At 71.4% G+C, this 57198-nt stretch carries 50 protein-coding genes, 1 pseudogene and 1 riboswitch; of the genes and pseudogenes, 12 read left to right on the forward strand and 39 right to left on the reverse strand.

From position 1 onward, the window contains the following. Positions 1-92 precede the first annotated feature (92 nt). The 5 genes and pseudogenes from ACWDX6_RS19065 to ACWDX6_RS19085 form a co-directional block, all read right to left on the reverse strand. Positions 93-644, reverse strand: a complete 552-nt coding sequence (locus tag ACWDX6_RS19065; RefSeq protein ID WP_451486060.1) for a hypothetical protein — start codon at positions 642-644, stop codon at positions 93-95. Positions 645-692: 48 nt separating this feature from the next. Continuing rightward, positions 693-1259 carry a GNAT family N-acetyltransferase gene (locus ACWDX6_RS19070; protein ID WP_451486061.1) on the reverse strand — a complete coding sequence of 189 codons (567 nt, stop codon included), beginning with the start codon at positions 1257-1259 and terminating at the stop codon, positions 693-695. Continuing rightward, on the reverse strand, positions 1237-3495 hold the full coding sequence (locus tag ACWDX6_RS19075) for an MMPL family transporter (protein ID WP_451486062.1): 2259 nt from the start codon (positions 3493-3495) through the stop codon (positions 1237-1239). The genes ACWDX6_RS19070 and ACWDX6_RS19075 overlap by 23 nt, the downstream gene beginning before the upstream one ends. A gap of 190 nt (positions 3496-3685) precedes the next feature. Next, positions 3686-5791, reverse strand: coding sequence for a phosphocholine-specific phospholipase C (locus tag ACWDX6_RS19080; RefSeq protein WP_451486063.1), 2106 nt, complete (start codon positions 5789-5791; stop codon positions 3686-3688). Between the two features lie 166 nt (positions 5792-5957). Then, a pseudogene (locus tag ACWDX6_RS19085) lies at positions 5958-6287 on the reverse strand (ATP-binding protein); the annotation flags it as partial. A 112-nt stretch (positions 6288-6399) separates the two neighbouring features. On the opposite strand from ACWDX6_RS19085, the gene ACWDX6_RS19090 reads away from it, so the two are divergent. Both ACWDX6_RS19090 and ACWDX6_RS19095 read left to right on the forward strand, forming a co-directional pair. Then, on the forward strand, positions 6400-7227 hold the full coding sequence (locus tag ACWDX6_RS19090; protein ID WP_451486064.1) for a helix-turn-helix domain-containing protein: 828 nt from the start codon (positions 6400-6402) through the stop codon (positions 7225-7227). Further along, the gene (locus tag ACWDX6_RS19095) at positions 7224-7481 is read left to right on the forward strand and encodes a DUF397 domain-containing protein (RefSeq protein ID WP_451486065.1); all 258 of its coding nucleotides are present in this window, start codon (positions 7224-7226) and stop codon (positions 7479-7481) included. The genes ACWDX6_RS19090 and ACWDX6_RS19095 overlap by 4 nt, the downstream gene beginning before the upstream one ends. A 128-nt stretch (positions 7482-7609) precedes the next feature. Here ACWDX6_RS19095 and gatB read toward each other — a convergent pair whose 3' ends face one another. The 12 genes from gatB to ACWDX6_RS19155 form a co-directional block, all read right to left on the reverse strand. Next, positions 7610-9121 carry an Asp-tRNA(Asn)/Glu-tRNA(Gln) amidotransferase subunit GatB gene (gene gatB / locus ACWDX6_RS19100; RefSeq protein WP_451486066.1) on the reverse strand — a complete coding sequence of 504 codons (1512 nt, stop codon included), beginning with the start codon at positions 9119-9121 and terminating at the stop codon, positions 7610-7612. Between the two features lie 16 nt (positions 9122-9137). Continuing rightward, positions 9138-9371, reverse strand: a complete 234-nt coding sequence (locus tag ACWDX6_RS19105; RefSeq protein ID WP_451486131.1) for a hypothetical protein — start codon at positions 9369-9371, stop codon at positions 9138-9140. A gap of 5 nt (positions 9372-9376) precedes the next feature. Further along, positions 9377-10876, reverse strand: coding sequence for an Asp-tRNA(Asn)/Glu-tRNA(Gln) amidotransferase subunit GatA (gene gatA, locus ACWDX6_RS19110; RefSeq protein ID WP_451486067.1), 1500 nt, complete (start codon positions 10874-10876; stop codon positions 9377-9379). 5 nt (positions 10877-10881) lie between these two features. Beyond that, positions 10882-11178 carry an Asp-tRNA(Asn)/Glu-tRNA(Gln) amidotransferase subunit GatC gene (gene gatC, locus ACWDX6_RS19115; protein WP_015036350.1) on the reverse strand — a complete coding sequence of 99 codons (297 nt, stop codon included), beginning with the start codon at positions 11176-11178 and terminating at the stop codon, positions 10882-10884. A gap of 164 nt (positions 11179-11342) precedes the next feature. Beyond that, positions 11343-13469 (reverse strand): putative bifunctional diguanylate cyclase/phosphodiesterase, encoded by a 2127-nt coding sequence (locus tag ACWDX6_RS19120; RefSeq protein WP_451486068.1) that lies wholly within the window; start codon positions 13467-13469, stop codon positions 11343-11345. A 229-nt stretch (positions 13470-13698) separates the two neighbouring features. Beyond that, positions 13699-15879 (reverse strand): NAD-dependent DNA ligase LigA, encoded by a 2181-nt coding sequence (gene ligA / locus ACWDX6_RS19125; RefSeq protein ID WP_451486069.1) that lies wholly within the window; start codon positions 15877-15879, stop codon positions 13699-13701. Positions 15880-15912: 33 nt separating this feature from the next. Beyond that, the gene (locus ACWDX6_RS19130; RefSeq protein WP_451486070.1) at positions 15913-16926 is read right to left on the reverse strand and encodes a methionine synthase; all 1014 of its coding nucleotides are present in this window, start codon (positions 16924-16926) and stop codon (positions 15913-15915) included. Between the two features lie 31 nt (positions 16927-16957). Further along, the gene (locus ACWDX6_RS19135) at positions 16958-17656 is read right to left on the reverse strand and encodes an SDR family oxidoreductase (RefSeq protein WP_451486071.1); all 699 of its coding nucleotides are present in this window, start codon (positions 17654-17656) and stop codon (positions 16958-16960) included. 28 nt (positions 17657-17684) lie between these two features. After that, a complete protein-coding gene (locus ACWDX6_RS19140; protein ID WP_451486072.1) occupies positions 17685-18254 on the reverse strand; it encodes a hypothetical protein in 570 nt (189 codons plus the stop codon). After that, a complete protein-coding gene (locus ACWDX6_RS19145; protein ID WP_451486073.1) occupies positions 18251-20038 on the reverse strand; it encodes an alpha/beta hydrolase in 1788 nt (595 codons plus the stop codon). The genes ACWDX6_RS19140 and ACWDX6_RS19145 overlap by 4 nt, the downstream gene beginning before the upstream one ends. After that, positions 20035-20454 (reverse strand): hypothetical protein, encoded by a 420-nt coding sequence (locus tag ACWDX6_RS19150; protein ID WP_451486074.1) that lies wholly within the window; start codon positions 20452-20454, stop codon positions 20035-20037. Before ACWDX6_RS19150 ends, ACWDX6_RS19145 begins: the two co-directional genes overlap by 4 nt. Positions 20455-20644: 190 nt before the next feature. Then, on the reverse strand, positions 20645-21184 hold the full coding sequence (locus ACWDX6_RS19155; RefSeq protein WP_451486075.1) for an LOG family protein: 540 nt from the start codon (positions 21182-21184) through the stop codon (positions 20645-20647). A 97-nt stretch (positions 21185-21281) separates the two neighbouring features. Between ACWDX6_RS19155 and ACWDX6_RS19160 the strand changes: the two genes are divergently transcribed. Next, positions 21282-22097 (forward strand): alpha/beta fold hydrolase, encoded by an 816-nt coding sequence (locus ACWDX6_RS19160; protein ID WP_451486076.1) that lies wholly within the window; start codon positions 21282-21284, stop codon positions 22095-22097. Between the two features lie 140 nt (positions 22098-22237). Here ACWDX6_RS19160 and mnmA read toward each other — a convergent pair whose 3' ends face one another. Next, positions 22238-23380: a tRNA 2-thiouridine(34) synthase MnmA gene (gene mnmA, locus ACWDX6_RS19165; protein WP_451486077.1), complete on the reverse strand. Its 1143-nt coding sequence runs from the start codon at positions 23378-23380 to the stop codon at positions 22238-22240. A 60-nt stretch (positions 23381-23440) separates the two neighbouring features. Between mnmA and ACWDX6_RS19170 the strand changes: the two genes are divergently transcribed. Next, positions 23441-24106: an N-acetylmuramoyl-L-alanine amidase gene (locus ACWDX6_RS19170; RefSeq protein ID WP_451486132.1), complete on the forward strand. Its 666-nt coding sequence runs from the start codon at positions 23441-23443 to the stop codon at positions 24104-24106. 22 nt (positions 24107-24128) lie between these two features. Here the strand turns inward: ACWDX6_RS19170 and ACWDX6_RS19175 are convergent, their stop codons facing one another. The 11 genes from ACWDX6_RS19175 to ACWDX6_RS19225 all read right to left on the reverse strand — a co-directional run bounded on the left by ACWDX6_RS19175 (position 24129) and on the right by ACWDX6_RS19225 (position 36297). Continuing rightward, positions 24129-25292 carry a cysteine desulfurase family protein gene (locus ACWDX6_RS19175; protein WP_451486078.1) on the reverse strand — a complete coding sequence of 388 codons (1164 nt, stop codon included), beginning with the start codon at positions 25290-25292 and terminating at the stop codon, positions 24129-24131. Positions 25293-25482: 190 nt separating this feature from the next. Further along, positions 25483-26379, reverse strand: a complete 897-nt coding sequence (locus tag ACWDX6_RS19180; protein WP_451486079.1) for a thioesterase family protein — start codon at positions 26377-26379, stop codon at positions 25483-25485. A gap of 23 nt (positions 26380-26402) precedes the next feature. After that, positions 26403-27080, reverse strand: coding sequence for a trimeric intracellular cation channel family protein (locus ACWDX6_RS19185; protein WP_403294680.1), 678 nt, complete (start codon positions 27078-27080; stop codon positions 26403-26405). Positions 27081-27339: 259 nt separating this feature from the next. Then, complete coding sequence (locus ACWDX6_RS19190; protein ID WP_451486080.1) at positions 27340-28476, reverse strand: ABC transporter ATP-binding protein; 1137 nt, start codon at positions 28474-28476, stop codon at positions 27340-27342. Then, positions 28473-29594 (reverse strand): ABC transporter ATP-binding protein, encoded by a 1122-nt coding sequence (locus tag ACWDX6_RS19195; protein ID WP_451486081.1) that lies wholly within the window; start codon positions 29592-29594, stop codon positions 28473-28475. Before ACWDX6_RS19195 ends, ACWDX6_RS19190 begins: the two co-directional genes overlap by 4 nt. Next, positions 29591-30589 carry an ABC transporter permease gene (locus ACWDX6_RS19200; protein ID WP_451486082.1) on the reverse strand — a complete coding sequence of 333 codons (999 nt, stop codon included), beginning with the start codon at positions 30587-30589 and terminating at the stop codon, positions 29591-29593. Before ACWDX6_RS19200 ends, ACWDX6_RS19195 begins: the two co-directional genes overlap by 4 nt. A gap of 134 nt (positions 30590-30723) precedes the next feature. Then, positions 30724-32487 (reverse strand): ABC transporter substrate-binding protein, encoded by a 1764-nt coding sequence (locus ACWDX6_RS19205; protein ID WP_451486083.1) that lies wholly within the window; start codon positions 32485-32487, stop codon positions 30724-30726. 105 nt (positions 32488-32592) lie between these two features. Next, complete coding sequence (locus ACWDX6_RS19210; protein WP_451486084.1) at positions 32593-33594, reverse strand: ABC transporter permease; 1002 nt, start codon at positions 33592-33594, stop codon at positions 32593-32595. Positions 33595-33906: 312 nt separating this feature from the next. Then, on the reverse strand, positions 33907-34695 hold the full coding sequence (locus ACWDX6_RS19215) for an enhanced serine sensitivity protein SseB C-terminal domain-containing protein (RefSeq protein WP_451486085.1): 789 nt from the start codon (positions 34693-34695) through the stop codon (positions 33907-33909). 66 nt (positions 34696-34761) lie between these two features. Beyond that, entirely contained in the window at positions 34762-35502 is a 741-nt protein-coding gene (locus tag ACWDX6_RS19220; RefSeq protein ID WP_451486086.1) for an enhanced serine sensitivity protein SseB, read from the reverse strand. Between the two features lie 129 nt (positions 35503-35631). Then, entirely contained in the window at positions 35632-36297 is a 666-nt protein-coding gene (locus ACWDX6_RS19225; protein ID WP_451486087.1) for an AAA family ATPase, read from the reverse strand. Between the two features lie 139 nt (positions 36298-36436). Further along, positions 36437-36548, forward strand: a riboswitch (glycine riboswitch). A gap of 150 nt (positions 36549-36698) precedes the next feature. Between ACWDX6_RS19225 and gcvT the strand changes: the two genes are divergently transcribed. From gcvT to ACWDX6_RS19245, 4 genes are all read left to right on the forward strand, one after another. Further along, positions 36699-37838, forward strand: a complete 1140-nt coding sequence (gcvT, locus tag ACWDX6_RS19230; RefSeq protein ID WP_451486088.1) for a glycine cleavage system aminomethyltransferase GcvT — start codon at positions 36699-36701, stop codon at positions 37836-37838. A gap of 100 nt (positions 37839-37938) precedes the next feature. After that, positions 37939-38319, forward strand: coding sequence for a glycine cleavage system protein GcvH (gene gcvH, locus ACWDX6_RS19235; RefSeq protein WP_356891120.1), 381 nt, complete (start codon positions 37939-37941; stop codon positions 38317-38319). A gap of 20 nt (positions 38320-38339) precedes the next feature. After that, on the forward strand, positions 38340-39608 hold the full coding sequence (gene glyA / locus ACWDX6_RS19240) for a serine hydroxymethyltransferase (protein WP_451486089.1): 1269 nt from the start codon (positions 38340-38342) through the stop codon (positions 39606-39608). A gap of 159 nt (positions 39609-39767) precedes the next feature. Further along, a complete protein-coding gene (locus ACWDX6_RS19245; protein WP_451486090.1) occupies positions 39768-41138 on the forward strand; it encodes an L-serine ammonia-lyase in 1371 nt (456 codons plus the stop codon). Between the two features lie 15 nt (positions 41139-41153). Here ACWDX6_RS19245 and ACWDX6_RS19250 read toward each other — a convergent pair whose 3' ends face one another. The 4 genes from ACWDX6_RS19250 to ACWDX6_RS19265 form a co-directional block, all read right to left on the reverse strand. Then, positions 41154-41309 carry a hypothetical protein gene (locus ACWDX6_RS19250; RefSeq protein WP_451486091.1) on the reverse strand — a complete coding sequence of 52 codons (156 nt, stop codon included), beginning with the start codon at positions 41307-41309 and terminating at the stop codon, positions 41154-41156. A 26-nt stretch (positions 41310-41335) separates the two neighbouring features. Beyond that, on the reverse strand, positions 41336-42250 hold the full coding sequence (locus tag ACWDX6_RS19255) for a hyaluronoglucosaminidase (RefSeq protein WP_451486092.1): 915 nt from the start codon (positions 42248-42250) through the stop codon (positions 41336-41338). A gap of 157 nt (positions 42251-42407) precedes the next feature. Continuing rightward, positions 42408-43319 carry a CopD family protein gene (locus ACWDX6_RS19260; RefSeq protein WP_451486093.1) on the reverse strand — a complete coding sequence of 304 codons (912 nt, stop codon included), beginning with the start codon at positions 43317-43319 and terminating at the stop codon, positions 42408-42410. A gap of 76 nt (positions 43320-43395) precedes the next feature. Next, positions 43396-43623, reverse strand: a complete 228-nt coding sequence (locus ACWDX6_RS19265; protein ID WP_403294696.1) for an EF-hand domain-containing protein — start codon at positions 43621-43623, stop codon at positions 43396-43398. 74 nt (positions 43624-43697) lie between these two features. Here ACWDX6_RS19265 and ACWDX6_RS19270 point away from each other — a divergent pair, with 74 nt between their 5' ends. After that, positions 43698-44336 (forward strand): GNAT family N-acetyltransferase, encoded by a 639-nt coding sequence (locus ACWDX6_RS19270; RefSeq protein ID WP_451486094.1) that lies wholly within the window; start codon positions 43698-43700, stop codon positions 44334-44336. Between the two features lie 103 nt (positions 44337-44439). Here ACWDX6_RS19270 and ACWDX6_RS19275 read toward each other — a convergent pair whose 3' ends face one another. From ACWDX6_RS19275 to ACWDX6_RS19300, 6 genes are all read right to left on the reverse strand, one after another. Next, complete coding sequence (locus ACWDX6_RS19275; protein WP_451486095.1) at positions 44440-45624, reverse strand: YncE family protein; 1185 nt, start codon at positions 45622-45624, stop codon at positions 44440-44442. Continuing rightward, on the reverse strand, positions 45624-46376 hold the full coding sequence (locus ACWDX6_RS19280; protein WP_451486096.1) for a polysaccharide deacetylase family protein: 753 nt from the start codon (positions 46374-46376) through the stop codon (positions 45624-45626). Before ACWDX6_RS19280 ends, ACWDX6_RS19275 begins: the two co-directional genes overlap by 1 nt. A gap of 385 nt (positions 46377-46761) precedes the next feature. Then, a complete protein-coding gene (locus ACWDX6_RS19285; RefSeq protein WP_403294701.1) occupies positions 46762-47268 on the reverse strand; it encodes an ATP-binding protein in 507 nt (168 codons plus the stop codon). 134 nt (positions 47269-47402) lie between these two features. Next, complete coding sequence (locus ACWDX6_RS19290; RefSeq protein ID WP_451486097.1) at positions 47403-48170, reverse strand: enoyl-CoA hydratase/isomerase family protein; 768 nt, start codon at positions 48168-48170, stop codon at positions 47403-47405. Between the two features lie 82 nt (positions 48171-48252). Further along, positions 48253-49512, reverse strand: coding sequence for a L,D-transpeptidase (locus tag ACWDX6_RS19295; protein ID WP_451486098.1), 1260 nt, complete (start codon positions 49510-49512; stop codon positions 48253-48255). A gap of 176 nt (positions 49513-49688) precedes the next feature. Beyond that, on the reverse strand, positions 49689-50969 hold the full coding sequence (locus ACWDX6_RS19300) for a L,D-transpeptidase (RefSeq protein WP_451486099.1): 1281 nt from the start codon (positions 50967-50969) through the stop codon (positions 49689-49691). 166 nt (positions 50970-51135) lie between these two features. Here ACWDX6_RS19300 and glgX point away from each other — a divergent pair, with 166 nt between their 5' ends. From glgX to ACWDX6_RS19315, 3 genes are all read left to right on the forward strand, one after another. Then, positions 51136-53367, forward strand: coding sequence for a glycogen debranching protein GlgX (gene glgX / locus ACWDX6_RS19305; protein ID WP_451486100.1), 2232 nt, complete (start codon positions 51136-51138; stop codon positions 53365-53367). An 82-nt stretch (positions 53368-53449) separates the two neighbouring features. Beyond that, entirely contained in the window at positions 53450-55276 is a 1827-nt protein-coding gene (locus ACWDX6_RS19310) for an ABC transporter ATP-binding protein (protein ID WP_451486101.1), read from the forward strand. Further along, positions 55273-57159 (forward strand): ABC transporter ATP-binding protein, encoded by a 1887-nt coding sequence (locus ACWDX6_RS19315; protein ID WP_451486102.1) that lies wholly within the window; start codon positions 55273-55275, stop codon positions 57157-57159. Before ACWDX6_RS19310 ends, ACWDX6_RS19315 begins: the two co-directional genes overlap by 4 nt. Positions 57160-57198 lie beyond the last annotated feature (39 nt).

Genomic DNA, 57198 nt, shown 5'->3' on the forward strand with positions numbered 1-57198 from the left:
ACAACGCGGCGTGGGGGCCCCTCCCGTGCCCGAAGGGCTACGGGGGAGCGGTGCCAGGGCACGCGAGCCCGGCATGATCCGAACGAGAGGCCCTAAGGGGTGGCGGTCGGGAGGCCGAGGAGGAGGTCGAAGTACATCGCGCCCGAGAGCAGCAGTCCGATGCCGCCGAGGACGGCTCCGGCGGCGGCGACCGCGCGGATCCAGGCCGGGCGGTCGGGGCGGGTGAGGAGGACGAGGACGGCGGTGATCAGGGCGAGGAAGGCGAAGACACCGTTGACGAGTGCGGTGGCGTGCCATGCGTCGCCGTAGATCTCGGAGATCTGCTGGGCGGTGCTGCCGCCCTGGGAGGCCTTGATCTGGCCGATGAGGGCTTCGCGTTCGGCGGCGACCTTGCCCGTCCAGGTGCCGGTCAGGGCGGCGACCCCGAGGGCGGCCGAGACGACGGCGGCGGCTCCGGCCCCGAGGCCCGGGGCACCGGAGGCACCCGGTGACGCCTCGTCCTCCTGGTCGTCCTCGTCGTCGGTCAGCTCGTCGTCCAGCTCGTCGGCGGCGAGCTCGTCGGCGGCGGTCGGGTCGTCGTCCAGCGGGGCGACCGTGTCCGCGGCGGACTTCTCGGGCGCTGTCTCATCGGTCTTGGCAGTCATGACGGGCACGCTAGGCGGCCCCCATGAGAGGTGTCTTAACGCCCCCGCTCAGGGCTGCGCGGTCGCCTTCGCGGCCCGCCAGTGCGGCGCGAGGACCGACCAGATCTCCTCGTCATGGCGCTGCCCCCGGTGGAGGTGGCTCTCGCGCAGCACGCCCTCCTTGGTCATCCCCAGGCGCCGTGCGACGTTGATGCTGGGCTCGTTCCCGGACGACACGACCCACTCCACGCGGTGGATGCCCCGCTCCTCGACCGCCCAGTCGATGAGGACGCGTACCGCCCGGGTCACCAGCCCCTTGCCGACCGCCGCCGGCTCCAGCCAGCAGCCGGCCTCGGCGACGCCCTGCGCGACGTCCATGGTGCGCAGGATGACGGCGCCGACGAGTCCGCCGTCGTACCAGATGCCGAGGATCCGCCCCGTGTCGGCCGCGGTCTTCTCCGCGTACGCCCGGAGGAACGCCCGGCTGGACTCCAGGTCCCGCACGACGTCGGGCAGTGCGTTGTGCTGTCCGATGAACGCGCGGCCGCGGTCGATGTGGGCGAGGAACTCCTCGGCGCGCCACGGCTCCAGCGGCCGCAGCTCGGCACCGTCCTCACCCAGCGATATCGCGAGCATCCTCGTTCTCCTCCGGCCTCGGGAGCGTCACACGTTGCGTGGGGATCTTCGCACCTGTGGCGTCCCGGGCGTCGGCGATCGCACGGCACTCGGGCGGTTCGATGCTGATCCTGGGCAGCCGCCGGTCGAGCCACCGGGGAAGCCACCAGTTCGCCCCGCCGAGCATGTGCATGAGGGCCGGGACGAGCAGTGTGCGCAGGACGAAGGCGTCCAGGGCGACGGCCGCGGCGAGCGCGATGCCGAACATCGCGATGACCCGGTCGCCGGAGAGCACGAACGCCAGGAAGACGGCGATCATGATGACGGCGGCGGAGTTGATCACCCGGCTGGTCTCGGCGAGGCCGACCCGGACCGCCCGCCGGTTGTCCCCGGTCTCCAGCCATTCCTCGTACATCCGGCTGACCAGGAAGACCTGGTAGTCCATGGAGAGCCCGAAGAGCACGGAGACCATGATGACCGGCAGGAAGGGTTCGACGGGTCCCGCGCTGCCGAGCCCGATCAGCTCGCTGCCCCACCCCCACTGGAAGATCGCGACGACGATGCCGAAGGAGGAGGCGACGGCGGCCACGTTCATCGCCGCGGCCTTGAGCGGGATGCCGATCGAGCGGAAGGCGAGCAGGAGCAGCAGAGAGCCGAGCGCGACGACGACGCCCACGAAGAGGGGCAGCTTGCCGACGATGATCTCGGCGAAGTCGTCGTACGACGCGGTCACACCGCCCACGTGCACGTCGAGGGAGGTCCGGTGCTCCGCCGCCGGCAGGACGTCCGCGCGCAGCCGGTCGACGAGGTCGCTGGTGGCCTTGGACTGCGGCGACGACTCCGGTACGACGGTGAGGACGGCCGCGTCCCCGGCGCTGTTGTAGATGATCGGCGAGACGGACTCGACCCCGCGGGTGTTCGCCAGCGTGGCGGGCAGCTCGTCGAGCGCGACCCGGTCGTCGGCGCCGTCGAGCTGGGCGACGAGGGTGAGGGGCCCGTTCACGCCCGGCCCGAAGCCGTCGGCGAGGAGGTCGTACGCCTTGCGGGTGGTCGTCGTGGCCGGCTTGCTGCCCTGGTCGGAGGTGCCGAGGTGGAGGGAGAACGTGGGCAGCGCGAGGACCAGCATGACGACGGCGGCGACCGCGCCCAGCAGCTTGGGGTGCCGCTCGACGAAGGTGGACCAGCGGGCGGCGAACCCGGTGGGCAGCTCGGGCTGCGGGCCGTGCTCGGCGAGCCGCGCGCGTTCGCGCCGGCTGAGCGCGCGCATCCCGATGAGCGAGAGGAGCGCGGGCAGCAGGGTGACGGAGGCGGCGACGGTCAGGACGACGGTGAGTGAGGCGGCGATGGCGACGCCGTTGAGGAAGCCGAGCCGCAGGATGAGCATGCCGAGCAGGGCGATGCAGACGGTGGCGCCCGCGAAGACGACGGCGCGGCCGGTGGTGGCGACGGCGATCCGGGCGGCTTCGGGGACGGGCAGTCCCCGTTTGAGTCCCTTGCGGTGGCGCGTGACGATGAACAGCGCGTAGTCGATGCCGACGCCGAGACCGATGAGCATGCCGAGCATGGGGGCGAAGTCGGCGACGGTCATGACGTGGCCGAGGAGCACGATCCCGGAGTAGGCGATGCCGACGCTGACGAGGGCGGTGGCGATGGGGAGCGCGGAGGCGGCGAGGGAGCCGAAGGCGAGGAAGAGGACGGCGGCCGCGACGACGACGCCGACGGCCTCGGCGATGTGTGCGCCGGGGGCCTCGGTGAGGGCGATGGCCGTGCCCCCGAGTTCGACCTGGACGTGGTCGTCGGCGGCGGCTTTGGCGGTGTCGACGAGGGCCTGCGCCTGGGCGGCGGGGATGTCGTCGGCCTGGGCGTGGAAGGTGACGGTGGCGTAGGCGGTGTGCCCGTCCTCGCTGATCGCCGCGTGGGATCCGGGGGACTGGTCGTAGGGCGAGGTCACGGCGGCGATGCCGGGGAGTTCGGCGACGTCGTGGAGCATGCCGGTCATGCGCCGCTCGACGGCGTCGGCGCGGACGCTACCCCGGTCGGTGTGCCAGACGATGGTGTCGCTGTCGCCGCCCGCGCCGGGGAACCGGCTGTCGAGGAGGGCGGTCGCACGGCCGGACTCGGTGCCGGGGGCCTCGTAGTCGTTGGAGTACGCGCTGCCGGCGAACGCTGCTCCGGCGACGGAGCCGCCGAGGGCGACGAGCCAGAGCAGGACGACGACGAGGCGGTGCGTGACGCACCACCGTGCGATGGCTGCCAAAGGACGTGCTCCCTGGTGGTTCGTGGATCTTTACCGGGGAACAGCCCGCAAAGAACGCATGACCTCTATACGGCCACTCTCCCAGCCTTGAGAGATCCTTTGCCCCTTTCGTGGCGTTAGTCACAATGGTGCGCGGAAGGTCAGCCCGTTGGTCGAGACCCTCCGCGCACCGCGGCGGTGACGTGCGGGTTCAGCCGGAGATGCTCGCGCGGCCGTTCTCGATGTGCCCCATCAGCCGCCGGCGGAAGCCGCCCGGGGCGGTTACCTCGACGTCGTACCAGCCGTGCGCGTCGGAGGCGGAGTGGACGATCGTACGGCTCCTGCCGGGCTTGACGGTGACCGTGCGCGTCCAGTCGGCGCGTCCGGCCAGGTCCTCCGGGTCCACGTATCCGAGCGGCCGGACGGTGAAGGAGATCGGGGCGGCGGAGGTGTTGCGGACGGTGAGATGCAGGTCACGGTCGTGGTGGTCGAGGTACGAAGCGACCTCGGCGCCTCCCTGGGCGGGGCCCTCGAATTCGCGGCGGAAGCCGTTCGGGCCGGTGATCGTGAAGCGGTAGCGATCACCCGCGAGCGGGACCGCCCACCGCGCGGTGCCCTTGACGTCCCGGTGCTGGGGGACGGCGAACTCCCCCGCGTACGGATAGAGGGCGAAGTGCGCGCTCGCCCTGGCCTTGTTGCTCAGCGCGACGGTGATCCCCGCTGTGCCGTCGCCGACCGTGGCGGAGGCGTCCGGCTGGTAGGGCAGCGGGCGGGCGGGGCGGTGGCCGGGCTCCTGGACCGGCATGCGCTGGACCAGCGGGGGCTGCGGCCGCCAGCGGCCGCTGAACGGCGGGATCGGCCCGGGCTGCTCGACGTCGGGCCGCCGGTGGGCGCGCCGGAAGTCGAAGGCGGAGGTGAGGTCGCCGGTGACGGTCCGCCGCCACGAGGTGATGTTGGGCTCCTCGATGCCGGTGAGCCGCTCCAGGAAGCGGATCACGGAGGTGTGGTCGAAGGTCTCCGAGCAGACGTAGCCGCCGACCGACCAGGGGGAGACGACGAGCAGCGGGACGCGGATGCCGAGGCCGGTGGGCAGGCCCTTCCAGCGCTCGTCCGTGGTGTCGGTCGGCGGGACGGGCGGCGGCACGTGGTCGAAGAAGCCGTCGTTCTCGTCGTAGTTGATCAGGACGACGGTGTGGCGCCAGACGTCCGGGTGCGAGCCGAGGGCGTCGAGCACCTTGTAGACCAGGGTGGCGGAGGCGATCGGCGAGGAGGAGCCGGGGTGCTCGGAGTCGATCGCGGACGGGACGAGGTACGACACCTCCGGCAGCGTCCCGGCGGCGACGTCGGCGCGGAAGGCGTCGGCGAGCGTCCCGGTCTCCACGCGGCGCAGCCCGCGCTCGAACAGCGAGCGCTCGGCGGCGGTCAGCGTGGCCACGCCCTCCTCCAGGGCGGCGAGCAGCCTGGCTCGCTCGGCGGTGTCGTCGGTGTCTCGGACGGCGGCGTAGAAGGACTCCATGAAGGTGTGGCCGCCGGTGGGCTCCAGTGCCTTGCGGGCGATCTTCTTGAAGGAGGTGAAGAACTCGATGTTGTTGTCGGTGAAGTTCTCCCACTCCGTGTACGTCTTCCAGGACCGCCCGGCCGCTTCGAGCCGCTCGGCGTACGTCGGCCAGCCGTAGCCGGGGTGCGTCCCCTCGGCGTAGGCGGCGTTGGTGACGGCCCGGCTGCCGTCGGCCTCGTAGCCGGTCCAGCCGGACCACAGGTGGTTCCGGTTGGGGCTCGTGGAGGTGTGGATGGAGGAGTGGTAGGCGTCGCAGATGGTGAAGGTGTCCGCGAGTTCGTAGTGCAGCGGCAGGTCCTGCCGGTCGTAGTACGCCATCGTCGCCGCGGTCTTGGCGGAGACCCAGCCGTCCATCCAGCCGCCGCGCCAGGCCCTGCCGCCGCCGCTCCAGGAGTGGTCGAGATCGCCGATGTACTGGAGGTCCTTCCTCTGCGTCTCGGCGGCCTCCCGGATCGGGAAGGGCAGGACGGTCCGGCCGAGCCCGGCCGGCTGCTCGAACACCGTCGCCCCGGAGGGGAGTTCGACGGCATTGCGGTCGCCGAACCCGCGGACGCCGCGCAGGGTGCCGAAGTAGTGGTCGAAGGAGCGGTTCTCCTGCATCAGGATCACCACGTGCTTGACGGCCGACATGCCTCCGGCCGGCGGCTCGGCGGCCATCGCGGCCTGGAGCGACGGCGGAAGCAGCGACCCCGCCGCCGTGGCGCCGAGGGCGCCTCCGCCCAGCGCGAGGAGCCTTCTGCGGGATATCTCGGGTGACAAGACCGGCCTCCAGTCGACGGCCAATGGTTCGCCTTCGAGCCATTGGGGGGTTCGCCGGGGACGGTAGTGAGGGCGGATGACGGAGAGAAGACCCGGTGACGTCCCGGTGGTGAACGTCCAAGAGGACCGCGCGTAAATCCAAGCGATTTCCGGCCAGGGCCGGCGCGGCGAGGGCATCGACGAGGAGGAGGCCGCGCCCGGACTCGTCGGAGGGTTCCCGTACGGAGGGGGTGCCGTCGCCGCTGTCGTGGACCTCGATGCGGAGCAGGGACCCGGGGTCCTTCAAGGCGAGGTGGAGGGCGTAGCCGCGGCCGGGTGGGACGCCGTGGAGAAGGGCGTTGGTGGCGAGCTCGCTGACGCACAGGAGTACGTCGTCCGCGCGGGTGTGCACATTCCAGTCGGCGAGGACTTTGCGCGTGAAGTCGCGGGCGAGGGGGACGGATCGGCGCTCGCGACGGAAGAACGCCTGGTGGAGGACGGTGAGTTGGTCGGTCATGGAGGCACAATGACCGCTCGCGCCTCATGCGCCCCAGGGAGGGAAGCCGTACAAATTCTTTGTACGGGTCCGGAATGCGTCGGGTACGCGCGGGGCGGGGAAGGCAGCGCTCATGCAGCAGGGAAAGAAGCCCAGGAAGAAGGTCCCCTCGTGGGAGGTCGTCGGAGCCCTGGTCGGGCTGTACCGGAAACACGCGGGGATGACGCAGCCGCAGCTCGCCTCGCTGGTGTGCGTGGGGCTTGAGACGCTGGGGTCGATCGAGCAGGGGCGGCGGCCGCTGCGGCTCAAGCTCGCGGCGGAGCTGGACGAACTGCTCGATACGAAGGGGGCGTTGACGGCGGTCGTGGTGAAGGTGCCCGAGCGCGAGCGGTACCCGGCGTTCGCCCAGGACTTCATCGACGAGGAAGCACGGGCGCTCGGCCTCCTCTCGTACGAGAACAAGGTCGTGCCCGGCCTGCTCCAGACGCCCGATTACGCCCGCGCGGTCTTCGACTGCCTCTATCCGCCCCTCACGGAACAGCAGGCCGAGGAGCGGCTCCTCGCCCGGATCGACCGGCAGCGGATCTTCGACCAGAAGCCCTGGCCACCGATGATGACGTTCCTCATCGACGAGTCAGTCCTTGAGCAGCCGATCGGGGGCGCGGAGGTTCTGCGCGGACAGATCCGGCACCTGCGGGAGATGGCCGAACTTCCCTTCCTCGCCATCCAGGTCATCCCGAAGAGCCTCACCAAGCACGCTGGGCTCGCCGGACCCATGGTGCTCATCGAGACGCCCGAACACGCCCACCTCGCCTACATGGAAGGGCAGCGGGTCAGCTTCCTCATCGACGACCCCGACGAGGTCGGCATCCTCCAGCGGAAATATGGAATGCTGCGATCACAGGCCCTGACGCCAGAAGAAACCATGGGCCTGCTGGATCGCCTGGCAGGAGAGACATGAGCTCAGCGGCACTTTCGTGGTTCAAGTCCAGCTACAGCAGCGACGAGGGCGGCAACTGCCTCGAAGTCGCCTACGACTGGCGCAAGTCCAGCTACAGCGGCAGCGAGGGCGGCAACTGCGTCGAGGTGGCCGCCCACCCCGCCGCCGTCCACGTCCGCGACTCCAAGCTCGCCGACAACAGCCCCCTCTTCACCGTCTCCCCCGCCGCCTGGGCCGCGTTCGTCGCTGAGGCGACGTGCGAGAGGAGCCGCTGACCGCCCTCGCCGCCATGGCGACGGACGCGTGGCTGGTCACCCGGGACGGGGCGCCCGATACGCGAAGGGCGGCGCCCGAGTCGTGAGACCCGGGGCGCCGCCCTCGTACACGTACACGATCCAGGGGATCAGCCCTCGGAGACGCCCAGGCGCTCCAGGATGAGCTCCTTCACGCGCGCCGCGTCCGCCTGGCCGCGGGTGGCCTTCATGACCGCGCCGACCAGGGCACCGACCGCCGCGACCTTGCCGCCGCGGATCTTGTCGGCGATGGCCGCGTTCGAGGCGATGGCCTCGTCGACGGCCGTACCGAGCGCGCCCTCGTCGGAGACGACCTTCAGGCCGCGCTTCTCGACGACCTCGTCCGGGTCGCCCTCGCCCGCGAGGACGGCCTCGATGACCTGGCGGGCCAGCTTGTCGTTGAGGTCGCCGGAGGAGACGAGCGCCGCGACCCGGGCCACCTGGGCCGGGGTGATGGCGAGCTCGTCCAGGGCGACGCCCGACTCGTTGGCGGAACGGGCCAGTTCGCCCATCCACCACTTGCGGGCCGAGGCCGCGTCGGCGCCCGCCTCGATCGTGGCGACGATCGGCTCGACCGCGCCCGCGTTGAGGATCGACTGCATGTCGTGCTCGGAGACGCCCCACTCCTCGCGGAGCCGGTTGCGGCGCACGCGCGGCAGCTCGGGCAGCCCGGCACGCAGCTCCTCGACCCACTCGCGGGACGGGGCGACGGGGACGAGGTCGGGCTCCGGGAAGTACCGGTAGTCCTCGGCGTTGTCCTTGATCCGGCCGGAGGTCGTGGAGCCGTCGTCCTCGTGGAAGTGACGGGTCTCCTGCACGATCGTGCCACCGGCGGTGAGCACGGCCGCGTGGCGCATGATCTCGTAACGCGCCGCCCGCTCCACACTCCGCAGCGAGTTGACGTTCTTCGTCTCGGAGCGGGTGCCGAAGACCTTGGTGCCGTGCGGGCGCAGCGACAGGTTCACGTCGCAGCGCATCTGGCCCTTGTCCATCCGCGCCTCGGAGACGCCCAGCGCGCGGATCAGCTCCCGCAGCTCGGCGACGTACGCCTTGGCGACCTCGGGGGCCCGCTCGCCGGCGCCCTCGATGGGCTTGGTGACGATCTCGATGAGCGGGATGCCGGCCCGGTTGTAGTCGAGCAGCGAGTGCGAGGCGCCGTGGATACGGCCCGTCGCGCCGCCGATGTGCGTCGACTTGCCGGTGTCCTCCTCCATGTGGGCGCGCTCGATCTCCACGCGGAAGATCTCGCCGTCCTCCAGCTGGACGTCCAGATAGCCGTTGAAGGCGATCGGCTCGTCGTACTGCGAGGTCTGGAAGTTCTTCGGCATGTCCGGATAGAAGTAGTTCTTCCGGGCGAAGCGGCACCACTCGGCGATCTCGCAGTTCAGCGCGAGGCCGATCTTGATGGCGGACTCGACGCCGATCGCGTTGACGACCGGGAGCGAGCCGGGCAGGCCGAGGCAGGTCGGGCACGTCTGCGAGTTGGCGTCCGCGCCCAGCTCGGTCGAGCAGCCGCAGAACATCTTCGTCTTCGTACCCAGCTCGACATGGACCTCCAGGCCCATGACGGGGTCGTACGCCGCGAGGGCCGCGTCGTACGACAGCAGTTCAGTGACGGTCACGGTGAGACTTTCCCTCTCAGCCCAGCAGGACGTCGTCGTCGCCGAGCTTCTTCAGCTCGCGGTAGAGCAGAGCGAGGCCGGTGACGATGGCGGCGGCGGAGACAGCGGCGTCGATGAGACGGAGCGTGTCATTGTCCTTGCGGGCCATACGGGCCTGCTTGACGACGCTGATCGCTCCGAAGGCGGTGGTGCCGATCGACAGATACGTACCGGCCTTGGAATTCTTGAATCCCTTGGCCTTGATGGGCATGGGGCTCACAGCGACGGTGCCTCCTCGAGGAGCGGGTGTCCCCACTTTTCCACGAAGGCTGCCTCGACGGCGGCGCCGACCTTGTACAGCCGGTCGTCCTTCATGGCGGGGGCGATGATCTGGAGTCCGACCGGCAGACCGTCCTCGGGCGCGAGGCCGCAGGGCAGCGACATGGCGGCGTTGCCGGCCAGGTTGGTCGGGATGGTGCACAGGTCCGCGAGGTACATCGCCATCGGGTCGTCGGCGCGCTCGCCGATCGGGAAGGCGGTGGTGGGGGTCGTCGGGGAGACGATCACGTCCACCTGCTCGAAGGCCTTCTCGAACTCGCGGGTGATGAGGGTGCGGACCTTCTGGGCCGAGCCGTAGTACGCGTCGTAGTAGCCGGAGCTGAGCGCGTACGTACCGAGGATGATGCGGCGCTTGACCTCGTCGCCGAAGCCGGCCTCACGGGTGAGGGCGGTGACCTCCTCGGCCGACCTCGTGCCGTCGTCGCCGACCCGCAGGCCGTAGCGCATGGCGTCGAAGCGGGCCAGGTTGGAGGAGCACTCGGACGGCGCGATGAGGTAGTACGCCGAAAGGGCGAGGTCGAAGGTCGGGCAGTCCAGCTCGACGATCTCGGCGCCCAGCTTCTGCAGCAGCTCGACGGACTCGTCGAAGCGCTGCACGACACCGGTCTGGTAGCCCTCGCCGCGGAACTGCTTGACGACACCGACGCGCATGCCGGCGACGGAGCCGTTGCGGGCGGCCTCGACGACCGGCGGGACCGGGGCGTCGATGGAGGTCGAGTCGAGCGGGTCGTGCCCGGCGATGGCCTCGTGGAGGAGCGCCGCGTCCAGGACCGTACGGGCGCAGGGGCCGCCCTGGTCGAGGGAGGAGGAGAAGGCCACCATGCCGTAGCGGGAGACCGCGCCGTAGGTCGGCTTGACGCCGACGGTGCCGGTGACGGCGGCGGGCTGGCGGATCGAGCCGCCGGTGTCCGTACCGATGGCGAGCGGGGCCTCGTACGAGGCGAGGGCGGCGGAGGAGCCGCCACCGGAGCCGCCGGGGATGCGGGTCAGGTCCCAGGGGTTGCCCGTGGGGCCGTAGGCGCTGTTCTCGGTGGAGGACCCCATGGCGAACTCGTCCATGTTGGTCTTGCCGAGGATGACGACGTCGGCGGCCTTGAGCTTCTTGACCAGGGTGGCGTCGTACGGCGGGATCCAGCCTTCGAGGATCTTCGAGCCGACGGTCGTGGGAACGCCGACGGTGGTGAAGATGTCCTTGAGCGCGAGGGGGACACCGGCCAGCGGCCCGAGCTTCTCGCCCTTCTCCCGCTTGGCGTCCACGGCACGGGCCTGGGCGAGAGCGCCCTCGCGGTCGACGTGGAGGAAGGCGTGGACCTTCTCGTCGACGGCCTCGATGCGGGCCAGGTGGGCCTCGGTCACCTCGACGGCGGTGAGCTCGCCGGAGGCGATCTTCTCCGCGATCTCGGCGGCCGTGAGCTTGATGATGGTGCTGTCCGTCATGGTGATTAGTCCTCCCCCAGGATCTGCGGCACCTTGAAACGCTGCTGCTCCTGGGCCGGGGCGCCGGAGAGCGCCTGCTCGGGGGTGAGCGACGGACGGACCTCGTCCGCGCGCATGACGTTCGTCAGCGGCAGCGGGTGGGAGGTCGGCGGTACGTCTTGGTCGGCGACCTCGGAGACGCGGGCGACCGCGCCGATGATGTCGTCGAGCTGACCGGCGAAGTGATCGAGCTCTTCGCCCTTCAGCTCCAGACGCGCCAGCCGTGCGAGGTGGGCGACCTCCTCGCGCGTGATGCCAGGCATGCGATCCTCACGGGGTGCGTTTGATGGTGTTGAGCCCAATCCTATGGGGCCCGCGCCGCTGCCCGTGAAACGGTTTGCCCGGGGACGGCCGGGGCGGGGGCCGCCCAGGGCGTGCCGGCGGGGTGCTGGGGGGCGGCGGGCGCCGGGTCGAGCGCCCCGTCTCCCTACTGCACCACCTGGTCCTTGTCCCGCTCGGCGTTCCGCTCGGCGATGCGCTCGGCCGCCAGGTCCGCCGGGCGGCGCCAGCCGTGCTCGCCCCGGGCGCTCAGCCAGGCCGTGGCCTCGCCCGGCGGCATCGCGGCGGCGACCAGCCAGCCCTGGACCGCGTCGCAGCCCAGGTCCCGCAGCCGCTCCCAGGTCTCGTCGTCCTCGACGCCCTCCGCGACGACCAGCAGGCCGAGCGAGTGCGCCAGGTCGACCGTACAGCGGACGATCTCGGCGTCCTCGGTGTCGACGGCAAGCCGGGCCACGAAGGAGCGGTCGATCTTCAGCTCGCTCACCGGCAGGCGGCGCAGGTGCACGAGGGAGGAGTAGCCGGTGCCGAAGTCGTCCAGGGACATCTTCACGCCGTGGCCCGTCAGACCGGCCAGGGTGTCCGCCGCCCGCTGGGGGTCCTCCAGGAGCACGTGCTCCGTTATCTCCAGCTGGAGCGCTCCCGCCGGGACGCCGTGGCGGGCGAGCCGCGCCGCGACCGCGCCGGCGAAGCCGGGCGTGTGGACGTCGCGCGGGGAGACATTGACCGCGACAGGAACGTTCAAGCCCTGAGCGCGCCACCGGGCGACCTGGGCGAGCGCGGTCTCCAGGACGTACTCGGTGAGGTGCGGCATCAGGCCGGAGGACTCCGCGATCGCGATGAACTCGTCCGGAGGGACCCGGCCGCGCTCCGGGTGCACCCAGCGCACCAGGGCCTCCAGGCCGGCGACCTGCCCGTCGAAGCGGACCTTGGGCTGGTAGTGCAGCTCGACCTCGCCGGCGTCCAGGGCGCGGCGCAGGTCGCCCAGGAGCCCGAGCCGGTCGGGGGTGTTGGAGTCGCGCTTGGACTCGTACACCTCCACGCCCGTACGGTCCCGCTTCGCCTGGTACATCGCCACGTCGGCCCGGCGCAGCAGGCCCTCCGCGTCGAGAGCGTGGTCGGGGAAGACGGCGACCCCGGCGCTGGCCTCCAGGACGAGGGTCAGTCCGTCGAGGTCGAGCGGCGAGGAGAGTGCGGCGACGAGGTGGCGGGCGACCCGCTGGGCGCTCGTCGTGGAGTCGGCGGTCGGCAGGAGCACGGCGAACTCGTCGCCGCCGAGCCGCGCGGCCTCCGCCCCGCGCGGCAGGGCGAGTCTGAGCCGCTCCGCGATCTGGAGCAGCAGCCGGTCCCCGGCGAGATGGCCCAGCGTGTCGTTGACCGAACGGAAGCGGTCGAGGTCGATCAGTACGAGGGCGGTGCGCGCCCCCTCCCCCTCGGCCGCCTCCAGCGCCGTCCAGGCCCGCTCCAGCAGCCACTGGCGGTTCGGCAGCCCGGTCAGCGGGTCCTTCAGCTGCTCCTCGGCACGGGCCCGGGCGATCCAGAGGGTGGAGTCGAGCGCGATGAGGGGGACGGCGAAGAGCGGCAGCAGCACCGGCTGGGAGACGGCGACGACGCAGATGAGCGGGGCGATGCCGAGGAGGGCGACCGCGACCAGGCCCTGCCGGAGCAGAGCGGTGCGGGCCACGGTGGGCAGTCCGCTGCCCTGCGGCGCCAGGGCATACCACAGCAGGAGCCGGGTCACCACCAGATACGCGGTGGCGGCGAGCGCGACTTCCGGTACGTCCGCGATCCCCCAGTCGAGGGGCCGCCACGGCTCCTCGACGGTCGGTACGTCGCCGAACGCGGCGAGGACCAGGGCGGCGGCGCCGATGCCGAGGACGTCCACGGCACCGTGCAGCAGCCCTTGGCGCCAGCGGTGGCGGCGGGCCACGCCGACGAGGACGACGACGGCCAGGGAGACGACCCCGGCGGGCACCCAGCCGTACAGCAGGAGGACGGCGAGGGTGAGGGCGGCGCCGGAACCGGTGCCGCCCCACCAGCGGTCGCGGCCGAGGGCGACGAGGTGGCCGACGATGAGCCCGGTGAGGACGGCGAGGGACCAGCCCGGGGCGCCGGCGGGGAAGAGTCCGTGACCCGTGGTCAGCGCGCGGTAGAAGCCGGTGGCGAGCAGGACCGCGGCGACGCCCACGACGGCTCCCGGCAGCCCGGAGGCGATGCCCAGGAAGGCCGCACGGCCGGGCGGCCGTGAGACCTGGGCGGCACTCTCGGTCGGTTTCATTCCGTCCCTCTCACAGCCGGCGGTGCCGTCGCAACGCGATGGGCCGTTGTCATGCCGCGCCACGACCGGCGGAGCCCTGCGCGGTCGTGGCTGACAGACGCACGTCACAACAGTAGGCCGCGCAGGGCGCCGACGGGCAGCGCTCTCCATGTCTTGCCCGAATGCGACCCGGCCACCCGTAACGATCTGGTATGCGCCGAACGGGTGACGTTCAAGGGCCGGAACACGCCTATCCGGTGACCGGAACCGCTGCCTCTCGCGCGGCCTCCGACCCCTGTTCCAGCAGCACGGCGAAGCCGTTCTCGTCCAGAACCGGAACCTTCAACTGCATCGCCTTGTCGTACTTGGAGCCGGGGTTTTCACCGACGATCACGAAGTCGGTCTTCTTCGAAACGGAACCGGTCACCTTCGCTCCGAGGCTCTGGAGCGACTCTTTTGCGCCATCCCTGGTGAAGTTCTGCAGGGTGCCCGTGACGACGACCGTCAGCCCCTCCAGCGGACGCGGCCCCTGGTCCTCCCCGGCGCCCTCCTCCTCCAGGCGGACCCCGGCCTCGCGCCACTTGCGCACGATCTCGCGGTGCCACTCCTCGGCGAACCACTGCTTCACCGCGGTCGCGATGATCCCGCCGACCCCGTCGACGGCCGCCAGCTCCTCCTCCGTGGCCTGCTCGATCCGGTCCAGGGAGCGGAACTCGCGGGCCAGCGCCTGGGCGGCCACCGGGCCCACGTGACGGATCGACAGGCCGTTGATGAACCGGGCCAGCGGTCGCGTCCTGGCGGCCTCGATGTTCGCCAGCATCGCCAGGGCGTTCTTCTTCGGCTCGCCCTTCTGGTTGGCGAAGACCCTGACGACCTTCTCCTCACCCGTCTTCGGGTCCCGCTTGGGCAGCCCGCTGTCCGGGTCGAGGACGTACGCCTTGATCGGCAGCAGCTGTTCGATGGTCAGATCGAACAGATCGCCCTCGTCCGCCAGCGGCGGCTCGGCGGGCTCCAGCGGCCGGGTCAGCGCCGCAGCGGCCACCGCCCCGAAGTTCTCGATGTCCAGGCACTCACGGCCGGCCAGATAGAAGAGACGTTCACGCAGCTGCGCCGGACACGTCCGCGCGTTCGGGCAGCGCAGATCGATGTCGCCCTCCTTCATGGCCCGCAGCGGCGTCCCGCACTCGGGGCATTCGGCCGGCATCACGAACTCCCGCTCGGTGCCGTCCCGCAGATCGGCCACCGGGCCGAGGATCTCCGGGATCACGTCACCGGCCTTGCGCAGCACGACCGTGTCGCCGATCAGCACGCCCTTGGCCTTCACCACCTCCTGGTTGTGCAGGGTGGCGAACTCGACCTCGGATCCGGCGACCGTGACCGGCTCCACCTGCGCGTACGGAGTGACCCGGCCCGTGCGGCCGACGCCGACCTTGATGTCGACCAGCTTGGTGTTGACCTCCTCCGGCGCGTACTTCCAGGCGATCGCCCAGCGCGGAGCGCGCGCGGTGGAGCCCAGCCTGCCCTGGAGCGGGATCTCGTCCAGCTTGACGACGACGCCGTCGATCTCGTGCTCCACGGAGTGCCGGTGCTCGCCGAAGTACGCGATGAACTCCCGCACCTCGTCGAGGGAGTCGACCACCTTGTTGTGGCGGGCGGTCGGCAGGCCCCACTCGCGCAGCAGGTCGTACGCCTGCGAGAGACGGCTGATGTCGAAGCCCTCGCGGGCGCCGATGCCGTGCACCACCATGTGCAGCGGCCGCCCTGCGGTGACCTTGGGGTCCTTCTGGCGCAGCGAACCGGCCGCGGCGTTGCGCGGGTTGGCGAACGGCTTGTCGCCGGCCTCCACCAGGCGGGCGTTGAGCCCCTCGAAGGCCTCCATCGGGAAGTAGACCTCGCCGCGGATCTCGACGAGGTCCGGGACGCGCTCACCGCGCAGCCGGTCGGGAATGTCCGCGATCGTACGGACATTGGGAGTGATGTCCTCGCCGGTGCGGCCGTCGCCGCGGGTGGCGGCGCGGGTCAGCCGGCCGTGCTCGTACGTGAGGTTCACGGCGAGGCCGTCGACCTTCAGCTCGCACAGGAAGTGGTGGTCGGGCGTGCCGACGTCCCGGGCGATCCGCTCGGCCCAGGCGGCCAGTTCGAGGTCGTCGAAGGCGTTGTCGAGGGAGAGCATGCGCTCACGGTGCTCGACGGCCGTGAACTCCGTCTCGTACTGTCCCGCGACCTTCTGGGTCGGCGAGTCGGGCGTGCGCAGCTCCGGGTACTCCTCCTCCAGCGCCTCCAGGGCGCGCAGGAGCCGGTCGAACTCGCCGTCGCTGATGACCGGCTGGTCCTTCACGTAGTACCGGAAGCGGTGCTCCTCGATCCGCTCGGCCAGGTCGGCGTGCTTCTCCCGCACCTCGGCGGGCGGAGCCCCCTGTTCGACTGCCACCGTTACTCGTCCTCCCGTTGCCTCGACACCCTGTCACTCAGGGTTGTCCGCGAGCGATCTCGCCGCCCGGGCGCAGTGAGCGAGGGCAGCCCGGGCATATGCGGGCGAAGCGCCCGCGAGCCCGCACGTCGGGGTGACGACCACGGACTCGGCGAGAGTCCCCGGATTCAGCCCCAGCCTGCGCCACAGCGTCCTGACACCCATGACGCTACCGCCCGGGTCGGACAATGCCGTGTCGGTGGAGGGCACCACGCCCGCGAACAGCCGGGTGCCGGACTCCACGGCCTCACCGATCTGCTCCTCGTCACGTTCGGTGAGGAGGCCGAAGTCGAACGAGACACCGGCGGCTCCGGTCCGGCGCAGCAGCGCGAAGGGTACGTCGGGGGCGCAGGAGTGGATGATCACCGGGCCGTCGTGGACGGCCATCACCTCGCGCAGGGCGCTCTCCACGACCTGCCGGTCGACGGCTCGGTGGGTGCGGTAGCCGCTGGCGGTACGGACGTGTCCGCGCAGGACGGCCGTCAGCGACGGCTCGTCGAGCTGGAGGACGAGCCGGGCGCCGGGCACGCGCCGGCGCAGCTCGGCGAGGTGGGCGCGGAGCCCCTCGGCGAGGGAGCCGGTCAGATCCCGGCAGGCCCCGAGATCGCCGAGGGCGGCCTCGCCGCCGCGCAGTTCCAGGGCGGCGGCGAGCGTCCACGGCCCCACCGCCTGGACCTTGAGGGGCCCCTCGTAGCCCTGGGTGTGCTCCTCCAGGGCGTCGAGGTCCTCACCGAGCCAGGACCGGGCGCGCCGGGTGTCCCGCCCCGGCCGGTCGCTGACGCGCCAGCCGCTGGGCTCCACGTGCGCGTACATCTCGACGAGCAGGCCGAGGGTCCGCCCGATCATGTCGGCGCCGGGTCCTCGGGCCGGCAGCTCCGCGAGGAAGGGGAAGTCCTCGAAGGACCCGGCGACGGTCTTGGCGGCTTCCCGCGCGTCGCCGCCGGGCATGGATCCGACGCCGGTCGCGGGGCCCCAGGTGAAGGACGTCTTCTCGGTGTTCTCGCTCACACCGGGAAGCGTACGCCGAGCCGGTGCGGGTCTACCGTCCCGGCCTGACGGTGAGGTCGTTGATCTCCGCGTCGCGGGGCAGGTCGATCGCCGTCAGGATGGCCGTGGCGACCGACTCGGGGTCGATCCACCGCGAGGCGTCGTACTCCTTGCCCTCCTGGGCGTGCACCTTCGCCTGCATCGGGCTCGCGGTCCGCCCGGGGTAGACCGAGGTGACCCGCACCCCGTGGGCGTGCTCCTCCTGGCGCAGGGAGTCGGCGAGCGCCTTCAGGCCGTGCTTGGACGCGGCGTAGGCGGCCCACTCGGCGTGGGCGCTGAGCCCGGCGCCGGAGTTGACGAACACCACGTGCCCCTTGGAGAGCCGCAGTTGCGGCAGGAAGTGCCGGGTCAGCTCGGCGGGGGAGACCAGGTTGACGTTCAGCTGGTGGTGCCAGGTCTTGGGGGTCAGCTCGCCGACCGGGCCGAGGTCGACGACGCCCGCGATGTGCAGCAGGGTGTCCACCCGCTCGGGCAGGCTCTGGTGCGAGAACGCCCAGGACAGCCGGTCAGGATCGGCGAGATCCCCGACGAGCGCCCGCGCCCCGGGAAACTCCCCCACCAGCTCCTTGGCCCGCCCCGCGTCGCGCGCGTGCAGCACGAGCTCGTCCCCGCGCGCGTGCAGCCGCCGCGCGACGGCCGCGCCGATGCCGGAGCCCGCTCCGGTGATCACATGAGTAGCCATGGGAGCCATCGTCGCACTCCGCCGGGCGGGCGAGGGGTCACTCGGCGGGGGCGGGGGTGGTGGCGGACCAGAAGTCGGAGCGGACGTTGGGGGTGGGGATCTGGCCGAGGGGGTAGGCGGGGCCGTTGGGCTTGGCGGTCGGCTCGGCGACGTCGGAGTGCTCGACGCACGGGGTGTTGATCTCGAAGACCACCTGGCCCTTGAACCCGACGTTGAGGGCGAGCTGGAAACCGTCACGGGTCCTGGCGAAGATGGACGGCATCTCCCTGTCCTGGTTCACCCCTGTGATCTCGTAGCCGCTCTTCTTCCAGAACCGCTCGACCACGCCGAGGAAGTTGCCGCGCCGCTGTTCGGAGATGACCGTCATCACCTTCCGGCGGCGTGTCACGGTGCAGGTCCCGGACGTCCAGGTGTGATGCGTCCACTGGATCTCGGGCACAACCGCTTCGATGGTCGCGTCCAGCATCCCGTCCGCGCGCTCGGCCGCTGTCTGCATGTTCATGTCGTTCCTCGCTCCTGCCTCGCCCAGCATCCCGCACCCCGCGAGAAGAACGCCGACCAGGCCGCTCGACAGGGCGACTCGCGTCGCCCGTCCCAGTCGATTCATCGGTGCTCCTCTGTGCTGATCTTCTCGGGGGTGCCGGCGACGATCTTGGCGATGTTACGCGCGGACTCCGGGTCCAGGTCCGGGGTGAAGTACTGGGAGTGGGCGTCGAAGAGGCCTCGTTCCAGGACCATGCGCGGACCGTCATCGACCTTGAAGCGCCGGGCGCCGAAGGCCTCGCTGGCCGGGTCCTTGCCGAAGTACACATCGTCGTCCCCCCAGTCGAGGAGGTCACGGGCGACCCGCACGCCCATCGGACCTCCCATCCGCATGCCGGCAGCCGCCTCGTCCTTCGTCGGCAGATGCGTGACCGGGTCATTGTCCGCCGCGCCGACGAAGACGTGGTCCTTGCCGACCCCGAGATCCTGCGCCCTGTCCACCCCGACGCCGGGGCTGCCGAGCAGGATGATGTCGTCCGCCCCCGGAATCCCGCCCGACCGCGTGGCCGCCGTACCCACGGTGAGCGAGCCGTAGGAGTGCCCGATGGCCGTCACATGGGGGTCCTTGTTCTCGTTGGTCGCCGACAACCCGGCCATGAACTGGTTGTACGCCGGGGCTCCTCGTTCAGCGTCCCCCTTGCTCATGACATCCACATGCTGCGGGGCGTCGTACCCCAGCCAGATGATGGCCGCGCTCGATGGATCCACATCCCGCGCGCCGATGGCCGTGTCCTGGGCGCGCTTCATCGTGCCCTCGACGAACTCTCCGTTGAGCTTGGTGCCCAGCCCGGGAACGTACGCCGACACGTTCCGCGACGTGTCCGGGTTGCCGTACGCCACGATCGCGCGGCCGTTGCCCTCGTCGCCGATGCCGAGCAGGAACATCGGCGGATCGCTCGTCTTGTTCAGCTTGTCCTGGATGGAGCGGAGTGCGTCGAGCTTGGTCTCCGAACCGCCGTCGTCGTTGCGCGCCAGGTCGTCGATGAGCACCGGCAGGTAGTTCCGGTTCGCCTCGTCTCGCGCGACGGCCGGGATGCCGTCCAGGCCGCCGATCATGTCCGGCGCCACGTCGAGATACTCCTGTCGCTGTTCACCGGTCAGGGAGTCCCACCACGCCTTGCGTTCGGCGGGGGTCCCGTCGGACGGCACATCGTCGCGGAGGTACATGTCTGCGGTGGAGCGCACATCGGCGGTGTCCCGGAGCACGTCCTTCAACGTCGCCTCGGTGACATCGAGGCCCGTCGCCGCCCGCAGGCCGTCCAGAGTCTTCGCGTACCGGGCGTCGATCTCCGCAGCGGCCCGCACGGCCCTCGCCACCCGGTCGGCGATGGCCTGAGCCTTCTCCGCGTTGGGGTTGAGGGGGTTGAACGGGCCCGATGCGTCCTCGCCGAAGCCCGGGGACTCCAACGGGAGACGTGCGCTGCCCCTGGCGGCGCCTCCAGGCGCGTCCTTCTCACCGATCAGCGTCTGTGCGGTGGCCGCCGGATAGCTGACGGAGCCGTCGTCGTGGACGGTGAACCTCAGTGTCTCGGCCTCATCGAGCGCCTGCTTCAACTGGCGCTGCGGCTCGGCCAGATCCGCGGCGAGGCCATTGAGCGCCGTACGGATCAGACCGCACTCGCTGTGCAGGTACCGGAAGTTTCGGCTCAGCCGCTGGAGTCGGCCGAGCGCGGCCTCGGCCGAGTCGCTCTCCTGGGTCTCGCGGAGCTTCGCGGACATGGTCCGGTCCACACGGACCCGGTCGGAGTCCGCACGGTTGGAGACCTCGTGCCACTTGTCGCCCGCGTCCTCGAACTCGGACGTCTTGAGGTCGCGGAGCTGCTGCCAGGTGAGGGCGGTTCCGGTCACTTCGCGGCCGCCTTGTCGGCGGGCCTGTCGACGCCCTTGAAGGACTTCTCGATCGCGGTCTCGGTCTCGCCCATCTCCTTGGCGACCTTGAGCAGCGCCCCTTCGAGCTGGTCGCACTCGTCCCGTACAGCCGCGAGGCGGTCCTCCCAGGACTTCAGCGCGCCCGTCAGGGACGCCACCGAAGCGAAGCCCGTCGCGCCGGCGGAGACGCCCTCATGTCCGGAGCGCAGGGCGGCCCGGCTCTTCTCCGTACTCGTCCGCAGCTCAGCGGATGTGCCCGACGCGCTGGTCCAAGGGCCCCCGCTGTGCTTGAGGTTCCCCGGTCCGGAACGCGTCGCCGAGGCGAGGGTCATCCGGGTCTGGGCCCCGCCCTCGCTCGGCCCGAACAGTTCCTGCCAGCGCTCCGAATAAGGCATGAGCCCCTCCCCCGATACATCCGCCCGCTCACCGCGCGCCTGCCCCTGTGACGTTAGCCCGGCTCGGGTGCACGTATGCGGTCGTGAAGCAGATCGGCACGAGCAAAGGGGCTTGCTCCATAACCGATCACTCGGAGCAGCGCAAGAGCAGGTCGGCTCAGCCGCCGAGCCGGGCGTCTCGTTCGCGAACTCAGTGGATGCCCGCCGACTCCTCCAGGTACGCGAGGGCCGCCACGCCGTCCTCCGCGAAGAAGACGAGATCGGTCAGGGGCAGCGGCAGGAAGCCCTCGGACTCCATGCGGCGGAACTGGGTCTTCAGGCCGTCGTAGAAGCCCGCCGTGTTCAGCAGGACCACCGGCTTCGTGTGCAGGGCGTGCTTCTTCAGCTCCAGGATCTCGGTCGCCTCGTCGAGCGTGCCCGTGCCGCCGACCATGATGACGATCGCGTCGGACTTGGCGAGCAGCAGCGCCTTGCGTTCGGCGAGGTCCTTGGCGACGACCATCTCGTCGGTGCCGGGGCGGGCCTTGGCGGCGAGGAAGTCGACGGAGACGCCGACGAGCCGGCCGCCCGCCTCCTGGACGCCGTCGGCGACGACCTTCATCAGGCCGACGTCGGAGCCGCCCCAGACGAGGGTGTGGCCGGCCTTGCCGAGCAGGGTGGCGAACTCGCGGGCAGGGGCGGTGTAGCGCTCGTCCAGGTCGGCGGCGGAGAGGAAGACGCAGATGTTCATGGGCACCACCGTAGGGCCTGGCCTCGGGGTTCAGGATTTTCCGGGAAAGCACGTCGGGCACCGATGAGTTCCGGGAACGGCCCCGGTCGTAACCGGTATGGACGAGGCGAGCAGCACACTGAACAGGGCCCGGGGGCGGGTCACCTCCGGGGACGGGACGCGTATCGCGTACGAGCGGTACGGCGAGGGCCCGCCGCTGATCGTGGTGAGCGGCGCCCTGTGCACCGCCGAGGGGGAGCGGCCGCTGGCCGGACTCCTCGCGCGGCACTTCTCGGTCGTGACGTACGACCGGCGGGGCCGCGGCCGGAGCGGTGACACCGGCACGTACGCCGTCGAGCGCGAGATCGACGATCTGGCCGCGCTGATCGAGGAGGTGGGCGGTGGCGGTGACACGTACGTCCACGGCATGGCGTCGGGCGGGGCGCTCGCGCTGGCCGCGGCGGCCGCCGGGCTGCCGGTCGAGCGGCTGTCCGTGTACGAGCCGCCCTACGCCGCCGACTCCGGGGCGCGCGAGACCCACGCGGCCCACGGGCGTCGGCTGACCGGGCTCCTGGACCGGGGGCGGCGGACGGCGGCGCTCGAACTGTTCCTGGCCGACGCGATGGCGCCGGAGGCGCTGGCCGGTATGCGGCGTTCGGCGATGTGGCCGGGGCTCGAGGCCGTGGCGCACACCCTCGCGTACGACCACGCGGTGCTGGGCGACGGTGTGGTGCCGTACGAGCGGCTCGGCAGGGTGCACGCGCGCGTGCTCGTGGTCGGCGGCGGCGCGAGCCCCGCCCGGACGCGGCGCGCGGCCCTGGCCGTCTCGACCGCGCTCCCCCGGGGCCGGCACCGCACCCTGACGGGCCAGACCCAGGTGGTGGCGCCCCATGTGCTCGCGCCGGTTCTCCAGGAGTTCTTCACGGAGGAGTGAGGGCGGCGGCGGAGCCTTCCCGGCGCGGCCGCCACCGGGTCATGAGCCGCCCGGACCGCCGCACTCGGAACGCCGCCGCGTCGCCCGGGCCGCCGCGCCCCAGAACGCCGCCGCGGCCCGGCCGTCCCCCGCCCCGGCCCTCAGACCGCCGCCGTCTCCGACGTGCGCCGTTCCGTCGTCGCGATCGTCGCCGAGCCCACCACGCGCGTGCCGTCGTAGAGCACGATCGCCTGCCCCGGGGCTACGCCCCGGACGGGCTCGTCGAAGCTCACGCGCAGCTCGCCGTCCTCCAGCGAGGCCGTCACGGCGGTCTCGCCGCCGTGGGCCCGCAGCTGGGCGGTGTAGCGGCCGGTGCCCTCGGGGGCCGTGCCGCACCAGCGGGGCTTGATCGCGGTCAGGGCGGTCACGTCGAGCGCCTCGGCCGGGCCGACCGTGACCGTGTTGTTCACCGGCGAGATGTCCAGGACGTAGCGCGGCTTTCCGTCCGGCGCCGGGTGTCCGATCCGCAGGCCCTTGCGCTGGCCGATGGTGAAGCCGTACGCGCCCTCGTGCGTGCCGAGCTTCCGCCCCGCCTCGTCGACGATGTCGCCCTCGGAGGTGCCGAGCCGGGAGGCCAGGAAGCCCTGGGTGTCGCCGTCGGCGATGAAGCAGATGTCGTGGCTGTCGGGCTTCTTCGCCACCGCGAGCCCGCGCCGCTCGGCCTCCGCCCGGATCTCGTCCTTGGTGGTGAGGGTGTCGCCCAGCGGGAACATGGCGTGGGCGAGCTGCTTCTCGTCGAGGACCCCGAGGACGTACGACTGGTCCTTGGCCATGTCGGAGGCCCGGTGCAGCTCGCGGGAGCCGTCCTCCCTGAGGACGACCGTGGCGTAGTGGCCGGTGCAGACCGCGTCGAAGCCGAGCGCGAGCGCCTTGTCGAGCAGCGCGGCGAACTTGATCTTCTCGTTGCAGCGCAGACAGGGGTTGGGCGTGCGGCCCGCTTCGTACTCCGCGACGAAGTCGTCGACGACGTCCTCGCGGAACCGCTCGGCCAGATCCCAGACGTAGAAGGGGATGCCGATGACGTCGGCGGCGCGGCGTGCGTCGCGCGAGTCCTCGATGGTGCAGCAGCCGCGCGCGCCGGTACGGAAGGACTGCGGGTTCGCGGAGAGCGCGAGGTGCACCCCCGTGACGTCGTGGCCGGCTTCGGCGGCGCGGGCGGCGGCGACGGCGGAGTCCACGCCGCCGGACATGGCGGCCAGTACCCGCAGGGGGCGGGGGTGGGGGTGCTGGGGAGTCTGAGTCATAGCCCTACCAGGGTACGGGGCCCGGGAACCATGGTCGCCTGTGTGAGCGTTCACGCTCACATGGGGAGTGAGAAGAAGCGGGGGGTGGGGCGGCGCGCCGTCCTGCTCGGCGGTGGCGCGGCGGTCCTGGGTACGGCGGTGCTGGCCCAGGAGGAGCTGAGACGTGCCTGGTGGCGGCTGCCGGGGACGGATAAGGAGCGGATCGAGGGCGAGCTGGACCACAAGAGCGCCGACTGGTCCGCCGCGTCCCGGGCGAACTGGCGGCGGGCCGACCGGCCGGACGACTTCACCATCGACCGGGTGGTGATCCACGTCGTCCAGGGGAGCTACGCCACGGCCCTGAAGGTCTTCAAGAACCCGGGGCACGGGGCGGCCACGCACTACGTCGTCCGCAAGGACGGCCATGTCGCGCAGATGATCCGCGAGCTCGACGTGGCCTTCCACGCCGGGAACCGCGACATGAACGAGCGGAGCGTCGGCATCGAGCACGAGGGCTTCGTCGACCGGCCGCAGGACTTCACGAAGGCCATGTACGAAGGGTCGGCGCGGCTGACCGCCGGGATATGCGCCCGGTACGCGATACCGGTGGACCGCGAGCACATCATCGGGCACGTGGAGGTCGAGGGCACCGACCACACGGATCCCGGCCCGCACTGGGACTGGCCGCGCTACATGAAGCTCGTACGGGAGGCGTCCGCGAGGCTGCCGCGTACCGAGGTCACGTGAGGCGAGGTCACGTGAGGCGAGGTCACGTGAGGCCGGCCGTCCGTGCCCGTTCGACGGCCGGGCCGATCGCCCCGGCCACCGCCGCCACGTCCTCCCGGGTGGAGGTGTGGCCGAGGGAGAAGCGCAGGGTGCCCCGGGCGAGGTCCGGGTCGGTGCCGGTGGCGAGCAGGACATGGCTCGGCTGGGCGACGCCGGCGGTGCAGGCGGAGCCGGTGGAGCACTCGATGCCCTGGGCGTCCAGGAGCAGCAGCAGGGAGTCGCCCTCGCAGCCGGGGAAGGTGAAGTGCGCGTTGGCGGGGAGCCGCTCGACCGGGTCCCCGCCGAGGATCGCGTCCGGGACGGCGGTGAGGACGGCGGCGACCAGGTCGTCGCGCAGGGCGCCGATCTCGCGGGCGAACTCCTCGCGCCGTTCGGCGGCGAGCCGTCCGGCGACGGCGAAGGCCGCGACGGCGGGTACGTCGAGGGTGCCGGAGCGGACATGCCGCTCCTGCCCGCCCCCGTGCAGGACGGGTACGGGGCTGTACTCGCGGCCCAGGAGCAGCGCGCCGATGCCGTAGGGGCCGCCGATCTTGTGGCCGGACACGGTCATGGCGGCGAGGCCGGAGGCGGCGAAGCCGACCGGGATCTGCCCGAACGCCTGGACGGCGTCGGCGTGCAGGGGAACGTCGAACTCGTTGGCCACGTCCGCGAGTTCACGGACCGGCATGACCGTGCCGATCTCGTTGTTCGCCCACATGACGGTGGCGAGCGCCACGGTCTCGGGCTCGCGGGCGATCGCCTCGCGCAGCGCGGCGGGGTGGACGCGGCCGTACCGGTCGACGGGGAGGTACTCGACGGTGGCGCCCTCGTGGGTGGCGAGCCAGTCGACGGCGTCCAGGACGGCGTGATGTTCGACGGGGCTGGCCAGAACGCGGGTGCGGAGGGGGTCGGCGGCCCGCCGGGCCCAGTACAGGCCCTTGACGGCGAGGTTGTCGGCCTCGGTGCCGCCGGAGGTGAAGACGACCTCGCTGGGCCGGGCGCCCAGGGCGGCCGCGAGCGTCTCGCGCGCTTCCTCGACGGTCCGCCGGGCGCGCCGTCCGGCCGCGTGCAGGGAGGAGGCGTTGCCGGTCGCGGCGAGCTGGGCGGTCATCGCCTCGATCGCCTCGGGCAGCATGGGCGTGGTCGCGGCGTGGTCGAGGTAAGCCATGGTTTCTTGATTCTACGAGGCCGTTCCCCCGCCTCGGGCCCGTGGCCGGATCGCGCGCCCTCGCCTCGTCGGCCGTCTGCCCCCCGGCGTCCGTTCGCCGGCCCGGCCGGGTGGCGACAGCGGGTCGGATGTCACCGGCTCCCGCTGCCGACCGGTCACCGAGGGGGCGGTCGAGGAGTCGGCCGAGGAGTCAGCCGCGCGGGGCGCGGGCCAGTTGGCGGGACTGGGCGACGAGGCGGTCCGCGCTGTCCCAGACCTCGGCGTCCTCCTCCAGGAAGCCGCCGGCGAGGTTGCGGGTGGTGATGGAGACGCGCAGCGGGCCGGGGGCCGGGCGGCAGCGGACGTGGGCGGTGAGCTCGACGGTCGGGGTCCAGCCCTTGAGGCCGAGCTCGAAGGAGGTCGGCGGCAGGGCGTCGACGGTGAGGAGCAGCGAGAGCGGGTCCGGCTCGCGGCCGTCGGCGAGGCCGAACCAGCCGCGCATCTCGCCCTTGCCGGAGGGCGCGCCGACGGCCCAGCCGACCGTGGCCGGGTCGAGCCTGATGTCGAGCCGCTCGGTGATGGCGGAGGAGCCGGGGATCTGGGGCGTGGGGCCGTCCGAGGCGCCGAAGCAGTTCTCGATGGGCGCGATGGCCGGGGGGTGCGCGGAGGTGCGCACGTCGTCGGGGAGCGCGTCGAGGTCTCCGTACGAGGCGAGGACGCGGATGCGCTCCACCTCGGTGCCGTCCTCGGCGTACTGGAGGAGGGACGCCTGGCCGGTGGAGAGGGTGCGTCCGGTGCGGACCGTCTCGGTGCGGATCACCGCGGGGCCGGGCACGGACGGCGTGAGGTAGTGCGCCGAGATCGTGAACGGGTCCGGGTGCGGGAGGTGGTCGCCGAGGGCGCGGCCGAGGAGGGCGAGGAGATAGCCGCCGTTGACGGCGTGGATGATCGTCCAGCCGGCGGAGAGATCTGCGTCGTAGACGCCCGGGGCGCGGAGGGTGACGGCGGTGTCGCGGTCGAACTCACTCGTCGCCGGGCTCGGCGACGCGGCGGTCGCCGGGCTCTTCGCCGTGGCCGTCGACGCGGCCGTCTCGGTGCTCATGCTCATGCGCCCGACGGTACAGCAGGTAACTACTGAGCGGTAGCTTTTTCGGGCTCCTCGCGAGCGGAGGAGCGCCGGTTCCAGGCCCGTGGGGCGCGCCAGTGGTAGCGCATGGCGAGCAGGCGCAGCGCGAAGGCCGTGAGGACGGCCGCGCCGCTGGTGAAGGCGTTGAGCGTGTCGAAACGGATGCAGAGGACGACCATCGTGGCGCCGACCATGGCGGGCACGGCATAGAGGTCGCGGTCCCAGCGGAGCAGGGAGGGCACCTCGTTGGCGAGGACGTCGCGCAGGACACCGCCCCCGACGGCGGTGGCGAGGCCCAGGGCGGCGGAGGAGGTCAGGCCGAGCCCGTATTCGTACGCCTTGGTGGTTCCGGTGACGCAGAAGAGGCCGAGGCCGGCGGCGTCGAAGACGTTCACGGCGGTCTGGGTGCGCTCCACCTGGGGGTGGAGGAAGAAGACCAGCACGGTGGCGACGAGCGGCATGAGGAAGTAGCCGAGATCGGTGAAGGCGGCGGGGGGTACGGCGCCGATGATCAGGTCGCGCAGGAGGCCGCCGCCGAGCGCGGTCACCTCGGCGAGGACGGCTATGCCGAAGACGTCGAAGTTCTTGCGGACGGCGAGCAGGGCGCCGGAGATGGCGAAGACGAAGATGCCGACCAGGTCGAGCGCGTGCTGGACGGTGGGGGTGAACAGATCGTGGACCACGGCGCCCATTGTGACGGGTGGGGCGCGCCGGCCCTTCCCAGGCGGGGCTGAGCGGGGCCCTGCCGGGGGTGGGCGCCGTGTCGGTCGGGTGCGGGGCCCTGCCGGGGGTGGGCGCCCGGTGGGTCGGGGGCGGGGCCCTGGCGGGGTGGGGCACGGAAGGGGCGGGGTGGGGATCTCCCCCGCCCCGCCCCTTCCCGAAACCCTGACGGGACGAGCCGGGGGCTACGCCCCCTGCGCCCCCTCCGGCGGCTTCGCGCCGTCACACCTTGGACGTGCCGGTCTCGCCCGTCTCCTCCGGGGAGCCCGCGCCGGACGCGTCGGCCGAAAGCCCCGCCTTCGGCAGCGTCACCTCCACCGACTCCCGCGCCACCGGAACGGTCAGGCCCTCGGCGTTCTCCGGGTGGTGGCAGGCCACGCGCTGTCCCGGGCGGAGTTCCAGCAGCGGCGGCTCGTCGGTCTTGCAGACCGCCGTCGCCTTCCAGCAGCGGGTGTGGAAGCGGCAGCCCGGCGGCGGGGCGATCGGCGACGGGACGTCACCGGTCAGCAGGATCCGCTCGCTCTTCACGCCCCGGCGGCGCGGGTCCGGCACCGGGACCGCGGACATCAGGGCCTTGGTGTACGGGTGCATCGGCGACTCGTACAGGGACTTGCGGTCCGCGAGCTCCACGATCTTGCCGAGGTACATCACCGCGATCCGGTCCGAGACGTGCCGGATGACCGACAGGTCGTGGGCGATGATCACGTAGGTGAGACCCAGCTCCTCCTGGAGGTCGTCCAGGAGGTTGACCACCTGCGCCTGGATGGAGACGTCCAGGGCGGAGACGGGCTCGTCGGCCACGACCAGCTTCGGCTTCAGGGCCAGCGCCCGGGCGATGCCGATGCGCTGACGCTGGCCGCCGGAGAACTCGTGCGGGTAGCGGTTGTAGTGCTCGGGGTTGAGGCCGACCAGGCCGAGCAGGCGCTGGACCTCGTTCCGCACCCCGCCCTCGGGCTCAACACCCTGGAGCCTGAACGGCGCCGAGACGATCGAACCGACCGTGTGCCTCGGGTTCAGCGAGCCGTACGGGTCCTGGAAGATCATCTGGATGTCGCGGCGCAGCGGACGCATCTTGGCCACACCCAGGTGGGAGACGTCCACGCCCTCGAACTCGATCGTCCCGCCCGTCGGTTCGAGGAGCCGGGTGATGAGCCGGCCCATCGTCGACTTGCCGCAGCCGGACTCGCCCACGACGCCGAGGGTCTCGCCCGGCAGCACCTCGAAGTCGATGCCGTCGACCGCCTTGACCGCCCCGACCTGGCGCTGCAGCATCCCCTTCTTGATCGGGAAGTGCTTCACCAGGCCGCTGACCTTGAGCAGGGGCTCGGGGGTCGTCCCCGTCGTGTTGTTCTCGCTCACAGCTTCGGCGCAATCTCTTCGGTCCAGATCCGGGTCCGCTCTTCCTGCGACATGTGGCAGGCGGAGTGGTGACGGCCGGAGCCCTCGTCACTCGTCGCGAGCCGCAGCTCCGGGCGCTCGGTGCGCGTGATGCCGCCCTTGGGCACGTCCGCGTACGGGCAGCGCGGGTTGAAGGCGCAGCCGCTCGGGATGTTGATGAGGCTGGGCGGGTTGCCCTTGACCGGGATGAGCCGGTCGGTCTGCTCCCGGTCGATCCGCGGCATCGAGCCGAGCAGGCCCCAGGTGTAGGGGTGCTGCGGCTCGTAGAAGACCGCCTCGGCCGGTCCGCGCTCCACGCACCGGCCGCCGTACATCACCAGGATGTCGTCGGCGACCTCGGCGACGACGCCGAGATCGTGCGTGATCATGATGACCGCGGAGCCGAACTCCTTCTGGAGGTCGCGGATCAGGTCGAGGATCTGCGCCTGGACGGTGACGTCGAGCGCGGTGGTCGGCTCGTCGGCGATGAGCAGTTCGGGGTTGTTGACCAGCGCCATCGCGATCATGGCGCGCTGGCGCATACCGCCGGAGAACTCGTGCGGGTAGCTGTCGACCCGCTTGGCCGGCTCGGGGATGCCCACCCGGTCGAGGAGTTCGACGGCCCGCCTGCGGGCGGTCTTCTTGTCGACGTCGTTGTGGACGCGGTAGGCCTCCACGATCTGGGCGCCGACCGTGTAGTACGGGTGCATCGCGGACAGCGGGTCCTGGAAGATCATCGCCATGTCGCGGCCGCGCAGCTTGCGGACGGTCTCGGCGTCCGCGGACAGCAACTCCTGGCCGTTGAGCCAGATCTCGCCGGAGATCCGCGCCTTCTGCCGGCCGTACTGGCCGACGGTGTGCAGGCCCATGATGCCGAGCGAGGTCACCGACTTGCCGGAGCCGGACTCGCCCACGATGCCGAGGGTCTTGCCCTTCTCCAGCTGGAAGGTGAGGCCGTCGACCGACTTGACCACGCCGTCGTCGGTCGGGAAGTGGATCTTCAGGTCGCGTACGTCGAGGAAGGCGTCGGACGGCGCGGACCCCCCGGACGCGACCGGCTCCCCCACAGCGGCTCCGGTCTTCAGAAGCTTGTCCGTCATGCGAGCCTCACTCGGGGGTCGATCACCGCGTACAGAAGGTCCACCACGAGGTTGGCGAGGACGACACAGGCGGCGGTGATGAGCGTGACCGCCATGATCAGCGGCAGGTCGCGCTCGCTCACTCCCTTGATGGCCATCCAGCCGAGGCCTTGCAGGTTGAACGCGGTCTCGGTCAGGATCGCGCCGCCGACGAGGGCGCCGAGGTCCATGCCGAAGATGGTCAGGATGGGGGTCATGGTGGAACGCATGGCGTGCTTGCCGAGCACGACCGGCTCCGGCAGACCCTTGGCCCGTGCCGTACGGATGTAGTCCTCGCCGAGCACTTCGAGCATCGTGGCCCGGGTGAGCCGCGCGTACATCGCCGCGTAGAGGAAGGCGAGCGTGATCCAGGGCAGCAGCAGGCCGCCGAACCAGCCGCCGAAGGACTCGCCGATCGGCACGTACGAGGCGTTGAGCCAGCCCAGTTGGGTGCGGAAGATCAGCATCGCCAGCATGGCGGTGAAGAAGATGGGGAGCGAGACGCCGGCGAGCGCGGTGATCATGGCGACGCGGTCGACGATTGTGCCCCGCTTGAGGGCGGAGACCACACCGGTCGACACGCCCATGAGCAGCCACAGGATCGCGGCGCCGATGACCATGGACAGGGTGACGGGGAAGGCGTCCACCAGCATCGTCGAGACGTCCTGCTCGGTGCGGAACGAGTAGCCGAAGCAGGGTGCCGCGCAGTGGATCGTGCTGCCGCCGCCGGTGTAGTCGCGGCCGACGAAGATTCCGGAGACGAAGTGCCAGAACTGGACGAGGATCGGCTCGTCCAGACCCAGCTTCTGCCGGATGCCTTCGATCGAGGCAGGGTCCGCCTGCTTGCCGACGAACATCGCGGCAGGGTCGCTGCCGGTCATCTTGGGGATCAGGAAGAAGATGCTGAGCGTCACCAGGGTGACGACCATCAGCATCACTACGACGGCGAACAGCCGTCGGACGATATATGCAAGCATGCGGTCGGCCGACCGGTGGCCGGGGATCCCGATCGGGGTCCCCGGCCACCGTGAGCGGCCATCACCTGCCCTTCGGACCTAGCGGCGGGTGGTGCGCCGGTGGAGCGAGTTGGTGGACACTCGACGGACTCGACCTACTTGACGACGCCGAGCGACGCGTAGTCGTAGCGGCCGTTGTAGGCGTCGGCCGTGTAGACGTTGGTCAGTCGCGACGAGCGCCAGATGATGTTCTTCTCGTGGGTGAAGGGCAGGTAGACCGCGGCCTCGGAGACCTTCGTGTTGATCTGCTTGTAGAGCTCGCCGGCCTTGACCGGGTCGGTCTCCTTCAGCGCCTCGTCGAAGAGCTTGTTGACGGCGGGGTCGTTCAGCTCGGAGAAGTTGTTGTTACCGCTCTGCAGGATGAAGCGGCCGTCGACCAGCGGCTGGAGGAAGCCCTGGCCGCTGGGGAAGTCGGCGCCCCAGCCCATGATGATGATGCCGTAGCCCTTCTCCTTGACCACCTTCGGCGAACCGATGATGCCGGAGGTCTGGGCGCCGTCGAACTGGTCGATCTGGGCGTCGATGCCGACGGCCTTCAGCGACTGCTGGAGGGACTCGGCGGTCGCGATCTCGATCTTCTTGTTGTTACGGACGGCGATGGTGGTCTTGAAGCCGTTCGGCTTGCCGCACTTCTTCAGCGCCTCCTTCGCCTTGGCGATGTCCGGCTTGCCGGAGAGCTTGCCGTACGGGTCGGCCTTCGGGTCGGCACCCTTGATCGCCGGCGGCAGCATGTTGGTGGCGATGTCGCCACCGGCCTGCGGGCCGCCACGGGCGGTCTGGAGGGACTTGGAGTCGGCCGCGTAGATCATGGCCTTGCGGCACTCGATGTTGGGAACGACCGTCTGGGGGAAGACCGCGTAGCGGATGAAGCCGGTCTGCGGGTTGTCCGCGTTCGCCTTGTGCTGCTGGAGGACCTTGCCGCGGGCCGACGCGCCGACACCGGTGGCGTTGAGGTCGAGGTCGTACTCGCCCTCGATCAGACGGTTGTCCATGTCGTCGGCGTTGGTGGTGAACTTGACGCTGATCTTGTCGGGAAGCGCCTTGCGGACGGTGTCCGACTTCGGGTCCCACTTGTCGTTGCGGACCAGCATGATCGACTTGTTGGGCGTGTACGACTGCCACTTGTACGGGCCGGAGGAGAACGGCTTCAGGCCGTACTGCGCCTTGGTGTCCTTGTCCTGGCGGACCGGCGAGGCGGCGGGCATGGCCAGCATCTGCAGGAAGTCACCGTTGGGGACCGGCAGCTTGAAGACGATGGTCTTGTCGTCCGGGGTCTCGATCGCCTTCAGGCCGAGCTTGTCCGGGGAGGTGTCCTTGTACGGGCCCTTGTACTCGCCCTTGGGGTCGAGCACCTGCTGGAGGTAGATCGGGCCGCCGGAGATGACGTCCTGGGCCCAGATGCGCTCGATGCCGTACTTGATGTCCTTGGAGGTGATCGGCTTGCCGTCCTCCCAGTTCACCCCGTCCTTCAACGTGAAGGTGTAGGTGAGACCGTCGGGCGAGACCTTGCCGGTGTCGGTGGCGAGGTCGGAGACCAGCTCGGTGGAGGCCGCGCCGGGGGCCGCCTTGAAGGTGACGAGCTGGCGGGTGTAGTAGCGGGCGAAGTCCCACACGAAGCCGTAGTAACCGCGCTGCGGGTCCCAGGAGTCGGCCTCCTGCGAGCCGATGAACTTCAGCTCACCGCCCTTCTTGTCGGAAGGGTTGGCGATCTTGTTCACGGCGGCGTTGAAGCCGGCCGCGCCGGACTTGCCGTCGCCGCCGCCGTTTCCGCCGCCGCACGCCGTGGTGACGACCATGGTGGCCGCGGCGAGCAGTGCGCCCGCGGCGATTCTGCGCCGTGAAGAGCTGTTCAGGTTCATGGTCTCGCAACCTCCGGAATAGTGGCGGCCGTCGGGGCGGTCCGCCGGTGTTGATTGCCTCCTGTCACCAGCGGCAGGGGCGGGTCTGTGCGGGCTGGCAGCCGCTCAGCGAGCGGCCTTCGGGTCGAGCGCGTCACGCACGCCGTCGCCGAAGAGGTTGAACGCCAGAACGGTGATGAAGATCGCCAGGCCGGGGATCACCATGAACAGGGGGTCCGATTCATAGGTGGTGATGGCCGTCGACAGCATCTGGCCCCAGGAAGCGGTGGGAGGCTTCACACCCGCTCCCAGGAAGCTGAGCGCCGCCTCGGTGAGGATGTTGGTGGGGATCATGAGGGTCGCGTAGACCATGATCGGCGCGACCAGGTTGGGCAGCAGCTCCCGGCGCAGGATGTAGAGGCGGCCGGCGCCCAGGCTGCGGGCGGCCTCGACGTACTCGCGCTCGCGCAGCGAGAGGGTCTGGCCGCGGACGATCCGGCCCACGTAGGGCCAGCCGAAGAAGCCGATGACGACCACCAGGGCGCCGATGCGTACGCCGGACCCGGAGACTCCGAGGATCTCGTTGGGCAGTACGGAGACCAGGGCGATGGTGAAGAGCAGCTGCGGGAAGGCGAGCATGACGTCCATGACCCGGCTGAGCGCCGCGTCGACCCAGCCGCCGAAGAAGCCGGCGACGATACCGAGGACGGTGCCGAGGACGACCGCGAAGAGCGCCGCGAGGACGGCGACGAGGAGCGAGATCCGGGCGCCGTAGACGACCCGGCTGAAGACGTCGCGGCCGTTGACCGGCTCGACTCCGAGGAGGAAGTCGGAGCTGATACCGCCCCAGGGGCCGATCGGGGTGCCGAAGAGCGGGTCGATCTGGTCCTCGTGGAACTCGTCCGGCGGGTGGCCGAGGAGGCCCACGATCACCGGCGCGAAGACCGCGACCAGGACCAGGAAGATCACGACGGCGCCGCCCGCGAGGGCCAGTTTGTCGCGCTTGAGGCGCGTCCAGGCGATCTGCCAGGGCGAACGGCCCTGGATCACGTCGGCGGGACCTTCGGGCACGGCGTCGACGGCCGCGGTCGACTCGGCCGCACTCGTCTCGTGCAGTGGTGCCGTCATCGTGGTGAGGACCCCTCTCGGCCGCCGGTAGCCGGCCCTTGCCCGCCGCGGGTAGCGGCTTGGTGGAACAACTGCGGGGCACCGGCCATGACGGCCGAACGCCCGGTGTTCCGGGGAGTCTTCAATGGGTCCGCGATCACCCGCCAGACCCAGCCGGGAATGTTTGCTCAAACGTGATGCGGTGCGTTGCCTTCCGTTATCCGGACGTCGTGATCGCGTGAGCGGACCATCTCACCCTCTAATCCAGCAGAACGGACATGTCGCTCAACTGCGCCGTCGGGGGCCGGAATTGGGGAGACGGAACCGCGCGAATCAGTACGTACGGGGCGCGGCCGACGGGTATCCGCGGCCCGGGCCCTGCGGGGCGGGGGCGGCGTGGGCGTCCCGGTCGTAGAAGGGGCGGGCGTTGGCGCGCAGCCACATTGCCACCGGGTCGTAGTCGTCGGACATCGCGACCGTCGAGACGGGAAGCCCGTCGGGGACGGCGGCGATCGACCGGCCCATCATCGCCCGCACGGCGTCGACCGAGGCCGGGGAGGTGTCGTAGAGGTCGAGTCCGATGGCGAGGTACGGGGAGCCCAGCGCGGGCTGAACCCAGGCGCGGCGCAGCGCCCTCACGGAGGGGGTGCGGTGGGCGTTCTGGGTCAGCAGGGCGTAGAACTGGGGGATTTCCAGGGCGGGTTCGGTCAGCCGCAGCGGCCCGGCGGGCATCCGGTCGAGGCCCGTGGCGATCCGGCGCAGGTCGGCCCAGGGGATGCCGACGCCGCCGCCGGAGTCGTGCGGGTTGAGCCAGATGCCCCAGCGGTCGGGGTAGAGGGCGCGGGCGATGTCGCGGCCGGTGACCACCTCGTGGGCGCGGTTCCAGCCGGAGGCGGCCAGTTCCCGGGCGGAGGTGACGCAGGGGGCGTAGCCGAGTCCGTCGATCTCGATGTTGCCGTACTGGGCGTCGGGCGCGCCGGCCTGGCCGTGCCAGAGCAGCATCCAGACGTCGCCGTCCGCGAGGGCGTGCAGCAGTCGCTCGTACGCTTCGTAGCGTCCGGGTGCCACCTGGCGCAGCATGTGCTCGACCTGTCCGGCCGCAGCGGTGCCTGACGCGCTCACCCTGTGTCCCGCCCCTCTTCCGTCCACCGGTCCAGCTTAATGACGCTCAATGCCGTGCTGCCCCGCTCAGCCGTCGGTCCGCTGGTAGAAGGGGCGCACCCGGTCCAGCATCCAGTCGGCCACGGGGTCCCGCGCAACGTCCAGGAGGATGAGATTGACCGGCCAGGCGACCTCGACCCGGCCCAGCGCGCGGCCGAGCGCGTCGAGCGGGGCGTTGCGGTCGACGCCGTCCCAGCCGGCGAGCTGGACGCCGACGAAGAGGGCGGGTTCGGTGCCCTCGACGCTGGCGAGGGCGCGGCGGGCGGTGAGGACGACGCCCGTGGCCTCGAACTCGGCGGCCGCGGCGGAGAGGAAGTCGACGGGGTCGTCCTGCCAGTCGGGTTCGAAGAGCCGGACCCGGCCGCCGCTCGCGGGGCCGTCCAGCGGGGTGCGTCCGGCCCGGCAGAGTTCGGCGACGGCGGGCGGGGGCAGCGGGGCGCCGACGGTGCCGCCGGGGTTCACGGCGATGCCGAGCTGCGGCGGCAGGCCGCGGGCGAACTCGCGGGCGGGCGCGACGGTGAACGACATGTGGCTGCCGACGCAGGCGAGGAACTGCTGCTCGGAGCTGAAGACGGGGACGTACGGGATGCCGTCGATCTCCATCGTGGGCAGGTCCAGGTCGCTGCTCTCGGGGCTGCCGCCGTTGGGCAGCGGCACCCAGACGGGGCTGCGGCCGAGGACCTCGACGAGCCGGCCGCCCGCGGCGGGGTTGCCGAGCGAGGCGGCCAGTACCTCTTCGAGCTCATTGCCCGGCCACGTAACGTCCACGGTCTCGGTTCCCCTTCTCACGCGTCCGGTCGCGCGCCCTCGGGGCAGAACCCTAACGCCGCCCCGGCGCCGTCGTGGCCACAAGCGTACGGAGCGCGCCGGTCCGGGACGCCGCCGCTCCCCCGCCGGTCAGTGCGCGTCCCGGAAGGCGATCTTCCGTAGCGCGGCCGCCGCGTCCCGGTCGAGCAGGGTCGCCGAGGCGCAGCCGCGGGGCAGCCGGCCCGCCTCGACGGAGCGCAGCAGCCGGCCGACCGCCCGGCGGTGCCGGGCGAAGGCGTACCCGGACACCCCGCGGCCCCGCTCCCGCTGGCCCTCGCGGGCGGCGGCGGGGGTGACGTCGAGCAGGACCAGATGCAGGGAGCGGCCGCGGCGGCGGGCTTCGCGGGCGAGCCAGTTGCGCACCCAGGACTGGGTGCCGCAGTCGTGGACTATCACGCTCCGGCCGGCGCGCAGGGCGCGGCGCAGCCCGGCGTAGTGCGAGACGCGCACCAGCGGGCGGTAGACGGCGTACGGCAGGAAGCGGGGCATCCGCGCCTCCCAGCGCTCGCGGGCGTCCTGCGAGTCGATGCCGCGTCCGTCGGCGGCCTGGCGCAGCAGCGTCGACTTGCCGCTGCCGGGCAGCCCGGAGACGACCACCAGGTCGCCGGCGGCGAAGGCGAGCACGCTCGGGCCGCGCCCGTCCCGGTCGCGCAGGTCGCGGAGCAGGCGCGCGGCGGCGCGGCGCCGGGTCCTGGCCCGGGCGCGCTGGGCCGGTATGCCGGTGGCCGCGTAGGCGCCGGTTCGCTGGAACGTCATCGCTTCTCCCCCTGTCGGGTCCTGAAGACCCTTCCCCAAGAAGTGTAAAGAGACGGTAATGAGGCACAAGCGATTTGCCGATCAGGACCCGCGTGCAATGATGTGCGCGCCAAGCGCACACAACCACATACCGGCCGCTCGAATCCGCGCGGGAGAGTCCCGGACAGGCTGTAGCAGTGCTGTAGCAGTCCGGGCGCCGAAGGAGCAAGACCCTCCCTTGAATCTCTCAGGCCCCGTACCGCGCGGATGAGGCAGATCTGAAAAGCGGGCGCGTTGTCGCGCCCCACCCAAGGTGCAAGCCGAGGATGCTCTCGGTGAACCTCTCAGGTTCCATGACAGATGGGGAGGATCGTCCTCGTCCGTCATGATTTTTTTCGCCCTGGGATCCGGGAGCCACACCCATGAGCACTGCCCCCCGCCTGACCGCCCTCGATGCCCTGCATCGCTCCCTGGGCGCGACCATGACCGACTTCGCGGGCTGGGACATGCCGCTGCGTTACGGCAGCGAGCGCGACGAGCACAACGCCGTCCGCACCAAGGCGGGCCTCTTCGACCTCTCCCACATGGGGGAGATCGCCGTCACCGGGCCGCAGGCCGCCGAGCTGCTCGACTTCGCGCTGGTCGGCAACATCTCCACGGTGGGGGTGGGCCGGGCCCGCTACACGATGATCTGCCAGGAGGACGGCGGCATCCTGGACGACCTGATCGTGTACCGGCTCCAGGAGCGCGAGGCCGCACCGGCCGAATATCTGGTCGTCGCCAACGCCTCCAACGCCCAGATCGTCCTGGACGCGCTCACCGAGCGGGCGGCCGGCTTCGACGCCGAGGTGCGCGACGACCGCGACGCCTACGCGCTGATCGCCGTCCAGGGCCCCGAGTCCCCCGGCATCCTGAAGTCGCTGACCGACGCCGACCTGGACGGGCTGAAGTACTACGCCGGTCTGCCCGGCACGGTCGCCGGGGTCCCCGCGCTGATCGCCCGTACCGGCTACACCGGCGAGGACGGCTTCGAGCTGTTCGTGAAGCCCGAGCACGCCGAGGGCGTGTGGAAGGCGCTGACGGAGGCCGGCGCCCCCGTCGGCCTGATCCCCTGCGGTCTGTCCTGCCGTGACACGCTCCGCCTGGAGGCGGGCATGCCGCTGTACGGGCACGAGCTGACCACCTCCCTGACCCCGTTCGACGCCGGTCTCGGCCGGGTCGTCAAGTTCGAGAAGACGACCAACGAGGGCCGCTTCGTCGGCCGCGAGGCGCTGGAGAAGGCCGCCGAGCGCGCCGAGACCGCCCCGCCGCGCAAGCTCGTCGGCCTGGTCGCCGAGGGCCGCCGGGTCCCGCGCGCCGGGATGCCGGTCGTCGCGCACGGCGAGGTCGTCGGCGAGGTCACCTCCGGCGCCCCCTCCCCGACCCTCGGAAAGCCGATCGCCATGGCGTACGTGGACGCGGCGCACGCCGAGCCGGGCACGCCGGGTGTAGGTGTGGACATCCGCGGCACCCATGAGCCGTACGAGGTCGTGGCGCTGCCGTTCTACAAGCGCCGGAAGTGACGTTTCCCGGCGGGACCCGTCCCACCGCCCGTCTCACCTCCCGTCTCATCCCGCAAGACCCACGTTCATCAGCACTCCCCCGATCCAGGAGAATCAGGTCATGAGCAACCCCCAGCAGCTGCGCTACACCAAGGAGCACGAGTGGCTGTCGGACGCCGAGGACGGCGTCGCGACGGTCGGCATCACGGAGTTCGCGGCCAACGCGCTCGGTGACGTCGTCTACGCCCAGCTCCCCGAGGTCGGCGACACGGTCACCGCGGGCGAGACCTGCGGCGAGCTGGAGTCGACGAAGTCCGTCAGCGACCTGTACTCCCCCGTCACCGGCGAGGTCGTGGCGGCCAACCAGGACGTCGTGGACGACCCCTCCCTGGTGAACACCGCTCCGTTCGAGGGTGGCTGGCTGTTCAAGGTACGCGTCACGGGCGAGCCGGACGACCTGCTCTCCGCCGACGAGTACGCCGAGTTCTCCGCCGGGAACTGAGACCCCTTAGGGATCGATTCATGTCTGTGCTGAACACCCCTCTTCACGAGCTGGACCCCGACGTCGCCGCCGCTGTCGACGCCGAGCTCCACCGCCAGCAGTCCACCCTCGAGATGATCGCCTCGGAGAACTTCGCTCCGGTCGCGGTCATGGAGGCCCAGGGCTCCGTTCTCACCAACAAGTACGCCGAGGGCTACCCCGGCCGCCGCTACTACGGCGGCTGCGAGCACGTGGACGTCGCCGAGCAGATCGCGATCGACCGGGTCAAGGACCTCTTCGGCGCCGAGTACGCCAACGTCCAGCCCCACTCCGGCGCCTCCGCCAACCAGGCCGCGCTGTTCGCCCTGGCCCAGCCCGGCGACACCATCCTCGGTCTGGACCTGGCCCACGGCGGCCACCTCACCCACGGCATGCGCCTGAACTTCTCCGGCAAGCAGTTCAACGTGGTCGCCTACCACGTCGACGCCGCCGGTCTGGTCGACATGGCCGAGGTCGAGCGCCTCGCCAAGGAGCACCGCCCCAAGGTGATCATCGCGGGCTGGTCCGCCTACCCGCGCCAGCTGGACTTCGCCGCCTTCCGCCGTATCGCGGACGAGACCGGCGCCTACCTGTGGGTCGACATGGCCCACTTCGCCGGGCTGGTCGCGGCCGGGCTGCACCCCAACCCGGTCGAGTACGCGGACGTGGTGACCTCCACCACGCACAAGACGCTCGGCGGCCCGCGCGGCGGCATCATCCTGGCCAAGAAGGAATTCGCGAAGAAGCTGAACTCCTCGGTCTTCCCCGGCTTCCAGGGCGGGCCGCTGGAGCACGTGATCGCGGCCAAGGCGGTCTCCTTCAAGGTCGCGGCCTCGGAGGAGTTCAAGGAGCGCCAGCAGCGCACGGTCGAGGGTGCCCGCATCCTCGCCGAGCGCCTGGTCCAGGCCGATGTCACCGAGCACGGCGTCGCCATCCTCTCCGGCGGCACCGACGTCCACCTGGTCCTGGTGGACCTGCGCGACAGCGAGCTCGACGGGCAGCAGGCGGAGGACCGTCTCCACGAGGTCGGCATCACCGTCAACCGCAACGCCATCCCGAACGACCCGCGCCCGCCGATGGTCACCTCCGGCCTGCGGATCGGCACCCCGGCGCTCGCGACCCGCGGGTTCGGCGCCGACGACTTCACCGAGGTCGCCGACGTCATCGCCGAGGCCCTCAAGCCGGGCTTCGACGCCGACAAGGCCGAGGCGCTGAAGTCCCGGGTGTCCGCACTCGCGGAGAAGCACCCGCTGTACCCCGGCCTGAAGTAATTTCGTACGCTTCAGTTCCAGGTTTCGTTCGTACGACAGCTCCGGGGCACCGCGCACAATGGAATGTGAGCGCGGTGCCCCAGCCCGTTCCCCGCTCCGCTGCGTTCTGCACCACCCCGGCAGACAACGGCGTCTACCAACCCCCACAAGGAGTTCCCCGTGGCCATCTCGGTCTTCGACCTGTTCTCGATCGGCATCGGCCCGTCCAGCTCCCACACGGTGGGGCCGATGCGTGCGGCGCGGATGTTCGCCCGCCGGCTGAAGAACGAGGGCCTGCTCGCCCACACCGCCTCGATACGGGCGGAGCTGTACGGCTCCCTCGGCGCCACCGGCCACGGCCACGGCACCCCGAAGGCCGTCCTGCTCGGTCTGGAGGGCAACTCTCCGCGCACGGTCGACGTCGAGAAGGCGGACGAGGAGTTCGAGCGGATCAAGTCGAGCGGCCGGATCAACCTGGTGGGGGCCCATGAGATCCCCTTCGACTTCGACGAGGACCTGATCCTGCACCGCCGCAAGGCGCTGCCGTACCACGCCAACGGCATGACGATCTTCGCGTACGACGCCGAGGGCGCCCTGGTCCTGGAGAAGACGTACTACTCGGTCGGCGGCGGCTTCGTCGTCGACGAGGACGCCGTCCAGGGCGAGAACCCGATCGTCCCGGACGACACGGTCCTGAAGTACCCGTTCCGTACGGGTGACGAGCTGCTGCGCCTGGCGAAGGACACGGGCCTGTCCATCTCGGCGATGATGATGGAGAACGAGAAGGCCTGGCGCACCGAGGAGGAGATCCGCGAGGGCCTCCTGGAGATCTGGCGGGTGATGCAGGCGTGCGTCGCGCGCGGCATGTCCCGCGAGGGCATCCTGCCCGGCGGTCTGAAGGTCCGCCGCCGCGCCGCGAACACGGCCCGCAAGCTGCGCTCCGAGGGCGACCCGGCGGCGCTCGCGATGGAGTGGATCACCCTCTACGCGATGGCCGTGAACGAGGAGAACGCCGCGGGCGGCCGCGTGGTCACCGCCCCGACGAACGGCGCGGCCGGCATCATCCCGGCGGTCCTGCACTACTACATGAACTTCGTGCCCGGCGCGGACGAAGACGGCGTGGTCCGCTTCCTGCTGGCGGCCGGCGCGATCGGCATGCTCTTCAAGGAGAACGCCTCGATCTCGGGCGCCGAGGTCGGCTGCCAGGGCGAGGTCGGCTCGGCCTGCTCGATGGCGGCCGGCGCCCTCGCCGAGGTCCTGGGCGGCACCCCGGAGCAGGTGGAGAACGCCGCCGAGATCGGCATGGAGCACAACCTGGGCCTGACCTGCGACCCGGTCGGCGGCCTGGTGCAGATCCCGTGCATCGAGCGCAACGGCATGGCGGCGGTCAAGGCGGTCACGGCGGCGAAGATGGCGATGCGGGGCGACGGCAGCCACCTGGTCTCCCTCGACAAGGTCATCAAGACGATGAAGGAGACCGGCGCGGACATGTCGGTCAAGTACAAGGAGACCGCGCGCGGCGGTCTCGCGGTGAACATCATCGAGTGCTGAGCGGGAGCCCCGCGGTCAGCTCTCCTCGGCCGGCGGCCGGTCGTCGAGAGCGAGCCGCTGCCTGAGAGCCGCGTTCTCGGCCTCCAGGAGGGCGATGCGTTTGCGGGCGAAGTACAGCTCCATCACCGCGTCCTGGAATTCGGAGACGAGCTGCTCGGGGGTGAGTTCCATGGGTGCCTCGAAGAGCCGGGTGCGGATCAGGCCGGGGCGATGACGGTGACGGTGCCGGCCGAGCCGCGCCACTTCAGCGCGCCGCCCTCGGCGAACAGGACGCCGCCGTTCGACGGTTTGGTGGTGGGCGGGACGGTGGCGTTGCGGATCCCCACGACCCCGTCGCCGCCGCCGTACGATTCGGCGCCGGCGACTCCGAACTGGGCGTTGTGCGCGGCCAGCGTCCCGCTGTTGAGGACCCGCACCTTGGCGACGCCCGCCCGGTCGCGGAGCTCCACGAGACGGCTGTCGGGGTCCGCGTTGGCCTGCATCAGCAGACCGATCACGGAGTCGCGCTGGGCGATCTCCACGCGGCCGCGGGGCGTGGCGCCGATCGGTACGCCGATGCCCACCGCTCCCGAGCCCTTCACCACGAAGTCGTCCACGGCGTTGTTCCGCAGGGTGATGAGGTTGCCCTTGGTGGCCCCGGTGGTGTGGGTGACGAGGATGCCCTGGGCGGCGGTGCCCCCCGCCTTGTCCTCCTCGGCCCCCGTCGTCTCCAGGTAGACGGAGACCGCGGCGGCGCCCCCGTCGGAGGCGTCCCGGTAGCCGCGGTGCAGGATCTTGAGCGTGCCCCGGGCCTTCTCCGTGCCGGACAGGTACATCGCCGAATCGTCCGGGTTGTGGGAGACGACGTTCAGAGCCACGCCGTCGCCGGCCACACCGTCCTGCACCACGGTCAGCGCGTGCAGCTTGGCGGTCGTCGCCGTGGACGCCGTCCGGAACGTCGACGTGGCACCGCCCTCGGTCCTGAAGTTGCGGGCCTTCACCTCGCCCGCGAAGGTCACGTCCTCCTCCGCCTGGCTGCCCGTCTCGGCCGCCGACGCGGTTCCGGCCCCCGCCGCCACCGTCACGGCTCCTGCCGTGAACGCCCCCAGGAACAGCCTTCGCGTGCTTGTCACGACGCCCCTCATCCCCACCCGTGTGTCCGACAGAATGCACCGGCACGGTACGCGGTCGGGGGCGGCCCGCGCCAGGGCCGGCGGACGGGTCGGGCCGGCGGGGCCCGTCCGGGGCCGTACCGCCGTTCGGGTGACGGGGGCGCGGTCGCCCGCCGGATCACGCGGGGCTGAGCCAGTGGGGGTCGGGCACGACCGTGAGCACCGCGGAGATCAGCACGACCGCCGCCAGCACCGCCAGCTCGATCCTGGCGGGCGCCTCGGCGTCTCCGCCCCGGAGCATGCGCCGCCGGGCGGTCAGGGCGAGCACGCTCGCCACGCCGACCAGGGCCAGCTTGGCGAGCAGGACCCTGCCGTACGCCGTGGCCAGGACGACGTCCAGGGGCAGGCGGCGCAGGGTGGAGAAGGTGCCGGTGACGACGAGGGCGGCGTAGAGGCAGGCCGCCGTCCGGGCGTAGCGGACGAGCACCTCGCGGCCGCCCCGCCGTATTCGCATGGTCCGCAGGACGTACAGCAGGGCGCCGAACCAGAGCGAGGCCGCCGTCAGGTGGACGACGGTGAGCGAGACGCCGACCGCGGGGCTGTACGCCTCCGGGTGCGCGCGCAGCGCCTCGGCGCCGATCACGGCGGCGAGCGGGAGGAGCGCGAGCGAGGGGCGCCGGCTCGCGGCGCAGAGGGCCGCGAGGGCGAAGGCGTTGGCCGTGACCAGGAGCAGCCGGCCCTCGCGCATGCCGTACACGGTGGTGAGGCCGAGGCCGCTGACGGCGGCGAGGAGCAGGAGCAGTGCGGCGGAGGCGGCGGCGCCGAGCAGTGCGGCGGCCACGGACCAGCGGCGTGGCAGCGGGCCTCGGCCGGCCAGCCGGACGCCGGCGAGTTCGCCGAGGTGGACGGCGAGGGCGGCCAGGACGAACATCCGCAGCAGCGTGGTGGTGCCGGCGGCGGGGATCGGGAGTTCTCCGGTGCCCGCCTGGGCGAGTCCGGCGCCCAGCAGGGCGACGGTGAGGACGGCGAGTGCGCCGAGGACGGCCGCCGTCAGACGTATCGGGGTACCTATGGGTCCGGGAGGCGTCACCGGTCGATCGTCACCGAGGGCCGGACGGGCGGCAACTCACGTACGTACGCCGGAGCCGCCCGTCCCCGCCCGGTGGTCAGGCCTGCGTGGTGCCCTTGTCGAGGTGCGCCCAGAACTCGTCCCACGAGAGCTTGCCGTCGGCGTTGCCGTCACGCTGGTTGATCAGCGCCTCGGCGACCGTCTCGGTGACGTGGAAGTCGCCCAGCTGCGCCATGACGCTCTTGTACTCGGCGGCGGTGATGAGGCCGTCCCCGTCCACGTCGAACCGCTCGAACGCCCTGCGTGCCGACTCGATGTCCGCCACTGTTTCCGCCCCTTCTCGATGCTGCGATGACGGGGGTCAGATTATCGGGCTGCCGCATGGCGGATCATGGGGGTATGAGCAGCGATGTGGCGCGGATCCTGGCGGCGGCGGCGCGCGGGCGGTTCCCGGCGCCGGACGGGACGACGGCGGTGGTGCCGCAGCCGAACGGGCGGGACGCCGGGGTCCTCGCCTTCACGGCGCATTCGGTGGTCTTCACGGACGAGGATCCGGGGTGGGTGCGGGCGGAGCTGGCGGCCGCGTCGAGCGACCCGCTGGCGGCCTCGATGAACCCGGGGTTCCTCGCCGCGCTGATGCGGCGGACGGGGCGGCACATGAACACGATCGATCTGCTGACGGTCGCTCAGGCGCTGCCGGGTGAGCCGGAGTTGGCGCTGCGAGAGATCGAGGACCCGGAGCATCCGCGGGTGGTGCGGGCGATGAAGTTCCGTGACGACGTGCGGGTGTGGGCGGCCGACGGCGGTCTGGTGATCCTCGGGCGGGGCGTGGCCGGGCGCTGGGAGGCGGCGATCGAGGTCGACGAGCGGGTGAGGCACCGCGGTCTGGGGCGGGCGCTGGCCCTCGCCGCCCGCCATCTGACTCCGGACGAGGTGGTCTGGGCCCAGCAGTCACCGGGCAACGCCCGCAGCGTCCGCGTCTTCCAGGCGGCGGGCTACCGCCCGGTCGCCTCCGAGGCCCTGCTCATCGCCGGCTGACCGAGCGGCCCCCGCAGACCGCCCGGCGAGTGAGCCGTCCGGCTCGAAGCGCCCGGTGGGGGTCCCCCCGCCGAAGGCAGGGGGAGAACCGAGCCCACGAAGATCAACGGAAGATTCCGGTGTGGCCGAGGGAGTAGCGGCCCGGCTGGGGGTAGACCGCCAGGCCGTGGGGACCGCTGCCGACGGGGATGCGGGCGAGTTGGCGGCCGGTCGTGGTGTCGATGGCGTAGACCTCGGAGTCGTAGCGGCCGGAGAGCCACAGGACCTTGCCGTCGGCGGAGACGCCTCCCATGTCGGGGGAGCCGCCGTCGGGCAGCCACCACTTCTTCGTGAGCTTGTTCCGCGCGAAGTCGAAGACGGAGATGGATCCCTCGCCGCGGTTCGGTACGTACATCTCCTTGGAGTCGCGGGAGATGTAGAGGCCGTGGCAGCCCTTGCCGGTCGGCAGGAGGCTGGGCGTGGTGAACTTGTCGCCGTCGAGGACCCACATGCCGTGGGCCATCATGTCGGCGATGTAGAAGGTCTTGCCGTCGGGGGAGATTTTCACGTCCTGCGGCATCGCGCCCTCGAAGGGCAGTCTCTGCTGGCCGACGACCTCCATCTTCTCCGTGTCGACCTTGAGCAGTTCGCCGGAGAACTCGCAGGAGACGATGAAGTACCGTCCGTCGGCGGAGAAGTCGGCGTGGTTGACGCCGTAGCAGGAGACCGGGACGGTCTTCCTCCGCTCCATGGTGTGCGGGTCGCGGAAGACGAGTTCGCGGTCCAGGGAGGCCATGACGACGGCGTACTTGCCGTTGGGCGTGAAGTACAGGTTGTACGGGTCGTGGACCTCGACCGGGTCGCCGGCGGCGCCGGTGGCGGGGTTGATGGGGGTGAGGGTGTGGCCGCGGTTGTTGTTCACCCAGAGGGTCTTCATGTCCCAGGAGGGCACGACGTGTTGCGGCTGGATGCCGACGGGGATGGTCTCGATGACCTGGTAGGTCGCCGGGTCGATGACCGAGACGGTGTTGGAGTTGGTGTTGGGGACGTAGACCCGGGGCGGGAAGTCCTTGACCACCGGGGAGAGGTTGTTCGGCCGGTCGGCGGCGTACACGTCCTTTGGGTCGAGGACCGGCGGCATGCCGGGCAGGCCGGGCGGGGCGGCGTTCTTCGTCGCGGCGGGGAGCGCGGCGTCCTTGCGGGCTCCGCCCTGGGATTCGGCGCCGGTGTCGGCGGTTCCGCAGCCGGCGAGCGCGGCGAGCAGCGCGGTGGCGAGGAGGCTCTTCGAACGCTTGGTGAGAGGCAGCATCAGGTCAGCAGCTCCGTGGTGGTCACCGCGCGCAGGCCGCGGCGGTCGAGGTCGGCGAGGAGGAGGGGCAGGGCGGCGACGGTGTCCGCGTAGCCGAAGTGGAGGCTCACCACTGATCCGTTGTGGATCCGCCCGGTGACGTTGGCGACGACGGCCGGGGCGCCGGGCGAGGTGAAGTCGAGGGAGTCGATGTCGTACGAGAGGACGTGCGGGTATCCGGCGCGCCGGGCCGCGCGCTGGACGGCGGGGGTGGCGTGCTGGGTGCGGGAGGGCCGGAACCAGGTGCCGATGGAGCCGGTGAGCCGGCGCAGCCGGGTGGCGCAGGCGCTGATCTCGGCGTACGCCTCGGTCTCGGTCATGGTCGTGGTGTCGAGGTGGTGCTGGGTGTGGTTGCCGAGGTCGTGGCCGCCGTCGAGGACGCGGCGGGCGAGTCCGGGGTGCTGGTCGAGCCAGCCGCCGACGGCGAGGACGGTGACCCGGGCGCCGCTCTCCTCGGCCTGGGCGAGGAGGGTGCGGGCGATGGCGGGGTCGCCCTGGCCGTGGAAGGTGAGCGCGACGCGGGGGCGGTCGCGGGGGCCGTGCGCGATCTCGGCGGGGTGGCCGGGGAAGCGGCGCGGTGCGGGGGCTGCGGCCGCGCGGGCGGGCGGGGTGTGCCGGGGGCGGGGTTCCGTGCCGCAGGCGGTGGTGAGGGCTCCGGCGACGGCGGCGGCCGTGCCGGCCCGTAGTGCGGTGCGGCGGTCGGGCAGGGTCACCCGATCATTTAAAGGCCGGTGTGCCCGAAAGATGATGATTGAGCCATATCAGGACGTTTACACGGTAGTGAGGCCCGTCCAGCATGCGGAACGATCCGATGAAACAATCAGCGGCTCCCATATTTATTCATGGTTTACAAGGTAGGTGCTCTATGTCACCAACGATTCATCTGGGATGCGTCCCGGTATGGTCCAGATTGCCCGCATAGGGGCTTTTGGTGGCAAGGCCCCTTGTCTGCCATAGTCGGGGACACGACCCCCATTGACCCGGGCCAGGTCGTTCAAGCGGCCGTGGATACACCCCCCCGTCCACGGCGCTCCCCACAGAAGCCCCTCGGCGCCGCATCACGGCGGACGGGGGCTTCTGTGCGTCCCGGCGCCGCGCTCAGCGGTCGCAGACCCTCATCTCGAACCAGGTGGTCTTGCCGCGCGGCTGGAGGTCGACGCCCCAGCGGTCGGAGAGCTTGTCGACGAGGAAGAGCCCGCGGCCGCTGACGTCCATCTCGTGGACGGGCATCAGGCAGGGCAGGCCGCGCGAGGGGTCGCGCACCTCGATCCGGATCGAGCCCCGACGGCGCAGCATGCGCAGCGCGAAGACGCGCGCTCCGGTGTGCCGGACGGCGTTGCCGACGAGCTCGGAGACGAGGAGCACGGCGTGCTCGGCGAGCTGGGGGCTCAGCGCCCACTGGCGCAGGACGACGCACTGGGTGAGCCGGCGGGCGATGGCGGCGGATTCCGGCCGGGACGGCAGCCGCACATCGCCTTCGGCCGGATTGCCGTACAACTCCAGCGCCTCAAGGGCCTCTTCGTCCTCGGCGGCCGGTACCCACCGTGCGGCGGTCGCACCGCCGTGCTGCTGCCGCGGCTGTTCCATACCTTCCAGGCCCGCCATGCCCCCATCATGGCCGCACCGACGGGCCCGCGTGGCCGTTCCCCGGGAATCGGTCCCCCGGAATCGACAATTCCGGGGGATTCACACCGGCATCGACCGAAGGTGGGGCGCCGGTCCGGAGCCTCCGCCACCCGTCAGACGAACTTGGCCTTGCCCGGGCCCTCTTCGACGAAGCTGCGCATCCCGCGCTCCCGGTCCTCGGTCGCGAAAAGGCCCGCGAACCAGGTGCGCTCGATCGCCAGACCGGTGTCGATGTCGGCCTCCAGGCCCTGATCGACCGACTCCTTGGCGGCGCGCAGCGCGAGGGCCGGGCCCTGGGCGAGCTTCGCGGCCCAGGCCTGCGCCTGCTCGTACACCTCGGCCGCGGGGACGACGCGGTCCACCAGTCCGAGCGTCAGGGCCTCGTCGGCCTTGACCATCCGACCGGTGAAGATCAGGTCCTTGGCCTTCGAGGGGCCGATGAGGCGGGAGAGGCGCTGGGTGCCGCCCGCGCCGGGGATCAGGCCCAGCAGGATCTCGGGCTGACCGAGCTTGGCGTTGTCGGCGGCGATCCGGTAGTCGGCGCACAGGGCCAGTTCGCAGCCGCCGCCGAGGGCGTAACCGGTGATCGCGGCCACGACCGGCTTGGGGATGCGCGCGACGGCGGTGAAGGAGTCCTGGAGCGCACGGGACCGCTTGACCATGGCCGCGTGGTCCATGACCTGCATCTCCTTGATGTCCGCGCCGGCCGCGAACACCTTCTCGCCGCCGTAGAGGATCACGGCCCGCACGTCGTCGCGGTCGGTCGCCTCGGCCGCGAGTTCCCGCAGCCGGTCCTGGGTGGCGATGTCGAGGGCGTTCATCGGAGGGCGGTCGAGACGGATGGTGCCGACGCCTTCGGCGACTTCGAGGTTCACAGTCATACCCCGCAGGTTAGTGGCCGTTAACGACGGCGGACCCGGTGCCGTTGGTCACAGCACCGGGCCCGCCCTCGGTCGTGTACGACTACTTGATCCACTCCGACCAGTCCATGTTCCAGCCGTTGAGGCCGTTGTCCGGCTTGATCTGCTTGTCCTTGGAGTTCTTCACGATCACGACGTCGCCGATGAGCGAGCGGTCGTAGAACCAGGCCGCCGGGGTGGAGCTGTCGCCGGCGCCGCGCGCGTCGCGCAGACCGACACAGCCGTGGCTGACGTTGGCCGAGCCGAACGTCCCGGCGGAGGCCCAGTAGTTGCCGTGGATGAAGGTGCCCGAGGTGGACAGGCGCATGGCGTGCGGTACGTCCTTGATGTCGTACTCGCCGCCGAAGCCGACCGTGGCTCCGTTCATGCGGGTCACCTTGTACTTCTCGCTGATGACCATCTGACCGTTGTACGTGGTGGTCGACGGGGCGCCCGCGGTGATCGGGATCGTCTTGATGATCTTGCCGTCGCGCTCGACCTTCATCGTCTTGGCGCTGGCGTCCACGGTGGAGACCTGACGGCGGCCGATGGTGAAGCTGACCTTCTTCTTCTGCTTGCCGTAGACGCCCGGACGGCCCTCGACGCCGTCCAGGTTCAACTCCACGGTCACCTTGGTGCCCGCGGCCCAGTACTTCTCCGGGCGGAAGTCCAGCCGGTCGTTGCCGAACCAGTGGCCCTCGATCGGCACCGACGGCTCCGCGGTCACCTTGATGGCGTTCTCCACGGCCTCCGGGTCGGTGATGCCCCGGGTGAAGTTGATGGAGACCGGCATGCCGACGCCGACGGTGGAGCCGTCCTCGGGCGCGTAGTGGCCGATGAAGGTGTTCTTCGGGACGAGGGTGGTGAAGGTCGTGTCCTTCGCGGACTCGCGGCCCTCGGCGTCCTTCGCGATCGCGTGGACCTTGTACTGGGTGCCGGCGGCCAGGTGGCCGACGGGCTGCCAGCTCGTACCGTCGGCGGCGATCCTGCCCTCGACCTCGGTGCCCTTGGAGTCGGATACCTCGACCGTGGTCAGCTTGCCCTGCTCCGCCGTCACCTTCAGCGCGCCGGAGGTGGCGACCGACTCGGCGCCGTCCTTGGGAGCGATCGTCACGACCGCCTGCGATGCCGCGGTCTCCTGCTTCCCGCCGCCGTCCCCCGCCGGATCCTGGCCCTTGCCACCGGCCGGGTCCCCGCCCCCGCACGCCGTCAGGACGAGAAGCAGGGCGCCCACGGCCACGGCCTGCAGTCGGGCGGCCCCGCCACGTCGACCCCTCCGGCGCGTAGCCCCGACCGATGCCCCCGATATCGGCTGCCCGTTCACAATGGTTCGTCTCCCCTCGCACGGCCTGGCCACGCCACGCCCGCACCCCCGCGCGCGTCCTCCGCGCACACGGCGTTAGATAATCACACCGCAGGACACGAAAGTTCCACGTGAATGTCACCGTTCAGTCCCAGTTGTGCGCGGGTGGTGCAGGTCAGCGAGGGGATGACGGAGTCTCACCGCACGGCGGAACCGGCCTTCCACTGGTTCCACTCCATGTTCCAGCCCCCGAGGCCGTTGTCGGGAGCGACCTTTCGGTCACGGGAGTTGACCACTTCCACCACGTCGCCGATGAGTGTCCGGTCGAAGAACCAGCCGGCCGGGGAGTCGGAACTGCCGCCCTTCGCATCGCGCAGACCGATGCAGCCGTGGCTGACGTTGGCCGAGCCGAAGGTGTCCGCCGAGGCCCAGTAGTTGCCGTGCAGGAAGGTGCCGGACTCGGTGAGCCGCATGGCGTGCGGCACGTCCTTGATGTCGTACTCGCCACCGAAACCGACCGTCCGGCCGTCCATCCGGGTCACGTCGTACAGCTCGGTGACCACCATCTTGCCGTTGTACGTCGTCGTCTTGGGCGCCCCGGCCGTGATCGGCAGGGTCGCGAGGAGCTCGCCGTCCCGGCGCACCTCCATGGTGTGGGCGGCCGCGTCGACCAGGGAGACCTGCGAGCGCCCGACGGTGAACCCGACCTTCTTGCTCTGGATGCCGTACACCCCGGGGGCGCCCTCGACATCGCGCAGTGCCAGCTCGACGGTCACCTTCGTGCCCGGCTTCCAGTACTCGGCGGGGCGGAAGTCGAGCCGCTCCCTGCCGAACCAGTGGCCGGCCACCTCCACCGGCGGGTCGGAGGTGACCTTGATGGCCCGCTCGACCGCGGCCCGGTTCTCGATGGGCCGGTTGAAGCCGAAGGAGACGATCATCCCGGTGCCGACCGTGGAACGGTTCTCCGGCTTGAAGTAGCCGATGAAACGGTGCTCGGGGACGGCCGTGGTGAAGGTGGTGTGCCGGGCGGAGCGGCGGCCGTGCCCGTCGAGCGCCACCGCGTCCACGCTGTACTTCGCGGCCGGCGCGAGCCGGGCGCCCGCCCGGGGCCGCCAGCGCAGCCCGTCCGCGCTGATCGCGCCGGGCACCTCGGCCCGCTGGGCGTCCTCGACCCGGACGACCGTCACCCGTTCGAGCCGGCCGCTGTCCACCCTCACCTCGATCGGGCCGTCGGCCGGCACGGCCCGGCTGCCGTCCTCCGGGCTGATCCGGATGACATCGCCCGGCGCCCGGGCCTTGCCCGGCAGCGATACGCCGAGACCACCGCCGTCGCCGTTCCCCGTGCAGCCCGCGAGCCCGACCACCAGTCCCGCCGCCGCCAGGGCGAGCACCGCACCGGCCCTCGGCCCCTTCTTCCGGGTCTTTCCGGGGTCCCGACCCGGACGACAGGCCCACACCCGCTTCAGTACGTGTTTCACGACCGGCCCAACGACGGCCACCCTCCAGGGGAAACGTGCGTGCGGGTCATGTTGGGAGTGCGGCACTCCGGGCAGAACAGGTGGGAGGACCATGTGCGGGAAGCCGCGGCCGGGACGCCGCGCTCCGGACAGCACGGGGCCCGACGAGCCGCGGGAGGCCGGACAGGTGTCGAGCGCAGCCGAGCAGGAGGCGGTACAGGAGGACGGGTCGCGGGAGGGGGCGCGGTCCTCCCCTGCCGTGGAACGGCGCGGACCGGCCGTGTGGCCGGGTGCGCCCACCCCCTTGGGGGCACGCTGCCGCGTCGGCCCCGACGGGGTGGCGGGGACGAACTTCGCGCTGTGGGCCGGTGGGGCGGAGGCCGTCGAGCTCTGCCTCTTCGACGCCCACGGCGCCGAGAGACGGCTGCCGCTGACCGAACTGACCCATGAGATCTGGCACGGCTTCGTGCCGGGGGTGGGGCCGGGGCAGCGGTACGGGTACCGGGTGCACGGCCGCTGGGACCCGTGGACCGGGGCCCGCTGGAATCCGGCCAAGCTGCTCCTCGACCCGTACGCGCGTGCGGTGGACGGCGACTTCGCGCTGCCGGCGGAGGTGTACGGGCACGTCCGGGACTGGCCGCAGCAGCATGTGGCGGACACCGTGCGGGACGACCGGGACTCGGCGCCGTTCGTGCCGAAGGGGGTGGTGGTCCACGACGACGACGACTGGTCCGACGACCGCCGACCGAAGACCCCGTGGCCGGACTCGGTCATCTACGAGCTGCATGTGAAGGGCTTCACCCGGCTCCACCCCGGCATCCCAGAGAAGCTCCGCGGCACGTACGCGGGGCTGGCGCATCCGGCGGCCGTCGAGCATCTGGTACGGCTGGGGGTGACGGCGGTCGAGCTGCTGCCGGTGCACCAGTTCGCGCACGAGGACCATCTCCTGCGGCGCGGCCTGCGCAACTACTGGGGCTACAACTCCATCGGCTATTTCGCCCCGCACGCGGGCTACTCCTCCTCCGGGACGGCGGGGCAGCAGGTCGGCGAGTTCAAGCGGATGGTGCGGGCGCTGCACGCCGCCGGGATCGAGGTCATCCTCGACGTGGTCTACAACCACACGGCGGAGGCGGGTGAGCTGGGGCCGACGCTCTCGCTGAAGGGCATCGACAACCGCGGCTACTACCGGCTCCAGCACGACGCCCGCCGCTACGCCGACTACACCGGCTGCGGCAACACCCTGCACGTCGTCCAGCCGCAGGTGCTGCGGCTGATCACCGACAGCCTGCGCTACTGGGTGACGGAGATGGGCGTCGACGGCTTCCGCTTCGACCTGGCGGCGGCGCTCGCCCGCTCGATGCACGACGTCGACATGCTCTCCCCCTTCCTGGCGGTCATCGCGCAGGACCCGGTGCTGCGGCGGGTCAAACTGATCGCCGAGCCGTGGGACGTGGGCAACGGCGGCTACCAGGTCGGCGCGTTCCCGCCGCTGTGGACGGAGTGGAACGACCGCTACCGCGACGCCGTCCGCGACTTCTGGCGCGGCGCGCTGCCGGACGTACGCGATCTCGGCTACCGCCTGTCGGGCTCCAGCGACCTGTACGCGTGGGGTGGCCGGCGGCCGTACGCCTCGGTCAACTTCATCACCGCGCACGACGGCTTCACCCTGCGCGACCTGGTGACGTACGAGCGGAAGCACAACGAGGCGAACGGCGAGGGCAACCGGGACGGCACGAACGACAACAGGTCCTGGAACTGCGGGGCCGAGGGCGAGACCGACGATCCGGAGGTCAATGCCCTGCGCCTGCGGCAGCTGCGCAATCTGCTCACGACGCTGCTGCTGTCGACCGGGGTGCCGATGCTGGTCGCGGGCGACGAGATGGGGCGCACGCAGGGCGGCAACAACAACGCCTACTGCCAGGACGACGAGACGAGCTGGCTGGACTGGTCGCTGCCCGAGGACCCCGGCCGGCGCGGTCTGCTCGAACTGACCCGCCGTCTCCTCGCGCTGCGCCACACCCATCCGGTGCTGCGCCGCCGGGCGTTCTTCTCCGGCCGCCCGCAGGGCGCGGACGGGCTGCGGGACCTGGCCTGGTTCACGGCGGACGGCGCGGAGATGACCGAAGGGGACTGGTACGCGCCCAGGGCCACGCTCGGCCTGTATCTGTCGGGCCGCGACATACCGGGCCGGGACGCGCGGGGCGGCCAGATCACCGACGACAGTTTCCTGGCGGTGCTGCACGCGGGGGCCGAACCGGTGGAGTACCTGCTGCCTGGGCCGCCTTGGGCGGAGTCGTACGAACTGGTCCTGGACACCACCGCGGAGGACCAGACCCGGGCGCCGGGGACGGTGCACCGCGGCGGGGAGCGGGTGACGGTGGGGGCGCGGTCGGTGGTGCTGCTGCGGGTCGGGGGGTGAGGGGCGCCGACCGGTCCGGGTGGCGCGGGGGGCCGGAAATCCACGTGAGGGTTGTCAGGGGTGAACCGTAGGCTCGGCCCTGATGCCTGAAGAACCGACACCCTCCCAGGATTCCGCCGACGGCTCTGCCGACCGCTCGGCCGTGCGCGCGCTGCTGCGCCTGTGGCCCTATGTGCGCCCGGTGCGGGGACGGTGGGCGGCGGCCGCCGTGGTCGCGATCGTCGCCTCGTGTCTGTCCCTCGTCATTCCGCTCGTCCTGAAGTGGATGGTGGACGGGCCCGTCGCCGCGGGCGAGCCGGGCGGGGTGTGGCTCGGCGCGCTGTATCTGCTGCTGCTCGGCATCGCGGAGGCTCTGCTCTTCGGCCTCCGCCGCTGGCTGGTGGCGCGGCCGCTGGCCGGGGTCGAGGCGCGGATGCGGGCGGATCTGTACCGGCACCTCCAGCGGCTGCCGATCGCCTTCCACGACCGGTGGGCCTCGGGGCAGCTGCTGTCGCGCGGCACGACCGATCTGATGCTGGTACGGATGTTCCTCGCCTTCCCGTTGACCTTTCTGCTGGTCAACGGGGTGACGATCGTGGCCGGTTACGTCCTGCTGCTCGCGCAGGACTGGACGCTGGGCCTGGTGCTGCTGACTCCGGTCGTGCCGCTGGTGATCCTCTGCTCCGTCTTCGAGAGCAAGTACGCCGTGGTCGCCCGGCGGGCGCAGGACCAGGTCGGTGATCTGACCACGGTGGTGGAGGAGAGCGTCCTCGGCATCCGTGTCGTCAAGGGCTTCGGCCGCCATCGCAGCCAGGCCCTCGCCTTCCGCGCGCTGGCCGGACGGCTGCGCTCCACGGAGCTGGTGAAGGCACGGCTGCTGGCCGGGATCTGGGCGCTCATCACGATCCTTCCGGAACTAACCATCGGCGCGGCGCTCGTCCTCGGCACGGTCCAGGTCGCCGAGGGGGAGCTGTCGGCCGGCACGCTGGTCGCCTTCCTGTCGACGGCGCTCGCGCTGCGCTGGCCGGTGGAGTCGATCGGCTTCCTGCTCGCCATGAGTCAGGAGGCGGCGACCGCGGCCGAGCGGTACTTCGAGGTGATGGACGAACCGGAGGAGTCGTCGGGGCCGGGCCCGGAGCGGCGGCCCACGGGCGTACGGGAGGGGGCGCGGGGGGACGTACGGGACGGGGTGCGGTTCGAGGGCGTCTCGTTCCGTTACCCGGACGCGCCCGCCGACGCCCCGCCCGTGCTCGACGGGATCGATCTGCACATCCGGCCCGGCGAGACGCTGGCCCTGGTCGGTGGGACGGGGTCCGGCAAGACGACGCTCACCGCCCTCGTACCGCGGCTGCACGAGGTGACCGCCGGCCGGATCCTGCTCGACGGCGAGGACATCACGCTGATGGAACGCGAGCGGCTGCGCGCGCTGGTGTCGGTGGCGTTCGAGGAACCGACGCTCTTCTCGGCGAGCGTCGGCGAGAACGTGCTGATGGGCGCGGTGGCGGGGGCCGGTGAGCCGGAGCTGCGGCGCGCGCTTGAGGTCGCGCAGGCCGACGGCTTCGTCGCGGCGCTCCCCGAGGGCCCCGACACGCAGGTCGGCGAGCAGGGCCTGAGCCTGTCCGGCGGTCAGCGTCAGCGCCTGGCCCTGGCGCGGGCGGTGGTCGGACGGCCGCGCTTCCTGGTCCTCGACGACCCGCTCTCGGCGCTGGACGTCCATACGGAGGCGCTGGTGGAGGCGGCGCTGCGGGACGTGCTGCGCGGGACGACCGCCCTGGTCGTGGCGCACCGCCCGTCGACCGTCCAGCTCGCGGACCGGGTCGCGCTCCTGTCCGGGGGCCGGATCGCCGCGGTGGGCACCCACCACGAACTGCTGCGCGGCAACGCCGAGTACGCCTGGCTGATGTCCGGCGAGGAGGACGAGGAGCGATGACGGACGCGACGCCGAGCACGGCGAAGGCGGGGCGGGCGGCGGATACGGCCGGGACGCCGGGGACGGGTGGGACGCCGGGGCCGGGTGGCGGCGACCCGTTCGACCGGGACGATCTGCCCGCTCCCCCCGGGGCGACCCGGGCTCTGCTGCGGTCGCTGCTCTCCGCCCACCGGGTGCGCGTCGGTGCCGCCGCGTGCGTGCTGCTCCTCCAGCAGGCCGCCGTGCAGGCCGGTCCGCTGCTCGTCGCGTACGCCATCGACAGCGGCGTCCCGGCCTTCCGGCGGGGGGACCACGGGCCGCTGATCGCCGTCGCCCTCGGCTACCTCCTCTGCGCCGCCGGCGCCGGGCTCCTCCAGTACGCCTTCGTCCGCGGCGCCGCCCGGGTCAACCAGGACGTGCTGCTCGACCTGCGCGGCCGGATCTTCCGCCACGCCCAGCTGCTGAGCCTGGACTTCCACGAGCGCTACACCTCCGGCCGGCTGATCTCCCGCTCCACCACCGACGTGGAGTCGCTGCGCGAGCTGCTCGCCGAAGGGCTCCAGGAGCTGATCGGCGTCGTCCTCGCCTTCGTCTCCATCTCGGCCATGCTGCTCTGGCTGGATCTGGGCATCGGAGCGGTGGCCGTGGCCTCCTTCGTACCGCTGTACCTGCTGGTGCGGCTGTACCGGCGGCGCGCTGACGCGGTGTTCGCCGAGCGGTCCACGGCGATCGCGGGCGTGATCGTGAAGTTCGCGGAGACGATGAACGGGATCCGGCCGGTGCGGGCGTTCCGCAGGGAGCCGGCCAACGACGGCGAGTTCGCGGCGCTCAACCACCGGCACGAGCGCAGCAACGGCGACGCGCTCCTGGAGATGGCCCGTTACGTCGTCGGCTCCCGGCTCGTCGCCAACACGGCGGTGGCCGGAATGTGCCTGTGGGGCGCGTACCGGGTCGCGGGCGGGACGCTGGCGCTGGGGGTGCTCGCGGCGGCGGTGCTGTACATGCGGCGGCTGTACGACCCGATCGACCGGCTGGGCATGTTCCTCAACTCCTACCGGTCGGCGGCCGCCTCACTCGGCAAGATCGCGGGGCTGCTGGCCCAGGAGCCGGGCGTGCCCGAGGCCGTCTCGCCCCGCGCGCTGCCGGCCGCCCGGCCGGGGATCCCGGGGCGGAAGGTGGTCTTCGAGGGGGTCCGGTTCGCGTACCGGACCGGGGGCGAGGTGCTGCCCCGCTTCGACCTGACGATCCCGGCGGGGCAGACGGTCGCGGTCGTCGGCTCGACGGGCGCGGGCAAGTCGACGCTCGCCAAGCTCCTCGCCCGCTTCTACGACCCGACGGAGGGACGGGTGCTGCTCGACGGGGTCGATCTGCGCGAGCTGGCGACGCCCGAACTGCGGCGCGGTGTGGTGATGGTGACGCAGGAGGCGTTCCTCTTCTCGGGGACGGTGGCGGAGAACATCGCGATCGGGCGGCCGGACGCGACCCGGGAGGAGATCGAGCACGCGGCGAAGGCGATCGGCGCGCACGACTTCATCGCCGGGCTTCCGGACGGGTACGACACGGACGTCCGCAAGCGGGGCGGGCGGATTTCGGCGGGTCAGCGGCAACTGGTCGCGTTCGCGCGGGCGTTGCTCGCCGACCCGGCGGTGCTGATCCTGGACGAGGCGACCAGTTCGCTGGACGTTCCGGGCGAGCGGGCGGTGCAGCGGGCGATGGACACGGTGCTCGCGGGGCGCACGGCCGTGGTGATCGCGCACCGGCTGTCGACGGTGGAGATCGCGGACCGGGTCCTGGTGATGGAGGCGGGGCGGGTGGTCGAGGACGGTCCGCCCGCGGCGCTCGTGGGCGGGGAGGGCCGTTTCGCGACCCTCCACCGCGCGTGGCGCGACAGCCTGGCGGGATGACGGGGCCGGCTCCTCGGGGCCCGTGCGGAGCGGCGAAAC

It is taken from the genome of Streptomyces sp. NPDC003027 (genome assembly GCF_053591435.1).

Bases quoted from the DNA above. Each gene is read 5' to 3' on its own strand.
- ACWDX6_RS19065 (WP_451486060.1), bottom strand. From the start codon at position 644: ATGACTGCCAAGACCGATGAGACAGCGCCCGAGAAGTCCGCCGCGGAC.
- ACWDX6_RS19070 (WP_451486061.1), bottom strand. From the start codon at position 1,259: ATGCTCGCGATATCGCTGGGTGAGGACGGTGCCGAGCTGCGGCCGCTG.
- ACWDX6_RS19090 (WP_451486064.1), top strand. From the start codon at position 6,400: ATGCAGCAGGGAAAGAAGCCCAGGAAGAAGGTCCCCTCGTGGGAGGTC.
- ACWDX6_RS19095 (WP_451486065.1), top strand. From the start codon at position 7,224: ATGAGCTCAGCGGCACTTTCGTGGTTCAAGTCCAGCTACAGCAGCGAC.
- ACWDX6_RS19105 (WP_451486131.1), bottom strand. From the start codon at position 9,371: ATGCCCATCAAGGCCAAGGGATTCAAGAATTCCAAGGCCGGTACGTAT.
- gatA (WP_451486067.1), bottom strand. From the start codon at position 10,876: ATGACGGACAGCACCATCATCAAGCTCACGGCCGCCGAGATCGCGGAG.
- gatC (WP_015036350.1), bottom strand. From the start codon at position 11,178: ATGCCTGGCATCACGCGCGAGGAGGTCGCCCACCTCGCACGGCTGGCG.
- ACWDX6_RS19120 (WP_451486068.1), bottom strand. From the start codon at position 13,469: ATGAAACCGACCGAGAGTGCCGCCCAGGTCTCACGGCCGCCCGGCCGT.
- ACWDX6_RS19135 (WP_451486071.1), bottom strand. From the start codon at position 17,656: ATGGCTCCCATGGCTACTCATGTGATCACCGGAGCGGGCTCCGGCATC.
- ACWDX6_RS19140 (WP_451486072.1), bottom strand. From the start codon at position 18,254: ATGAATCGACTGGGACGGGCGACGCGAGTCGCCCTGTCGAGCGGCCTG.
- ACWDX6_RS19150 (WP_451486074.1), bottom strand. From the start codon at position 20,454: ATGCCTTATTCGGAGCGCTGGCAGGAACTGTTCGGGCCGAGCGAGGGC.
- ACWDX6_RS19155 (WP_451486075.1), bottom strand. From the start codon at position 21,184: ATGAACATCTGCGTCTTCCTCTCCGCCGCCGACCTGGACGAGCGCTAC.
- ACWDX6_RS19160 (WP_451486076.1), top strand. From the start codon at position 21,282: ATGGACGAGGCGAGCAGCACACTGAACAGGGCCCGGGGGCGGGTCACC.
- mnmA (WP_451486077.1), bottom strand. From the start codon at position 23,380: ATGACTCAGACTCCCCAGCACCCCCACCCCCGCCCCCTGCGGGTACTG.
- ACWDX6_RS19170 (WP_451486132.1), top strand. From the start codon at position 23,441: ATGGGGAGTGAGAAGAAGCGGGGGGTGGGGCGGCGCGCCGTCCTGCTC.
- ACWDX6_RS19175 (WP_451486078.1), bottom strand. From the start codon at position 25,292: ATGGCTTACCTCGACCACGCCGCGACCACGCCCATGCTGCCCGAGGCG.
- ACWDX6_RS19180 (WP_451486079.1), bottom strand. From the start codon at position 26,379: ATGAGCATGAGCACCGAGACGGCCGCGTCGACGGCCACGGCGAAGAGC.
- ACWDX6_RS19195 (WP_451486081.1), bottom strand. From the start codon at position 29,594: ATGACGGACAAGCTTCTGAAGACCGGAGCCGCTGTGGGGGAGCCGGTC.
- ACWDX6_RS19200 (WP_451486082.1), bottom strand. From the start codon at position 30,589: ATGCTTGCATATATCGTCCGACGGCTGTTCGCCGTCGTAGTGATGCTG.
- ACWDX6_RS19205 (WP_451486083.1), bottom strand. From the start codon at position 32,487: ATGAACCTGAACAGCTCTTCACGGCGCAGAATCGCCGCGGGCGCACTG.
- ACWDX6_RS19210 (WP_451486084.1), bottom strand. From the start codon at position 33,594: ATGACGGCACCACTGCACGAGACGAGTGCGGCCGAGTCGACCGCGGCC.
- ACWDX6_RS19225 (WP_451486087.1), bottom strand. From the start codon at position 36,297: ATGACGTTCCAGCGAACCGGCGCCTACGCGGCCACCGGCATACCGGCC.
- gcvT (WP_451486088.1), top strand. From the start codon at position 36,699: ATGAGCACTGCCCCCCGCCTGACCGCCCTCGATGCCCTGCATCGCTCC.
- gcvH (WP_356891120.1), top strand. From the start codon at position 37,939: ATGAGCAACCCCCAGCAGCTGCGCTACACCAAGGAGCACGAGTGGCTG.
- glyA (WP_451486089.1), top strand. From the start codon at position 38,340: ATGTCTGTGCTGAACACCCCTCTTCACGAGCTGGACCCCGACGTCGCC.
- ACWDX6_RS19250 (WP_451486091.1), bottom strand. From the start codon at position 41,309: ATGGAACTCACCCCCGAGCAGCTCGTCTCCGAATTCCAGGACGCGGTG.
- ACWDX6_RS19270 (WP_451486094.1), top strand. From the start codon at position 43,698: ATGAGCAGCGATGTGGCGCGGATCCTGGCGGCGGCGGCGCGCGGGCGG.
- ACWDX6_RS19275 (WP_451486095.1), bottom strand. From the start codon at position 45,624: ATGCTGCCTCTCACCAAGCGTTCGAAGAGCCTCCTCGCCACCGCGCTG.
- ACWDX6_RS19285 (WP_403294701.1), bottom strand. From the start codon at position 47,268: ATGGCGGGCCTGGAAGGTATGGAACAGCCGCGGCAGCAGCACGGCGGT.
- ACWDX6_RS19290 (WP_451486097.1), bottom strand. From the start codon at position 48,170: ATGACTGTGAACCTCGAAGTCGCCGAAGGCGTCGGCACCATCCGTCTC.
- ACWDX6_RS19310 (WP_451486101.1), top strand. From the start codon at position 53,450: ATGCCTGAAGAACCGACACCCTCCCAGGATTCCGCCGACGGCTCTGCC.
- ACWDX6_RS19315 (WP_451486102.1), top strand. From the start codon at position 55,273: ATGACGGACGCGACGCCGAGCACGGCGAAGGCGGGGCGGGCGGCGGAT.